62 protein-coding genes (2 of these 62 running past the window's edge) are annotated in these 56783 nt (G+C 43.3%); 36 read left to right on the forward strand and 26 right to left on the reverse strand.

From position 1 onward, the window contains the following. The 5 genes in view from R3D86_07700 to R3D86_07720 are tightly spaced (at most 1 nt apart) and all read left to right on the forward strand, a layout consistent with a single transcriptional unit that may run on beyond the window. Positions 1–240 carry the 3' portion of a GNAT family N-acetyltransferase gene (locus R3D86_07700; GenBank protein ID MEZ5758088.1) on the forward strand. 312 nt of this gene lie to the left of the window's left edge, so 240 of the gene's 552 nt are visible here — the last part of the coding sequence; the start codon falls outside the window, past its left edge; the stop codon is at positions 238–240. Beyond that, on the forward strand, positions 237–977 hold the full coding sequence (gene hisA, locus R3D86_07705; protein ID MEZ5758089.1) for a 1-(5-phosphoribosyl)-5-[(5-phosphoribosylamino)methylideneamino]imidazole-4-carboxamide isomerase: 741 nt from the start codon (positions 237–239) through the stop codon (positions 975–977). Before R3D86_07700 ends, hisA begins: the two co-directional genes overlap by 4 nt. Next, positions 977–1735, forward strand: coding sequence for an imidazole glycerol phosphate synthase subunit HisF (gene hisF, locus R3D86_07710; GenBank protein MEZ5758090.1), 759 nt, complete (start codon positions 977–979; stop codon positions 1733–1735). The genes hisA and hisF overlap by 1 nt, the downstream gene beginning before the upstream one ends. Before the next feature lies 1 nt (position 1736). Next, positions 1737–2078: a phosphoribosyl-ATP diphosphatase gene (locus tag R3D86_07715; protein ID MEZ5758091.1), complete on the forward strand. Its 342-nt coding sequence runs from the start codon at positions 1737–1739 to the stop codon at positions 2076–2078. After that, on the forward strand, positions 2068–2427 hold the full coding sequence (locus R3D86_07720) for a histidine triad nucleotide-binding protein (GenBank protein MEZ5758092.1): 360 nt from the start codon (positions 2068–2070) through the stop codon (positions 2425–2427). The genes R3D86_07715 and R3D86_07720 overlap by 11 nt, the downstream gene beginning before the upstream one ends. A 4-nt stretch (positions 2428–2431) precedes the next feature. Here the strand turns inward: R3D86_07720 and R3D86_07725 are convergent, their stop codons facing one another. Beyond that, on the reverse strand, positions 2432–3418 hold the full coding sequence (locus tag R3D86_07725) for an adenosine kinase (GenBank protein MEZ5758093.1): 987 nt from the start codon (positions 3416–3418) through the stop codon (positions 2432–2434). A gap of 146 nt (positions 3419–3564) precedes the next feature. Between R3D86_07725 and R3D86_07730 the strand changes: the two genes are divergently transcribed. Both R3D86_07730 and R3D86_07735 read left to right on the forward strand, forming a co-directional pair. Next, positions 3565–4269, forward strand: coding sequence for an EI24 domain-containing protein (locus R3D86_07730; GenBank protein MEZ5758094.1), 705 nt, complete (start codon positions 3565–3567; stop codon positions 4267–4269). Next, complete coding sequence (locus R3D86_07735) at positions 4266–4667, forward strand: hypothetical protein (protein MEZ5758095.1); 402 nt, start codon at positions 4266–4268, stop codon at positions 4665–4667. Before R3D86_07730 ends, R3D86_07735 begins: the two co-directional genes overlap by 4 nt. An 11-nt stretch (positions 4668–4678) precedes the next feature. On the opposite strand, the gene nth is transcribed toward R3D86_07735, so the two are convergent. Continuing rightward, the gene (gene nth, locus R3D86_07740; protein MEZ5758096.1) at positions 4679–5320 is read right to left on the reverse strand and encodes an endonuclease III; all 642 of its coding nucleotides are present in this window, start codon (positions 5318–5320) and stop codon (positions 4679–4681) included. A gap of 84 nt (positions 5321–5404) precedes the next feature. Between nth and R3D86_07745 the strand changes: the two genes are divergently transcribed. After that, complete coding sequence (locus R3D86_07745) at positions 5405–5911, forward strand: DUF2244 domain-containing protein (protein ID MEZ5758097.1); 507 nt, start codon at positions 5405–5407, stop codon at positions 5909–5911. A 76-nt stretch (positions 5912–5987) separates the two neighbouring features. Here R3D86_07745 and R3D86_07750 read toward each other — a convergent pair whose 3' ends face one another. After that, complete coding sequence (locus R3D86_07750; protein ID MEZ5758098.1) at positions 5988–6221, reverse strand: tautomerase family protein; 234 nt, start codon at positions 6219–6221, stop codon at positions 5988–5990. Positions 6222–6392: 171 nt separating this feature from the next. On the opposite strand from R3D86_07750, the gene R3D86_07755 reads away from it, so the two are divergent. Continuing rightward, on the forward strand, positions 6393–7106 hold the full coding sequence (locus R3D86_07755; GenBank protein ID MEZ5758099.1) for a helix-turn-helix domain-containing protein: 714 nt from the start codon (positions 6393–6395) through the stop codon (positions 7104–7106). Position 7107: 1 nt separating this feature from the next. Here R3D86_07755 and dapB read toward each other — a convergent pair whose 3' ends face one another. Further along, positions 7108–7923 carry a 4-hydroxy-tetrahydrodipicolinate reductase gene (dapB, locus tag R3D86_07760; GenBank protein MEZ5758100.1) on the reverse strand — a complete coding sequence of 272 codons (816 nt, stop codon included), beginning with the start codon at positions 7921–7923 and terminating at the stop codon, positions 7108–7110. Between the two features lie 124 nt (positions 7924–8047). Here dapB and R3D86_07765 point away from each other — a divergent pair, with 124 nt between their 5' ends. After that, positions 8048–8347, forward strand: coding sequence for a hypothetical protein (locus tag R3D86_07765; protein ID MEZ5758101.1), 300 nt, complete (start codon positions 8048–8050; stop codon positions 8345–8347). Between the two features lie 2 nt (positions 8348–8349). On the opposite strand, the gene ccoS is transcribed toward R3D86_07765, so the two are convergent. From ccoS to R3D86_07815, 10 genes are all read right to left on the reverse strand, one after another. Continuing rightward, entirely contained in the window at positions 8350–8541 is a 192-nt protein-coding gene (gene ccoS, locus R3D86_07770) for a cbb3-type cytochrome oxidase assembly protein CcoS (protein ID MEZ5758102.1), read from the reverse strand. Positions 8542–8555: 14 nt separating this feature from the next. Beyond that, positions 8556–10751 (reverse strand): heavy metal translocating P-type ATPase, encoded by a 2196-nt coding sequence (locus R3D86_07775; protein ID MEZ5758103.1) that lies wholly within the window; start codon positions 10749–10751, stop codon positions 8556–8558. Between the two features lie 11 nt (positions 10752–10762). After that, the gene (locus tag R3D86_07780) at positions 10763–11248 is read right to left on the reverse strand and encodes a FixH family protein (GenBank protein MEZ5758104.1); all 486 of its coding nucleotides are present in this window, start codon (positions 11246–11248) and stop codon (positions 10763–10765) included. Continuing rightward, positions 11245–12585, reverse strand: a complete 1341-nt coding sequence (gene ccoG / locus R3D86_07785) for a cytochrome c oxidase accessory protein CcoG (GenBank protein ID MEZ5758105.1) — start codon at positions 12583–12585, stop codon at positions 11245–11247. The genes R3D86_07780 and ccoG overlap by 4 nt, the downstream gene beginning before the upstream one ends. Then, positions 12534–12752, reverse strand: coding sequence for a hypothetical protein (locus R3D86_07790; protein MEZ5758106.1), 219 nt, complete (start codon positions 12750–12752; stop codon positions 12534–12536). The genes ccoG and R3D86_07790 overlap by 52 nt, the downstream gene beginning before the upstream one ends. A gap of 97 nt (positions 12753–12849) precedes the next feature. Continuing rightward, entirely contained in the window at positions 12850–13716 is an 867-nt protein-coding gene (ccoP, locus tag R3D86_07795) for a cytochrome-c oxidase, cbb3-type subunit III (protein ID MEZ5758107.1), read from the reverse strand. A 2-nt stretch (positions 13717–13718) separates the two neighbouring features. After that, on the reverse strand, positions 13719–13868 hold the full coding sequence (locus tag R3D86_07800) for a cbb3-type cytochrome c oxidase subunit 3 (GenBank protein ID MEZ5758108.1): 150 nt from the start codon (positions 13866–13868) through the stop codon (positions 13719–13721). A gap of 9 nt (positions 13869–13877) precedes the next feature. Further along, on the reverse strand, positions 13878–14612 hold the full coding sequence (gene ccoO / locus R3D86_07805; GenBank protein ID MEZ5758109.1) for a cytochrome-c oxidase, cbb3-type subunit II: 735 nt from the start codon (positions 14610–14612) through the stop codon (positions 13878–13880). An 11-nt stretch (positions 14613–14623) separates the two neighbouring features. Further along, on the reverse strand, positions 14624–16018 hold the full coding sequence (gene ccoN, locus R3D86_07810) for a cytochrome-c oxidase, cbb3-type subunit I (GenBank protein MEZ5758110.1): 1395 nt from the start codon (positions 16016–16018) through the stop codon (positions 14624–14626). Then, complete coding sequence (locus tag R3D86_07815; GenBank protein MEZ5758111.1) at positions 15949–16293, reverse strand: hypothetical protein; 345 nt, start codon at positions 16291–16293, stop codon at positions 15949–15951. Before R3D86_07815 ends, ccoN begins: the two co-directional genes overlap by 70 nt. Positions 16294–16621: 328 nt before the next feature. Here R3D86_07815 and R3D86_07820 point away from each other — a divergent pair, with 328 nt between their 5' ends. From R3D86_07820 to R3D86_07860, 9 genes are all read left to right on the forward strand, one after another. Further along, positions 16622–16801, forward strand: a complete 180-nt coding sequence (locus R3D86_07820) for a hypothetical protein (GenBank protein ID MEZ5758112.1) — start codon at positions 16622–16624, stop codon at positions 16799–16801. 733 nt (positions 16802–17534) lie between these two features. Next, on the forward strand, positions 17535–18326 hold the full coding sequence (locus R3D86_07825; GenBank protein MEZ5758113.1) for a DUF3450 domain-containing protein: 792 nt from the start codon (positions 17535–17537) through the stop codon (positions 18324–18326). Then, positions 18323–19684, forward strand: a complete 1362-nt coding sequence (locus tag R3D86_07830; GenBank protein MEZ5758114.1) for a MotA/TolQ/ExbB proton channel family protein — start codon at positions 18323–18325, stop codon at positions 19682–19684. Before R3D86_07825 ends, R3D86_07830 begins: the two co-directional genes overlap by 4 nt. A gap of 2 nt (positions 19685–19686) precedes the next feature. After that, the gene (locus tag R3D86_07835; GenBank protein ID MEZ5758115.1) at positions 19687–20217 is read left to right on the forward strand and encodes a MotA/TolQ/ExbB proton channel family protein; all 531 of its coding nucleotides are present in this window, start codon (positions 19687–19689) and stop codon (positions 20215–20217) included. A 10-nt stretch (positions 20218–20227) separates the two neighbouring features. After that, positions 20228–20629 (forward strand): biopolymer transporter ExbD, encoded by a 402-nt coding sequence (locus tag R3D86_07840; GenBank protein ID MEZ5758116.1) that lies wholly within the window; start codon positions 20228–20230, stop codon positions 20627–20629. Between the two features lie 18 nt (positions 20630–20647). Beyond that, positions 20648–21262: a TonB family protein gene (locus R3D86_07845; GenBank protein ID MEZ5758117.1), complete on the forward strand. Its 615-nt coding sequence runs from the start codon at positions 20648–20650 to the stop codon at positions 21260–21262. A gap of 15 nt (positions 21263–21277) precedes the next feature. Continuing rightward, positions 21278–22702, forward strand: a complete 1425-nt coding sequence (locus tag R3D86_07850) for a hypothetical protein (protein ID MEZ5758118.1) — start codon at positions 21278–21280, stop codon at positions 22700–22702. Positions 22703–22991: 289 nt separating this feature from the next. After that, a complete protein-coding gene (locus R3D86_07855; GenBank protein MEZ5758119.1) occupies positions 22992–23615 on the forward strand; it encodes an energy transducer TonB in 624 nt (207 codons plus the stop codon). Between the two features lie 160 nt (positions 23616–23775). Continuing rightward, a complete protein-coding gene (locus tag R3D86_07860; GenBank protein MEZ5758120.1) occupies positions 23776–24966 on the forward strand; it encodes an EAL domain-containing protein in 1191 nt (396 codons plus the stop codon). Between the two features lie 13 nt (positions 24967–24979). Here R3D86_07860 and R3D86_07865 read toward each other — a convergent pair whose 3' ends face one another. Both R3D86_07865 and R3D86_07870 read right to left on the reverse strand, forming a co-directional pair. Then, complete coding sequence (locus R3D86_07865; protein ID MEZ5758121.1) at positions 24980–25975, reverse strand: protein phosphatase CheZ; 996 nt, start codon at positions 25973–25975, stop codon at positions 24980–24982. Further along, complete coding sequence (locus tag R3D86_07870) at positions 25975–26361, reverse strand: response regulator (protein MEZ5758122.1); 387 nt, start codon at positions 26359–26361, stop codon at positions 25975–25977. Before R3D86_07870 ends, R3D86_07865 begins: the two co-directional genes overlap by 1 nt. 260 nt (positions 26362–26621) lie before the next feature. On the opposite strand from R3D86_07870, the gene R3D86_07875 reads away from it, so the two are divergent. The 5 genes from R3D86_07875 to mutL all read left to right on the forward strand — a co-directional run bounded on the left by R3D86_07875 (position 26622) and on the right by mutL (position 33142). Further along, positions 26622–27608, forward strand: a complete 987-nt coding sequence (locus R3D86_07875; GenBank protein MEZ5758123.1) for a bifunctional riboflavin kinase/FAD synthetase — start codon at positions 26622–26624, stop codon at positions 27606–27608. A gap of 77 nt (positions 27609–27685) precedes the next feature. After that, complete coding sequence (gene ileS, locus R3D86_07880; GenBank protein MEZ5758124.1) at positions 27686–30508, forward strand: isoleucine--tRNA ligase; 2823 nt, start codon at positions 27686–27688, stop codon at positions 30506–30508. A 3-nt stretch (positions 30509–30511) separates the two neighbouring features. Next, positions 30512–30997: a signal peptidase II gene (gene lspA / locus R3D86_07885; GenBank protein MEZ5758125.1), complete on the forward strand. Its 486-nt coding sequence runs from the start codon at positions 30512–30514 to the stop codon at positions 30995–30997. Between the two features lie 5 nt (positions 30998–31002). Further along, a complete protein-coding gene (locus R3D86_07890; GenBank protein MEZ5758126.1) occupies positions 31003–31230 on the forward strand; it encodes a DUF3035 domain-containing protein in 228 nt (75 codons plus the stop codon). 64 nt (positions 31231–31294) lie between these two features. Next, positions 31295–33142, forward strand: a complete 1848-nt coding sequence (mutL, locus tag R3D86_07895; GenBank protein MEZ5758127.1) for a DNA mismatch repair endonuclease MutL — start codon at positions 31295–31297, stop codon at positions 33140–33142. On the opposite strand, the gene rsmD is transcribed toward mutL, so the two are convergent. Continuing rightward, positions 33139–33690 carry a 16S rRNA (guanine(966)-N(2))-methyltransferase RsmD gene (rsmD, locus tag R3D86_07900; GenBank protein MEZ5758128.1) on the reverse strand — a complete coding sequence of 184 codons (552 nt, stop codon included), beginning with the start codon at positions 33688–33690 and terminating at the stop codon, positions 33139–33141. The two genes, mutL and rsmD, sit on opposite strands and share 4 nt — an antisense overlap. Then, positions 33687–34604, reverse strand: coding sequence for a pseudouridine synthase (locus R3D86_07905; protein ID MEZ5758129.1), 918 nt, complete (start codon positions 34602–34604; stop codon positions 33687–33689). Before R3D86_07905 ends, rsmD begins: the two co-directional genes overlap by 4 nt. 100 nt (positions 34605–34704) lie before the next feature. Here R3D86_07905 and R3D86_07910 point away from each other — a divergent pair, with 100 nt between their 5' ends. Together R3D86_07910 and R3D86_07915 are read left to right on the forward strand one after the other, a co-directional pair. After that, the gene (locus tag R3D86_07910) at positions 34705–35139 is read left to right on the forward strand and encodes a nucleoside deaminase (GenBank protein MEZ5758130.1); all 435 of its coding nucleotides are present in this window, start codon (positions 34705–34707) and stop codon (positions 35137–35139) included. Then, positions 35140–36456, forward strand: coding sequence for a mechanosensitive ion channel (locus R3D86_07915; protein MEZ5758131.1), 1317 nt, complete (start codon positions 35140–35142; stop codon positions 36454–36456). Positions 36457–36464: 8 nt separating this feature from the next. Here the strand turns inward: R3D86_07915 and purD are convergent, their stop codons facing one another. After that, complete coding sequence (gene purD, locus R3D86_07920; GenBank protein ID MEZ5758132.1) at positions 36465–37742, reverse strand: phosphoribosylamine--glycine ligase; 1278 nt, start codon at positions 37740–37742, stop codon at positions 36465–36467. An 81-nt stretch (positions 37743–37823) separates the two neighbouring features. Here purD and xseA point away from each other — a divergent pair, with 81 nt between their 5' ends. From xseA to R3D86_07940, 4 genes are all read left to right on the forward strand, one after another. Beyond that, positions 37824–39257: an exodeoxyribonuclease VII large subunit gene (gene xseA, locus R3D86_07925; GenBank protein MEZ5758133.1), complete on the forward strand. Its 1434-nt coding sequence runs from the start codon at positions 37824–37826 to the stop codon at positions 39255–39257. Further along, positions 39254–40063: a M23 family metallopeptidase gene (locus R3D86_07930; protein MEZ5758134.1), complete on the forward strand. Its 810-nt coding sequence runs from the start codon at positions 39254–39256 to the stop codon at positions 40061–40063. Before xseA ends, R3D86_07930 begins: the two co-directional genes overlap by 4 nt. A gap of 36 nt (positions 40064–40099) precedes the next feature. Continuing rightward, positions 40100–40786 carry a TorF family putative porin gene (locus R3D86_07935; protein MEZ5758135.1) on the forward strand — a complete coding sequence of 229 codons (687 nt, stop codon included), beginning with the start codon at positions 40100–40102 and terminating at the stop codon, positions 40784–40786. Between the two features lie 165 nt (positions 40787–40951). Beyond that, the gene (locus tag R3D86_07940; protein MEZ5758136.1) at positions 40952–42166 is read left to right on the forward strand and encodes an MFS transporter; all 1215 of its coding nucleotides are present in this window, start codon (positions 40952–40954) and stop codon (positions 42164–42166) included. Between the two features lie 15 nt (positions 42167–42181). Here R3D86_07940 and R3D86_07945 read toward each other — a convergent pair whose 3' ends face one another. The 4 genes from R3D86_07945 to R3D86_07960 all read right to left on the reverse strand — a co-directional run bounded on the left by R3D86_07945 (position 42182) and on the right by R3D86_07960 (position 47852). Further along, positions 42182–43534, reverse strand: a complete 1353-nt coding sequence (locus tag R3D86_07945; protein MEZ5758137.1) for a metallopeptidase TldD-related protein — start codon at positions 43532–43534, stop codon at positions 42182–42184. 7 nt (positions 43535–43541) lie between these two features. Continuing rightward, complete coding sequence (locus R3D86_07950; protein MEZ5758138.1) at positions 43542–45026, reverse strand: UbiD family decarboxylase; 1485 nt, start codon at positions 45024–45026, stop codon at positions 43542–43544. Between the two features lie 42 nt (positions 45027–45068). Then, positions 45069–45617 carry an inorganic diphosphatase gene (gene ppa / locus R3D86_07955; protein MEZ5758139.1) on the reverse strand — a complete coding sequence of 183 codons (549 nt, stop codon included), beginning with the start codon at positions 45615–45617 and terminating at the stop codon, positions 45069–45071. A 132-nt stretch (positions 45618–45749) separates the two neighbouring features. Next, positions 45750–47852, reverse strand: coding sequence for a sodium-translocating pyrophosphatase (locus tag R3D86_07960; protein ID MEZ5758140.1), 2103 nt, complete (start codon positions 47850–47852; stop codon positions 45750–45752). Positions 47853–48087: 235 nt separating this feature from the next. On the opposite strand from R3D86_07960, the gene R3D86_07965 reads away from it, so the two are divergent. Further along, positions 48088–49422, forward strand: coding sequence for a glycosyltransferase (locus tag R3D86_07965; GenBank protein MEZ5758141.1), 1335 nt, complete (start codon positions 48088–48090; stop codon positions 49420–49422). Here the strand turns inward: R3D86_07965 and ubiA are convergent. Then, a complete protein-coding gene (ubiA, locus tag R3D86_07970; protein MEZ5758142.1) occupies positions 49402–50346 on the reverse strand; it encodes a 4-hydroxybenzoate octaprenyltransferase in 945 nt (314 codons plus the stop codon). The genes R3D86_07965 and ubiA overlap by 21 nt on opposite strands. A 27-nt stretch (positions 50347–50373) precedes the next feature. Here ubiA and R3D86_07975 point away from each other — a divergent pair, with 27 nt between their 5' ends. From R3D86_07975 to R3D86_07985, 3 genes are read left to right on the forward strand one after another with little or no spacing between them, the layout of a single operon-like run. Next, complete coding sequence (locus R3D86_07975) at positions 50374–51138, forward strand: 16S rRNA (uracil(1498)-N(3))-methyltransferase (GenBank protein MEZ5758143.1); 765 nt, start codon at positions 50374–50376, stop codon at positions 51136–51138. After that, on the forward strand, positions 51135–51884 hold the full coding sequence (locus R3D86_07980; protein ID MEZ5758144.1) for a TIGR02281 family clan AA aspartic protease: 750 nt from the start codon (positions 51135–51137) through the stop codon (positions 51882–51884). Before R3D86_07975 ends, R3D86_07980 begins: the two co-directional genes overlap by 4 nt. 54 nt (positions 51885–51938) lie before the next feature. Continuing rightward, on the forward strand, positions 51939–53306 hold the full coding sequence (locus tag R3D86_07985) for a glutamate--cysteine ligase (GenBank protein MEZ5758145.1): 1368 nt from the start codon (positions 51939–51941) through the stop codon (positions 53304–53306). A 59-nt stretch (positions 53307–53365) separates the two neighbouring features. Here R3D86_07985 and R3D86_07990 read toward each other — a convergent pair whose 3' ends face one another. Continuing rightward, positions 53366–54748, reverse strand: a complete 1383-nt coding sequence (locus R3D86_07990) for a M28 family metallopeptidase (GenBank protein MEZ5758146.1) — start codon at positions 54746–54748, stop codon at positions 53366–53368. Positions 54749–54881: 133 nt separating this feature from the next. On the opposite strand from R3D86_07990, the gene R3D86_07995 reads away from it, so the two are divergent. Further along, positions 54882–55982, forward strand: a complete 1101-nt coding sequence (locus tag R3D86_07995) for a serine hydrolase domain-containing protein (GenBank protein ID MEZ5758147.1) — start codon at positions 54882–54884, stop codon at positions 55980–55982. Positions 55983–55985: 3 nt separating this feature from the next. Next, the gene (locus tag R3D86_08000) at positions 55986–56579 is read left to right on the forward strand and encodes a hypothetical protein (GenBank protein MEZ5758148.1); all 594 of its coding nucleotides are present in this window, start codon (positions 55986–55988) and stop codon (positions 56577–56579) included. Positions 56580–56634: 55 nt separating this feature from the next. Here the strand turns inward: R3D86_08000 and gcvPB are convergent, their stop codons facing one another. Continuing rightward, positions 56635–56783 carry the 3' portion of an aminomethyl-transferring glycine dehydrogenase subunit GcvPB gene (gcvPB, locus tag R3D86_08005; protein ID MEZ5758149.1) on the reverse strand. 1399 nt of this gene lie beyond the right edge of the window, so only the last 149 of its 1548 coding nucleotides appear in the window; its start codon lies beyond the right edge, outside the window — the gene reads right to left on this strand; it ends in the stop codon at positions 56635–56637.

Genomic DNA, 56783 nt, shown 5'->3' on the forward strand with positions numbered 1-56783 from the left:
CTAGCCCCCTGGGCAAGAGGCCATAATCTGGCAAAAACAATGCTGCAAAAAGCGGAGGATGTCGCCCGCGAAAAAGGGTGTCGAACATTAGAATGCCATATGGCCTCAGATCAGCAGGCCGCGATTGCCATCTGTGAATGGATCGGTATGGATCGTTGGGGCATTAAAGAACGTTACGCCCGGATCAATGATGTGTTTGTTTCCGGTTATTATTATTCAAAAAATTTGGACGAAGTATGATTTTATTTCCCGCCATCGATTTAAAGGATGGAAACTGTGTACGGCTTTACAAAGGTGAAATGGACCAGGCAACAATTTTTAATAATGATCCCGGTGATCAGGCAAAAAAATTTGCTGATGCAGGATGTGAATGGCTTCACATTGTTGACTTAAACGGCGCCTTTGCGGGGCGGCCGGTTAATGGTGATGCGGTGGCATCTATACTTGAAAATGTGAATATCCCGGTGCAGCTGGGCGGGGGGATACGTGATCTGGGAACCATTCAGTCCTGGATTGAAAAAGGAATTAGTCGGGTTATCCTGGGTACGATTGCGCTTCGTGATCCGGATCTGGTGATTGCGGCGGCAAAGAAGTTCCCGGGCAAAGTTGCCGTTGGGATTGATGCAAGAAATGGCATGGTTGCCGTGGAAGGCTGGGCAGAAACGTCTGATATGTCGGCGGTGGATCTGGGTAAGAAATTCGAAGATGCTGGTGTCACCTGTATCATCTATACGGATATTGACCGGGATGGCACTATGCAGGGACTTAATGTTGAAAGCACGATTGCTCTAGCAGATGCACTTTCCATTCCTGTTATTGCTTCAGGTGGCGTGGCCTCGCTCGACGATCTTCGCCAACTGAAAAATGCCGCTGCTAATTCAATCGGGACAATTGAAGGGGCAATTTCAGGGCGTGCCCTTTATGACGGCAGCCTTGATGTAAAGGCGGCACTTTCCTTGCTTAAGGAAGAGATCTGATGCTTAAAGCGCGTGTCATTCCCTGCCTTGATGTCAAAGATGGCCGTGTGGTCAAGGGCGTTAATTTTGTCGGCCTGCGGGATGCGGGTGACCCGGTAGAGCAGGCAAAAATTTATGATGCTGCGGGGGCAGACGAGCTCTGCTTTCTTGATATTACGGCATCCAGCGATAATCGTTCCATCATTCTTGATGTGGTTCGTCAAACCGCAGAGCAGTGTTTTATGCCGCTTACAGTGGGTGGTGGTGTCAGAAACGAGGATGACGTCAGAAACCTTCTCCTTGCCGGGGCAGATAAAGTCTCAGTGATGACGGCAGCTGTTAACAGGCCGGAACTGGTTCGCGAACTTGCTGAAAAATTCGGGTCACAATGTATTGTCGTCGCCATAGATGCCAAGTCGGTCGGCCCCGATAAATACGAGGTCTTTACCCATGGTGGCAGAAATCCGACAGGAATTGATGCGGTTGAATATGCCAAGCTGGTGGCATCATATGGGGCAGGAGAAATATTGCTGACTTCAATGGACCGGGACGGGACAAAAAGCGGTTTTAATATTGAACTGACCCGCGCTATAGCGGATAGTGTCAGTATCCCGGTAATTGCGTCCGGGGGTGTCGGCACGCTTGAACATATGGTTGAAGGCATTAGGGACGGTCATGCGACAGCGGTTCTTGCGGCTTCGATTTTCCACTTCGGCGAATATAGTATTGAGGAATGCAAAAAATATATGGCGGCGGCAGGTATAGAGGTAAGGATTTAAGATGACTGAAAAGAGAGATATTCTGGAAAAATTGGCAACCGTGATTGATAGCCGAAAAGGGGCCGATATCAGTAAAAGCTATGTTGCGGGCCTTTTTGCAAAGGGAAGAAAAAAAATCACTCAGAAAGTTGGTGAGGAAGCGGTTGAGCTTTGTATTGCCGCAGCTCATAATGACCGTGCGGAAGCCATTTCTGAATCAGCCGATTTGCTTTTTCACATGATGGTGCTTTGGTCCGAACTGGGCATTAAATCTGATGATGTTTATGATGAACTGCTGCGTCGTGAGGGGCTTTCCGGAATTGAGGAGAAGAAAGCAAGAAGAGGGTTTACCGATGGCTTATGATCAGAATAACGTCTTTGCAAAGATCTTAAGGGGCGAAATTCCCTGCGCTAAAATCTATGAAGATGAATTTGCGCTTGCTTTTAATGATATTAATGCCCAGGCGCCGGTTCATGTGCTGGTCATTCCAAAAGGCGACTATATCAGCATGGCTGATTTCAGTGCCAATGCTTCCGCCGAGCTTATGACCGGTTTTTTCCGTGCTGTAGGAGAAACAGCACGGTTATTAGGGCTGGAAAGTGACGGATACAGGCTCATTGCCAATACCGGCAGTAATGCCCATCAGGAAGTGCCCCATCTGCATTTTCATATTTTAAGCGGCAAAAAACTCGGCCCCATGCTTTCCCGGTAAATTTTCAAGCATTCTGTTCAACAAATGTCTTAAGATCAATATCCGGTCTTGCGCCAAGATGGGTAATCACTTCTCCCGCGATAAGATTACCAAGCGCACCACATTCACCAATGCTTCTCCCATTGGTCAGTCCGTATAAAAAGCCCGAGGCGAAAAGGTCTCCGGCACCAGTGGTATCTACAAGTTTTTCAACCCGGTGTCCCTGGACATGGCCGATTTCATCCTGATTGATAACAATGCAACCTGCTGCACCGCATGTAATAGCCGCTATATCACAGTCCCTTTGAACCAACTGTGCCGCTTCATTGATATTATCCGTTTTATAAAGCATTTTAATTTCATCTTCATTGGCAAACAGTATATCGACACCATCCTTTACAAGATGCAGAAATTCCTCATAGTGACGATCGACGCAGAACGGGTCAGAAAGGCTCAAAGACACTTTGTTGCCTGCGTCATGGGCAATTTTAATGGCTTTTCTAAAGGCTGCTTTTGCGGGTTCCGGGTCCCAGAGATATCCTTCGAGGTAGGATATTTTTGAAGAACGAACTGTGTCCTCATCAATGTCAGCTTCCGTTAAATTGACGCATGCACCAAGATAGGTACACATTGTTCTTTCAGCGTCCGGTGTGACAAGCACGAGGCAATGGGCTGTGGCCGGCCCGTCCGGTGCCGAGCTAGTCTTAAAGCTTGTCCCAAGAGCGGCAATATCATGGCGAAAAACAAGACCCAGCTGGTCATCACGAATTTTGCCGATATAGGATGTGTTAACACCTAATGAGGCAAGTCCTGCTATAGTATTCGCGGCAGAACCACCGGAACACTCAATACACTGACCCAGTTTTGCATATATTGCCGCTGCTTCCTGCTCATTAACGAGCTGCATACTTCCTTTTACAAGATTTTCCGATTTTAAGAAATCATCTTCCACATGGATTAAGATATCAACAATCGCATTGCCAATACCCAAAACATCATATTTATGCGCCATATTTATTCCAGATTTTGAAATTAAAAATACATTGATAGAGAAAAAGAACGCTTAAGTAAACGTAAGAATATTTCTTGCCTTTTGAAACTGGATGACCCTATATTTCCTCTTAGGGCGTAGAGAAATTAGTTAGGATAGACAAAGACGTGAATAAAATACTCACGGCGATTGAAAGAACTGGCCAACAAATTTTTGACCGCGCTTTTCTTAAGGTTTTTTTCCTTGGTATGCTGACGATGATTGTATCAGTCGTTGTTGCCTATCTTGCCGCAAATGAACTTATGAAGGATGTTCCCGGTTATCAGTCGGAATGGCAATGGTGGGCGGATTTTGTCAACTGGCTAACGGGCTATGTTGTTGATATTGGCTTCTTCATATTACTTGCCTTCTTTTTTGCACCAATTTCTACAATTTTTATATCCATTTATCTGGATGATGTGATTGATTGTGTAGAAAATAAATATTATCCCAACCACAAAGCCGGAAAAAGACTGGGAATTGCCCATTTGTCATTTTTGGCGCTCAGAATCACCTTTTTTGTCGTCATCCTGAATATCCTTGTCCTGCCACTTTACGTTCTGCTTTTCTGGATGCCGTTTGTTGTTTTGACTATTTTTTACGTGTTAAATGGTTATTTACTTGGTTGGGGTTATTATGAAATGGTGGCCGTCAGGCATCTGGGTATAAAAGAAGCTGGCGTTCATAGAAAATCAATACGGGGTGTGATATTGATTGCGGGAATGATCATGACGCTGTTATTTACAGTGCCGGTAGTTCAATTGGTTGTGCCGATTCTGGGCGCGGCATTGATTTGCCATTTGTTTCATTTGAGCAGGTATGAGGAAATATGAGATTTTATCCGGTTTTGATATTTAGTTTACTACTGGTGGCTTGTGGGCCTGAGGATAAGCTTGCGCAGTCACCGCCACCTGCACCGGAAGTAGCGCCTGAGCCGGTGATTATGGAAAAACCAAAGCCAGCCCCGCCCGCTTTTCAGATGAGCAATATTATGGGGCTTCAGAAAAGCACAGTTGAAAGTATCCTTGGTACGCCGTCCTTAAAACGGGTGGAAAAAGGGGCCGAAGTCTGGCTTTATGATAACCAGTTTTGTAATGCCCACATTTATTTTTACGAAAATGATAACAGCGATATGCATGTGGAATTTGTTGAAACTTCGGAAGAAAAGAATCTGATGGGACTAGAAGGCCAGCGCGCAGATTTCTGTATTTCTACTTTTTTAAAGAATTAATCAGCCCTAATTTAGTCAGGAAGTTGGGTTTTATCTTTAAAGGCGCATAAATCCTCAACCGGACAAACAGGGCAATTAGGTTTGCGGGCTTTACAGATATACCGCCCATGGAGAATAAGCCAGTGATGGGCGTGCCGCGCAAACTCTGGCGGAATTTTTTTCTCTAACTTTAGTTCCACTTCAAGCGGCGTTTTGCCCGGCGCCAGTCCGGTCCGGTTTGAAACCCGAAATAAATGCGTATCTACAGCAATGGTCGGATGGCCAAAGGCGATATTAAGGACCACATTTGCCGTTTTTCTGCCAACTCCAGGTAGCGTTTCAAGATCAGCCCTGTTTTCCGGGACAACGCCGCCGAAATCATCAACCAGTATCTGGGCGGCTTTAATAATATTTTTGGCTTTTGTATTATAAAGGCCGATGGTCTTAACATAGTCTTTTAATTTTTCTTCCCCTAATTCAAGCATCTCCTGTGGCGTTGAAATGATTTTGAACAGGGTTTTGGTCGCTTTATTGACACCAATATCAGTTGCCTGAGCAGACAAGGCCACAGCGACAAGCAAAGTATACGGGTTTGTATAATCAAGCTCACCTTTGGGTTCGGGGTCGCGTTCTTCCAGTCTCCTGAAAAATTCATAAATATCGGCTTTTTTCATCTTAATTCCTTTTTTTTAACAATAATTAAGCCATTTCAAAAATGGAAGCTTCAAAAATGAATATCTTGGGTGTATTGTCGCTGAATGAATGAAATGCAGGAAAGAGTCTGGTTTGAAGAATATATTTCCCCGAGACGGTCACTGGGCCGGACCGGGTTTAAAATATTGATGGGGGTAATTGTCAGTCTCAGCCTTTCGATAGGGCTCTTTTTTTATTCATTGGGGGCCTGGCCGATAACCGGATTCTTCGGGCTTGACGTATTGCTGATCTACTGGGCTTTTAAAATACAATATCAACAGGGTAAGGCAGTTGAAATTATTCGTCTTAGCAATGATACCCTGACCATCACCCGCATTGATGCCAAAGGCAACAGAAATGAGAAAAGTTTTAATTCCTATTGGGTCAATTTATCCATGTCCTGTCCACCCAATGTCCCTAAAAATGTTGGTGAAACATACCCGCAGGCCAGATCACATGGAAAGGGAATTTTTTTTGGTACATATTTAAATCAGGAAATGCGGAACGAACTGATGAAGTCACTGTCCCAGGCGCTGATTGACTGTAAAAATTATAGACCGGACCATAATTAATTGGTGGTGGCTTTCTGAATTTATCCAGAAAATACCACCACACAATTTGAGCCTCTTCAAGATTAACCAATTAAAGTCAAACAGCAACTTTGTTATTTTGTGCCTGCATCGCTTTAACATCTTCGGCCGATAGGGCTTGTCCACCGATACCCCATTCGCCGCTGGCTGTTTCCCTGACACGCACCCAGGTTACACCACGTAGGGCTTCGCCTTCAATTTCAACCATTGTGTCTGTTACTTTTTTAATCATATTTTGTTTTTCAGCTTTGCTGAATACACCTTCAATAACGTGAATATCTACGAGTGGCATAAGTAATTCCTTTCATGTTTAAGTTAATATCATCTCGTGAGAGGGTGTATCTCATAAAAGGATTTTCCCTAGCCAGTTCACGAACTGAACTACCCCGGTATAGAAAATGTACTGGTCTGGAAAACCGTTAATTATTATAGTATTAAAAGAATCATATAGGGAGGATTTGTGATGGCTAAAGGAAGTTATAAACAATTTTGTCCGATCGCGATGGCGTCGGAAATCGTATGCACGCGTTGGACGGCTGTCCTGCTTCGTGAATTATTGATGGGTTCAACAAGATTCAATGATCTTAGGCGCGGTGTACCAAGAATGTCACCTGCGCTACTTTCAAAGCGGTTAAAGGATTTGGAAGAAGCCGGTATAGTCTATAGAGCACCGGTCGAAAATGAACCTGATGTTGAAGAATATATTCTAACCCAGTCTGGAAAAGATCTGTTTCCTGTCGTTGAATCGCTTGGTATTTGGGACACAAGATGGGTGGAAACGGAACCATCTCTGGAGCATCTTGATCCTACACTGCTAATGTGGGACATACGTCGCCATCTAAATACGACCCCAAAACCAAAGAAAAGAGCAACAATTCAGTTTATTTATAGTGACCTTCCAAAACAAAATCGAAATTGGTGGCTGATTGTTGAGCCGGAAACAGAAAAAATCGATCTATGCTCAATTGAACCGGGCTTTGATGTTAATTTATATATCTCAACTGACCTTCGGACTATGACAAAAGTGTGGATGGGTTTTGAAACTTTTGCCAAGGCCTATAATGAGGATAGAATACTGCTTACCGGTGACACTGATCTTGAAGAAAAAACGAAAATATGGTTCAGTCTGGAAAATGGGTTAGGGCATTTCTCGAAAGTTAAAAAACTGGTTGCCTGATTTATAATTTTTCCAGTCCAAGAACATCCTCCATATTATAGAAGCCGGGTTTTTTGCCATATACCCAAAGGGCAGCTTTTACAGCACCACGGGCAAATATAGCCCTGTTCCCGGCTTTATGGGTAAGCTCTATTCGCTCATCATTGGCATTAAAACTGACCGTATGCTCTCCTGCGACGTTACCGCCCCGTAATGAGGCAAAACCGATGCTGCCTTTTTCCCGTGCTTTTCCAATTCCGTCCCTGGCGGGTGCCATAATATCTTTTAATTCTTTTCCGCGGCCTATCGCGGCCTCATAACCCAGACTGAGTGCAGTTCCCGAAGGGGCATCCACTTTATCCCGATGATGCATTTCAATTATTTCAATATCGAAGTCTTCATCAAGGATTGAGGATGCCAATCGTGTCAGATAAAAAAGCAAATTTACGCCGGTTGAGAAATTGGAGGCATAGACGATAGCTGTATTTCCAGACGATTTTTTCAGTTCATTTTCGTCCGAGGAACTCAGGCCGGTTGTACCAATGACCATTGATGTTTTATGCTTTTCAGCAAGCGATGCATGAAGTAGGCTTGCTGTCGGGCAGGTGAAATCCAGAACCACATCAGAATTTCTAATGACATCTTCAGCGTCACTTGTAATTTTGATTTCGGTTTGTTCGCCCGTTTCCGGATGTTTGATATAACAGCCGATTAAGGGGTTTCCAACCATTTCGGTGCCACCGGAAAGTATGGAAGCTTCATGATCAAGCGTTGCCGCCGTTAATGCTTTGCCCATCCTTCCCTGGCATCCCAGAATTCCAATTTTAATTTTCGGCATTTTGCCTTATTCCTTTTAAATTGAGGGTAAATACTAGCCAAAATTACATAAAGATCAAATTGAATATGGAGCATTCGGTAACTTTGCGATAATCTTCAGCTTTAAATTAATTGAAGGCTAAAAAATGCTTATTATCGTTATCGCAATTTTTATAACACTAATCGTGATTATCAATAGCTATAAAAAAATCGATAATTCAGTAATCAAAGAACAGGATATTATGAAAACGGCCATACCGGCAATCATTGCTCTTGGTTGTGTAATGCTCAGAGCCAGTTATTTTGCACTTCCGGATGAAGGCATGGTCAGTCAGGAATATCTGAATTACAGAAAGTTTTTATTATGGGCTTTTATTCTGTTGATGGGCTATATCATCAGGTTCGGTATTTTTAGCGTAGTTTATATTTTTCGCGACCGCGCATAAATTTACTTTTCATGATGTGTGTTTTTTTCTTTTTTCTCAAGTTCCTCTGCAATATCATCCTCTTCAAATAATGCACGGTAGCTTGCACCTTCCAGATCATCATACTGATTATGATTGATTGACCAGAAAAATCCGGCAAGTCCTAGCAACCCTAAAAAAAGGGCGGCGGGTATCAGATAAATTAATCCATCCATTTGACGGGCCTTAATTAAGGTTCGTGACTACGATAAAGCTTTTCAAAATTCAATCTAAGTGCATTAGCTGTGACGACAATTGATGAAAGTGACATTGCAATTGCAGCAATCAGCGGTGTTAACAGTCCTGCCGCTGCAAATGGTACCGCAATAATATTATATATTGCTGCCAGGGCAAAATTCATAAAGACCAGTTTGCGGCTCGAAACAGAAACCTGATATGTGCGGACAACCGTTTCCAGTTTTTGTGACTGAAAAATAAAATCAGCGGCATTCTGGCTGATCTCTGAAGCAGATGAAGGTGAAATGGAAACATGTGCCGCGCGTAGGGCAGGGGCATCGTTAAGTCCATCGCCAACCATGAGAATTTTATCTCCATTGGCTTTCATTCTTTCAATGACCTCAATTTTATCCTGTGGTTTACAGGAATATTTGTAACGGCTTAATCCTAGTTCTTCTGCAGCCTCCTCGACAACGTCCTTGCGGTCCCCTGAGAGCATTATAACTTTCATTTTACGACGCAAAAACCATCCGACCACATCGTGGGCGTCCCCACGCATACGGTCTTTGAAGCAAAACAGAACCGGCTTTGCCCCTTTGACAGATAGCCATAATTCGCTATAGCGGTTATTGGGAAGATAGCTGGCATGGATGCCGCACCACTCACGATTGCCAAGTCGTACTTCAAGATTATTAATCGTTGCCTTTAGACCCATACCGGGCTCTTCATAAATTTCGCTTTTTGTTGCAATTGTGGGAATATCACGATCATGGCAGGCAACAATAAGTGCCCGGCACAGTGGGTGGCTGGAAGTTTTGGCCAGGCTTGCTGCCAGTTCAAGATTAAATGGCGTTACATCTTCATCATCAAAATTGGCAAGTTCGGGCTGACCCAGTGTCAATGTTCCGGTTTTATCAAATATGACGGTATCAACTTCGGCCAGTCTTTCAAGTCCGTCTGCGGCTTTGACAAGTACGCCTGATTTAAAAAGGCGGCTGGAGGCAACCACCTGAACGACAGGCACAGCCAGTCCCAGCGCACAGGGGCAAGTGATTATAAGCACTGCTATGGCATTAATCAGGGATGCTTCCCATCCTATATTTGAAAGAAAATACCATCCGAGAAAAGTAGACAATGACAGAAGGTGAACCAGCGGGGCATAAATCGCGGCAGCGCGGTCAGCGAGCTTTACATATTTTGCCCGGCCCTGTTCGGCCGTTTCCATAAGTACAATGATTTCATCCAGAAGGGTATTTCCTGATGTCGCGGTGATCTTGATATTTAAAGTGCCGTTTAAATTGATCGTTCCGGCAAAGACTTCGCTATCTTTTTCGACTTTTGCCGGGATTGTCTCGCCCGTTACGAGGCTGGTATCAACATCGGACATGCCGCTTATAACTATGCCGTCTGCCGGAATTTTCCCGCCGGGGATCACCTGGACAATTTGGCCTGGTGAGAGCATTTCGCTTGCGACGTCTTCAGTATTCCCGTCTTCATGAAGCAACGTTGCCTTGGAAACTTTATAGCTCATCAGGTTATGGGCAACACTCCTCGCATGACTTCTCATTTTCTGATCAAGATACCGACCTGTCAGTAGGAAGAATAAAAGCATTACAACAGCATCATAATAGGTATGATCTGTCTGCATATAGGTGCCAAAAAGGCTCATAGCACAGGTCAGAATAACAGCCAGAGAAATCGGAACATCCATATTAAGACGTCCACCTTTGAGGGCACCCCATGCTGATTTATAAAAGGGCATTCCTGAAAAAACCGCAGTTGGCAGAGCAATAAGGGCGGAAACCCAATGCATCATGGTGCGTGTTGTCTCATTCATGTCATCACCGCTCCAAACGGAAACGGATAACAGCATAATATTGGCTGAAGCAAAACCAGCCACACCCATTGCATATAGAAGCGAACGTGCTGTTTTTTCACCTTCTTTATCAATCTGGGACGTGTTGAATGGGAATGCCTTGAACCCAATTTTTTCGAGCGCTGAAATAACCTCTTCGGAATGTTCAACAGATGTGTCAACATCAGGCCGCCATTCAACGGCAAGCCTCTGGGTGCTGAGATTGACCCGGGCGTTTTTTATTTTTGCATTTTCGCTGAGCGTGCCTTCAATTTCACGAATACATTTTGGGCAATGAAGCCCCTCAACAACAAAATGTTCTATTTTAAACATTTTTTGCAAAGATTGATCCATGTAAGGCGTCCTTATTTAACCAGAATTCTGTCTTCTAGCTTATAAATAAGGTTATTTTGAGATTTCACAACAACTAAAATTTCCCATTGTCCTTTTAAAGGCAATTTTATTGGCGCCGCATAAACACCATCTCCAATATTTTTGAGCGTGACCTGCTGATCGTATCCTTCTGTGACAGTTCTGATGAATGTTGCTGTAACGTCTGCCGGTGGAAGGCTATCCTGTGGCCTTTCAATGGTCACTTCAAACCGGCCTTCAGTAAGTTCAGGCTGGTCCGTAATGCTGACTTTCCAACCCGAGCTGGCCTGTGCCCGTGCACTTTCAATTTCTCGGTTATAATTAAGGCCTTTGACATAGGAATTTTCAGTTGAAAGACCTGTCCATGTATCAAGGGCGAAATAAACCATGATGCCGTTTGCTGCAAAGACGAATATAAAAAACCCTAAGAACCATGCCAAAATTCTTTTTCCTGTGTAAGGTTTTATGTCAGTTGTCATATTCTTGGTCCTTTAAATGAAGTTGTCTGTACGTCTTCTTCATCACCACCCAGTTGCTTTACTCTAATGGTAATATCGACACTATCATCATTCAGCTCATTTCGTGGGATGGCAACATATAGTTTTAATGATCTTAACTTATCTCTTGATACTTTTACGATCGGTGAACCATCTGCGGCAAATTCATCGGCATCTTCTGTTCGTAATGTAATACCGTTTATACCGCTTACTTCTACGATATACTTTTGCTCAGCGGTTGTTTTATTCATAATTTTAATTGTATATCCGTTGCGAATGTCCCCGGATGCCAGCTGAACGAAAAGAGGGTTTCTGTCTCTGAGAATGTTTACATCTATCATCGATCTGTTTAGCAAAGTATAGAGCATGATAGATCCGACCAGAACGAGAATAGCGCTATAGATTATCGTTCTGGGGCGCACTATTCTGAACTTGTTCTCCTCTCCTTTTTTGCGACGTTCAAAATTTTTCAGGCTGTCATAGGCTATCAGTCCCTGTGGCCGGCCAATTTTTTCCATTACACTATTACAGGCGTCTATACAAAGAGAACACTGGATACATTCAAGTTGAAGTCCATCTCGGATATCAATACCCATAGGGCAGACAACAACACATTGTCTGCATTGTACACAGTCGCCACGGCCTTCCCAGCTTTCGTTCTTTTTATGAGGGCCTCGTGGCTCTCCTCTGTCATAACGATACATGACCGCCAGTGTTTCCTCGTCCATCATAACGGCCTGAATTCGCGGCCACGGACACATATAGGTACAGACCTGTTCACGGGCGATACCCCCAAGAACATAGGTAAAGGTGGACAGAAGTCCCATCCAGAGGTAGGCATCAAATGATGCCTGATTATGAATAAGCTGGTTAAAAAGTGTGGGGGCATCGGAAAAATAAAATACCCAGGCCCCTCCCGTGAGAAGAGCAATTATAATCCATACGGTATGTTTAAGAACCCGTTTTTTTATTTTATCAAAAGTCCAGGGTGAATTTTCAAGGCGGATTCGGGCATTGCGGTCGCCTTCAAAAAATCTTTCCACAGCAATAAATAAGTCTGTCCATATGGTTTGCGGGCAGGAATAACCGCACCACATTCTACCGGCGGTGGACGTCACCAGAAACAGGGCAATCCCTCCCATTATCATCAGGCCCGTGACGTAATAAACTTCCTGTGGCCAGATTTCTATGAAAAAGAAATAAAACCGACGACCCGCAATATCAATCAGCACGGCTTGATCGGGCATGCCTTCACCACGGTCCCATCTTATCCAGGGGTAATATAATAAATGCTGAGCGTAAAAAGCATCATAAACCATTTTATGGTTCTGAATTTTCCTTTTGCACGTTGTGGAAAAATCTTTTTGCGTGGAGCATAAAGGGATCTATCTTCCGCCTTGTTGACGGCCTCTACATCTGCGCGTTTGACGACCTGATCGTCATTTTCAGAAACGGGAGTTTCGGCATTCTTAAGATCACTTGACATGATTTATACCCTGTTAATTCGGATTATGTCATGGACGGGATTATCTCCCAAAATCCGATCCATGACGAAATCCCTGTTTTATATTAATGTTCCAAAATTATTCACCGCCACCCAGACTGTGAATATAAAGCGCCAGACTCTTGATTGTCGCTTCATCCAGACGCCCTGACCAGGTTGGCATGACGCCTTTCCGACTGTTAGAGACAATATCAATCATACTGTCGCGGTCAGTTGCATATAGTGTAATGGCATCAGTCAGGTTTGGTGCGCCAAATTCACGCAATCCCTTGCCGTCTTCACCGTGACATAAAGCGCAGTTATCGGCAAATAGGACCCGGCCACTTTCTGTTGCTTTTACTGCCCTGTCAGAAAGACTCTGCACATATGTAACCACATCCTCAATTTCAGCTTTGGTAAGCAGTTCATCCTTAAGAAAAGCTGGCATGTCATTCACGCGTGTTTCTTCGTGTGTACTGCGAATTCCATAACTGATTGTGGTATAGATATCTTCAAGTGTACCACCCCATAGCCAGTCATCATCATTCAGGTTTGGATAACCGGTAAAACCGGCGGCACCCGTACCATGGCAGGGGGCACAGTTATCTCCGAAAGCCGCCTTTCCGCCAGCAAGAGCAAAGGTATTGAGAGCATTGTCACTTCTGATTGTTTCAAGATCCATTGCTCTTATTTTATCAAGTGTGATGCTTCTTTGCTGGGCAATATCATCCAGTTCAATATTCAACCTGTCCCGGTTTGTTTCACCGAAATAGCCTTTATAATAGTCTGTTATAAGAGGCCAGGAGGGATAGAAAAACTGGTATATGAAGGCCCAGATACAGCAAACAACGAAGGTATATACCCACCAGCGCGGCATTGGGGTATTCAGCTCCTTAATGCCATCCCATTCATGTCCGGTGGTGTCAACACCACTTACTTCATCTATTTCTTTTTTTAAATCTGACATGATTATTCCTCATCCAATAGGCTTTTTGCAGCATTGTCGAATTTTTCTTTATTAGAAGGCCATAAGGCATAGGCAACCGCGATGACGAACATAGTCATCAGAAAAACGGCACCCCAACTTTGTGAAAAGCTTGATATTTCTTGAAATGTCATTTCGCCCTCCTAACGGTTATTTTCTGATTCATCATAGATTGAAAAATCTACGAGGGTGCCAAGCATCTGCAGATAAGCGATCAGGGCATCCAGTTCAGTGATTTCCCGTGGATTGCCGTCAAAGTCCCTAACCTGTGCTGATGGATAACGTTCCATGAAAGCATCATAGCCGTCACTATTTTCATCCAACTGCGCTTTTAGGTCTTCTACAGCATTTTCAACCTGCTCATCTGTATAAGGCACACCAATCATCTGGTTGGTTTTAATGTCCAGTCCAATAGTTTCATAGGCAAGTTTTGTTTCAGCAAGAAACGGATAGCCAGGCATAATAGTTTCGGGAACAACTGAGCTTGGCGCATTAAGATGCTCTCTATGCCAGTCATCGGAATATTTGTTACCTACCCTTGCCAGATCAGGACCGTTTCTTTTCGATCCCCAAAGAAACGGATGGTCATACATACTTTCCGCGGCTAGCGAATAGTGTCCATAACGTTCCACTTCGTCCCGGGTTGAACGGATCATCTGTGAGTGGCAGGTATAACAGCCTTCACGGACATAAATGTTCCGACCGGCCAGCTCAAGCGGTGTATAAGGACGAACGCCTTCCACTTTTTCAATCGTATTTTCCAGATAGAATAATGGAACAATTTCCACCAGGCCACCAATTGACACCATAATGAGAATTCCAACGAGTAAAAGGATGGAATTTTTTTCGAAAACAGCATGTTTATTTAATAATTTCATCTCTCTTACTCCTATTCACCGAGGGCTTGTGCGGCAATTGCCTTGGAAATATTTTCCGGAGATTCCTCGCCGGCTGTATGACCAAGAATAGTACGCCATAGATTATAAACCATCACCAGACTTCCAACGATGAACAACAGACCACCGATTGCACGGATGATATAATATGGCTGCATGGCAGCGACGGTTTCTACGAATGAGTATTCCAGGAAACCAAGATCGGTATAGGCGCGCCACATTAGCCCCTGCATAATCCCGGAAACCCACATTGCACAAATGTAAAGAAGAATGCCAACAGTAGATATCCAGAAATGGATGTTGACCAGTTTCAGGGAGTAAAGCCCTTTGCGACCCCATAACCATGGAGTAAGACAATAAATCGCGCCGAAACTTACATAGGCAACCCAGCCAAGAGCTCCAGAATGAACATGACCAATCGTCCAGTCTGTATAGTGACTAAGACCATTTACGGCTTTGATTGACATCAGAGGTCCTTCAAATGTGCTCATCCCATAGAAAGCAACTGAAACCACTAGCATCTTAAGGACTGGGTCGGTTCTGAGTTTATCCCAAGCCCCTGATAAAGTCATAAGACCGTTGATCATACCGCCCCATGAGGGCATCCATAACATGACGGAAAATGTCATGCCCAATGTTTGTGCCCAGTCAGGCAGCGCTGTATAGTGAAGATGGTGGGGTCCAGCCCATATATAAAGGAATATCAATGACCAGAAATGCACAATTGAAAGCCTGTATGAATAAATTGGCCGTTCTGCACGTTTCGGTACAAAATAATACATTATTGCAAGGAAGCCGGCTGTCAGGAAGAATCCTACAGCATTATGGCCGTACCACCACTGGGTAAGGGCATCCTGAACACCGGCAAATAAAGTATAACTTTTTGGCTCAACCAGTGAAATTGGAAGTGTTGCATTATTTACCAGATGTAACATTGCAATGGTAACAATGAAAGCAAGATAAAACCAGTTGGCTACATATATATGTGGTTCTTTTCGGCGCCAGATTGTGCCGAGAAAAACGAGTAGATAGACAACCCAGACAATTGTAAGCCATAAATCCACATACCACTCCGGTTCAGCATATTCTTTCGATTGGGTAATGCCAAGAAGATATCCCGTTGCTGCCAGAACGATAAAAAGCTGATAGCCCCAGAATACAAACCATGGAGCGATTTCTCCGGCCAGACGCGCTTTGCAGGTTCTTTGTACAACATAAAAGGATGTTGCTATAAGAACGTTGCCGCCGAATGCAAAAATCACTGCCGAAGTATGAAGTGGACGTAACCTGCCGAAATTGGTCCAGGGCATGTCCATATTCAGAACTGGAAATGCCAGTTCCCATGCCAGGATATCGCCGACAAGAAATCCTGCAATGCCCCGAAGCATGATGCAATGACACCATATTTAACAATATTATTGTTATAATAAACGCCGGAAGGCGATGGCTTTTGGTTCTCGTCATTTATTCGTCCGCCAAGGTTAAACAGGGCGACAATGCCTGCAAAAAAGGCGATTATTATAATAAATGCATGAAACTGCATGGCTGCAGAAGAAGTCTTTCCGGCAATGAGTAGTGCCAGAATTATGCCAACGGCCAAGCAAATTGTCGTCAAAGACTGGGAAAGTCTGCTGACAACTGGTGGATTATTCTGATAGGTCATTTTTAAACCCGTTTCTTAGATTAAATATTGTTTTAAAGAGATATTATAATCTCTCCCCTCCACGATCCCATAATAATGGGATACTACCTGAGTAGGCGTTTCACGGTATCAATTCATTGACTTAAGTCAAATATCCATAATTGATTTATATAAATCTAATAGAAACACACTTCTCATGGTGGATGGCAGTATAAGTGGTTTTGATAATAATTAAAATTGTAGTTTTCATTTACGTGGTTTTTACACTTTATATATAGGCTAAATTTTTATTGAACATTTAAACGTGTTGTACATGAAAAAAGTAACATGGTCGTTAAGGAGTAAAAGTATGATTGGTAGTGAAAGTAATATGAGTAAGTTTCCAGTAAAAGGTGATTTTGAGTATAAACAAGAGTTGGCACAACAATTAATCAAACGATTTGGAGTAGCAACAGCTCGACAAACCTGTATCCAGAATAAATGGGATGAAGTATTACAGGCTGTGAATATGGTTAGGGCACATTCCTGAAGTAATTTACTTATAAAATTATAAATTCATGTTGATTGGCTATGTCCCGCATGAATTTATAGCTATTTTATATAATCTTCGGGATTTTGCTATTGCTCGTGGGCATGGCGATTTGCCCGAATCTCTATTCTTTAAAATATCATAAACTTAGAATTTAATTTTTAATATTTTAAGTGTAATGATCACATTTTCGTCATTTTTTCATGATAATTATGTTATATTATTTCTGTAATAATATAATCAATTTTAGATTTCGAAAATAATTTAACTATCCATAAATAAAGAATTTTTATTTAAAATCATCTAATAATTCAGCATTATTTAATACCTTAAGCTTACTGCAAAAATGTTTTTTTTTGAGTTTGTTACGAAGGAAGTCTTGAAATTGAAATGTGTTTTAGATAGTGTTTGCGCAGTCCGAGGTATTTGCTCCGTAAGGGCACGTGACTGCGTATTTATTTAAGTCGATAAAAATAATCAAAACGATAAATTAAATATTAGCTCTGGTTTTAAGATATAATTCACATTATGATTAAAAAACCGTAAAGATTTTAAGTAGAATTACTAAAGGGAATGAGTAAGTGATGGGGATAGAGGAAATAGGTAGGGGCAATTCAAGTGCCCGAAGCCAAATTAATCTTGAACAATTATTTGTTCACTCACTTTGTATATTAAATAACGCCACATTTAGTGGATCAACCATAACAACTCAAAAAAAGCTGTAGGAAGACGCATGATTAAGCATCGAGTAAGAACGATTGTTCTTTCCGCCGTTGTTGCAGCAGGGTCCATATCATTGGGAACCTCTGCGATGGCGCAAACTGCATTAAACGATGTTCTTGATGAAGGAATGTCCGCTAACAAAATTGCCCAGGAATCGCAAGCGCGAGTCAATGCAATTGTTGACGATACTGATAAGATTGTAACTGAATATAAAACTGTTCTTAAAACAGTTGACGGTCTTAAAGTTTATAATGCTCAAATGGAAAGGTCCATTGAACGCCAAATGCAGTCAATGGAAGAATTAAGAGCTAACATTAAAAACGTGACAAATATTAAGCGTCAGGTAGAGCCACTTCTGGATAGAATGGTAGATGGACTGGAAGACTTCATTAATAATGACATCCCATTCCAACTCGAAATACGCTTGAAAGGTCTTGGGCGTGTTAAAGATCTGATGACTGATCCTAACGTTGATGCCTCCGAAAGATTTCGTAGCGTGTTTGAGCTTTATCAGATTGAAAGTGACTATGGTCGCGTATTCCAGGGATATAAGCAAAATATGGTTGTTGAAGGCAACGAAAGAACAGTGGATATGGTCATGGTTGGCCGTGTTGCGCTTTTATATCAAACAACAGACGGTTTGATTTCTGGTGCCTACAACAAAGCAACAAAAGAATTTGAAGTTGTCGACCCGGCGACTTACAGAAAATCAATTAGGCAAGCGATCCGCATTGTTAACGGACAAGCGGCGCCGGATGATCTACTTATATTACCAATTCCTGCACCGGAGAAAGCACAATGAGGAAATTAATTTCGATTGCTATCGTCTTAGCATTTAGCGGTATTGCATCATTTGCAAACGCACAAGAGGCGAGAAACCTTGATGAGCTTCTTGAACTTGTTCGCCAAGGTAAAGTTAATGAAACTGCTGAATATCGTCAGCGTGAAGCAGAATTCAGAGCTGCAAAAGACAGACAGTCTGCTCTTCTTTCTCAAGCAGAGGCAGAACAACGTTCTGAAGAGCGTCGTTCTGACACCCTTGAAGCACAATTTAACAGCAACGACGAACAACTGACTAGCCTTCAGCAAGACTTTACCAATGAGCTTGGTGCTCTTAAGGAAGTTCTTGGTGTTCTTCAGTTGGTTGCTGGTGATACACGTTCAACACTTGAAACTTCACTCACTTCAACACAATTTGAAGGACGTGAAGAGTTTATCACAACTCTGATTGAAAAAACGTCTTCAGGTACTCAGCTTCCAAGTATTGAGGAAATTGAGCGTCTTTGGTACGAAGTGCAACGTGAAATGACTGAACAAGGTCGTGTGGTTACTTTTGATCGTCCAGTAAAATTACCTGATGGATCAGAAGTGGTAGAACCGGTAACACGTGTTGGAGTATTCAATATTTCTTCAGATGGTAAATATCTAAGATTTTCACAAGGTCTTGTTTCTGAACTTGACCGTCAGCCTGAGCCACGCTTTACGGAATCAACAACTGCTTTGCAAAATGCTGCCGCAGATTCAATGGCTCCATATGGTGTTGACCCTTCAAGGGGTTCAATTCTTGGTCTTCTAATTCAAAAACCAGATATTTTTGAACGCGTAAGCCAAGGTGGTACTATCGGTTATCTGATCCTTGTGGTTGGTGGTATCGGGATGCTGTTTGTTCTTGAGCGTTTTATTTACCTCACAGTTGTAAATGGAAAAGTGAAAGCGCAAATCAGATCTGATGTGGTTAACGAAAATAACCCTCTAGGTCGCGTGTTGGCAGTTCATGAAGCGAATAAAAACGCAGATGTAGAAACACTGGAGCTGAAAATTGATGAAGCTATTCTTAAGGAATTGCCAAGTCTTGAACGCTTCCTGACATTGATTAAACTGATTGCGGCGATCGCACCACTTATGGGACTGCTTGGTACTGTGACTGGTATGATCAACACCTTCCAATCAATGACACTCTTCGGAACAGGTGATCCAAAACTTATGGCCGGCGGTATTTCGACTGCCCTGGTGACTACAGTTCTTGGTATCGTTGTTGCTCTTCCTACGCTTTTCTTCCATTCTATTGTGAATGGCATGAGCCAAAGAATTGTGCACACAATCGAAGAACAAAGTGCTGGTATCATTGCCGTTCACGCAGAACAGCATAGAGGAGCATAATCATGTACTTAAGCCTATTAGATGCATATGAACTAGTTCGCGACTTTATGGAAAGGGGAGGCCCGGTCCTTCTAGTGATCTTTTTCACCATCTTGATATTATGGGCTATGGTTCTGGAGCGGTTAATTTATTTTAAAACCGCTCATAACCGCCAAGTGAATGAGGTTATGGGTACTTGGGAGGCGCGCAGTGAGCGCACCTCCTGGTATGCCCACAAAATTCGTGAGGCCATGATTAGTCAAATTAATATGGATCTTCGAGGATCACTCTCACATATTAAAACACTGGTTGCAGTAATTCCGCTTATGGGGCTGCTAGGAACAGTGTGGGGTATGATTGAAGTTTTTGACGTGCTCGCTGTGCTAGGCTCAGCAAACGTGAAAGCGATGTCTGCGGGTATTTCGAAAGCTACAATTCCGACAATGGCGGGAATGGTAGGCGCCCTTTCAGGTGTGTTTGCTTCTTCTTACATTGAAGGACGAGTTAGAAAAGAAGCAGAATTGGTCGAAGATCACTTAACAATGGATCATTAAGAGAAAAAAAATGCGTAAACACTCCACAAGAAATCAAGATGAAGCAGCAATTGATATGACACCGATGCTTGACATCGTGTTCATTATGCTGATCTTCTTCATTGTTACCGCTTCTTTCCTAAAAGAAGCAGGTATCGAGGTACACCGTCCTGAAGGTGCAAGTGCAGTATCCCAGGATAAAGCTAATATTATGATTGCTGTAACATCAGATGATGAAATCTGGATGGAAAAACGCCGGATCGATATTCGTGCTGTTCGTGCCAATGTTGAGCGCCTGAAAGCTGAGAACCCAGAAGGTTCAATAGTAATTCAGGCTGATATTGACAGCTCAACTGGCGTGATTGCAGAAATTATGGATTCACTCAATCAGGCAGGTTATACTGACCATGTATTGTCAACGGAACCTAAATAAACAAACAGGAGTTTAATTATGATTGCTCGTTACGCTATTTCGTTTACTTTTGCTGCAATAATAACATTCGGTTTGTTTTTTGGCATGCAGTGGCTGATCGCGTCAAACCAGATGCCTGTTCAGGATTCTGGTGAGAGAATTCGTGTGCAATTAGAGCAGGTAAGGGACGTTCAGGAAGTTCAAAGGGTTGATCGTAAGCCTGATGCTCCTGCTGAAGTTCAGGCTGCGCCTGAAATGAGCATTGATATGTCATCCTCATCCGATAGTGTTAGTAATATCAGTGGAGGTGTCGAAATTGGCGCTCAGGCAATGGAAGTGGCTCCTATTGAAACTGGTGGAGGTGGATTCTCTGCGACGGATGGTGAATTTCTGCCAATTGTTCGTGTGAATCCTCAATATCCTGCACGTGCAGCGGAAAATGGAATCGAAGGGTTTTGTACAGTTGAATTCACTGTAACAGCACAAGGTACTACAGAGAATGTTATAGCTATTGAATCTAGCCATTCAATGTTTGAAAGACCTGCTGTTAAAGCTGCTGAAAGATACAAATATAAACCTCGTGTGGTTGATGGGGAACCGATTCCTGTTACGGGTGTGCGCGTGCGCATCGAATTCAAATTAGACGGCAATTAAAAAGGGTATATGAATATGAGAAATTTTAAACGACTTTCTAAAACTCTTTTAGCAGCAACAGCATTAAGCGCTGTAATTGCAACGGCGTCACTTTTGCCAGGACAAGCTATGGCGCAGCAACAATATCCGCTTGCGTCACCGGAAAGAGCAGCTGCTGCAGCCGCTGCCAATAATGCCCGTCCAAAACTAAAGTCCGTAGCCGGAATGGATGAAAGGTCTGCTAAGAAGCTGAATGAGGTTCAGGGACTTATGAATGCTACGCCTCCTCAGTTTGAAGAGGCTGAGAAAATTCTTAAAGATCAGGATCTTAGTCGCCTTAATTCAAGCGAAAAGGCAGCTTTTCTGCAACTGTTAGCAGCCGTTTCACAAAATAAAGGAGATATGGATGCTGCAATGGGCTATTACAAGCAAATACTGGCAATGGATACAATTTCGAATGTTCAGAGAGATCAAATGACATTCATTGTAGGGCAAATCGAATTTTCAAACGGAAATATTGATACTGCCCTTCAATATTTTGATGAATGGTTCAAATACCAGGCTGATCCATCCATTACAAATATTGTTATGTTAGCAAACGTCCATTATGCAGCTGGTATGGAAGAAGGTGCACCACAAGCAGAAGCTAATACTCATTTCAGAACTGCTATTGAGTTTTTAAACTGGGCAATTGATAAGTCCAAAAAGGAAGGCAAAGAAGATCAGGAAAACTGGTATGCTGTATTACGTGCACTTCATAACAGTCTTGGTGAAACAGAAAAAGTGCTGGAATATGCTGAATTGCTAGTCACCAGATGGCCGAAAAAAGCATACTGGACACAGCTTTCTGGTCTTTATGGTCAAAAAGCTTCAGAAGAAGGTTTGCCCGAAGCAGAAGTGAGAAAATATGAAGATAAGCAGTTTTCAGCTTTTGAAGCGGCTTACCGTCAAGGGATGCTTGACTCTGGTCGTGAGCTGGAAACAATGGCTCAATTATATTTATATCACGAAAGTCCTTATCAGGCTGGCAAGACAATTACCCGGTCATTAGATGAAAATCTTTCCGAAAAAACCCAAAGGAATTTGGAATTGCAGGCAACGACCTTTATCAACGGTAAAGATTATGCTAAAGCTGTAGCGCCACTTGCGGCTGCTGCAGAGATGGCTGATGATGGAAATTTGTACATGCGATTGGCAAATATCTATCTTACTCTTGACAGTTACCAAGAAGCTGCAACATCTATAGATAAAGCTCTGGAAAAAGGTGGATTAACTAGACCAGATCAATCAAGCCTTTTGCAAGGCCAAGCTTATCTAGCTCTTGAACAGTTTGATAAAGCACGGGCATCCTTCCGTGAAGCTGCTAAAGATAAAAGATCAGCCCAGATTGCGTCACAGCTTTTACAATATACAGATTCTGAAGAGAAAAGAATTAAGGATATTAAAGAATATCTTTCATAAGCTACGCTTATTATTCTAAGTTTGAAGCAGGGTGGAATTATTCCACCCTGTTTTTTTTGAAGTAAATTTTCAATTTTTTATTATACGTCAACAAGATACCTCTTGTTTACAATTTCTATAAAAAAGTATATAATGATAGTAACGCTTAAATATGAATAGCGTTGCCTTGGTGGACGTCCCTAAGGATCTAGCGTATCCGGCTAAAAAATATGATTTAAAGCTTAATCAGGATACGGAAGAGATGCTTTTATTCTCGGTATAACCAACACAAGAATATAGGAGACGTATCATGCCCACTCAATTTGCAGTTTTTTCACGTTATTTCATATCTTTTAATGTTGCGGCAATAATTACATTTGCCTTGTTTTATTCAATGCAATTGTTGGTCACAAATGGGCAATTACCTGTGGTAAAGCAACAGGTCAGAACGGTTATTGATTTGGGAAAGGTTAGAGATAAGGGGCCCGTAGACAAGAAAATTGATAAGCCAGAATATATGGATACAAATGATAATCCACCTCCAGTAATACCTAATATTGGCGAGGGTAATAATGATAGAATTTACGATCTGCCAACAATAACAAAGCTAGATCCAGTTAAGCCCGTTGTTAAGCCAGGAGGGAATGTTTTTGTTCCAGAAAGCGACTTTCTTCCAATAGTGAAAGTCTCTCCCCGCTACCCGGAGGATTTGGCTTCTAAAGGGATAGAGGGATATGTAAGACTTAAATATACAGTGACAGAGAATGGTAATACAAAAGATATCGTTGTTGTTAATTCTTCACATCCAGGATTTGAGCGAAGTGCAGTCATTGCGGCAGGGAAGTTTAAATTCAAACCCAGGGTTATAGACGGTGAAGCCGTTGCAGTGTTTGATGTTTACAATCTGATAGAATTTAAACTTGCAGAGCAGTAACAAAACCTCCCATCAGTAAGGGTGCTTTTGGCACCCTTACTTTTCTTTTCATGAAATTATGACAAATCTTGATTGCGATGGTTAATTGTTCTATCGTAACTGCATTAAATTAATAGATTATTTTTTCTTTCTTAAACAACAATGAGATCCGGAAATTTTAATGGGTACACTCGTAAATATCATACTCATACTAGGTAATATAATTATCGCTGTATTTGCTTCTGTTGTATTACCTGGAATATTCCCTGAGTTAGGTGTTTTGGGTGGACGTATAGTGGGAGGGGGAATATTTCTGCTTGGTCTTCAGCTTCACTTAATGCTTTCATTAAGAGCGAATAAAGAGGATGTATCTGAGCGTCTTATGTCACTTCACCAGGACTATCAGGTTTATCAGGATCAGCTTGAGCAGTATAAGGATGAAACGATTAAACTCAGAGAGCAAGTAAAGGCAAATGAGCACGGTCATAATAAAGAGATCGTCAATGAAATGCGTCTATTGCAAACTCTTCTCAGTCAGGTAGTCGAAAAATCAGGAAAAACCCTGTCTCATACACTCGGTCATGCCGGCACATCGCAATCAACAGAAGTTATTCACGGAAGCGATCGAGAAGCGGATGAGATACTGAACATCATGCATTATGCACTGGAGGATAATCGCATTGATCTTTATCTCCAGCCGATCGTCGCACTTCCATCGCGTAAAGTAATGCATTATGAAGCATATTCAAGAGTACGTGATGATAAGGGAGAAGTCATTTTCCCGTCTCAGTATATTAAATTGGCTGAAGATTCAGGACTGGTCAGCACTCTCGATAATCTGCTTCTATTTAGATGTATTCAGGTCATTCGCCGTTTGGGGACGAGGAAACCAAATATGCGGTTTTTCTGCAATATTTCATCTGTCTCCCTGAATGATAAGGATTTTTTCCCACAGTTTGTTGATTTCATGTTGGATAATCAGGAACTTGCCGACAGGTTGGTTTTTGAATTTACCCAACAGGATGTACAAAGACAGCCCAATATAATTTGGGATAAACTGGCTAGTCTTGGCAAACGCGGATTCCGTTTTTCTATGGATAATGTGCAAGTACTCAGTCACGATCATTCGGATTTGGCGGCACGTTATTTCCACTATGTAAAATTAAATCCTGATCTTCTATTGGCAGATAATATTGATATCGATCGTAACGACATTAAAGAGTCATATAAACGCTATGATATTGAAGTCATCGTTGAGAAAATTGAAAGTGACCCAACGCTCGTTGAAATACTTGATTGTGGCATTGATCGTGGTCAGGGCTATCTGTTTGGTGAGCCCGTACTGAGCAGTGATATCACCAGCAAACTTTAACTTTAATTACGTATTAACCAAACAGACTATCGATATCTTCCTGTGTAGTTTCAAAAAGATCGTCATCATTGATATGTTTCTTTGCCTTATTCTCTTTGGCGCTTGAAATGTCATCCTGTGCACTGGATTTAGCAGACGTTTCAGGTTCTATGCTGGTATCAATTTCGAAATCATCGGAAATATTTTCCAGGGCATTTTCTGAAATTTCTTCAGTTGATTCAAAAATATCTTCTTCCATTGCTTCTACTAAAACATTCTCTTCGCTAAACTCAATGTCATCTGAAGTTTCTGTATTAATTAAATCATCAAAATTTTGTTCAGTATCGTTTGTGCTTTCCGGGTTATTTGTTGCCACATTTTCCAGTAACGAATCAATCTCGCCCTGATCTATACCTTCACCGGCAAGAGCGGGACCATGAAGCAGGTCGGCGTCATCAATCTCCTCATTATTTGGGTCAAGAATCGGCTTGGCATCTGTCGGTGTTTCAGTTTCAGTGGAAATTCCAAGAATGGTGATAAGTTTACCTACACGATCTTCTACGTGATTAAGTGTTTTAACAACTTTACTGATCCGCTGGCCGGTAATGTCCTGAAATGAACAGGCTTCAAATATTTTCATTACTTCGGTATTTACGTGATCTTTATATTGATCAAAATCGTCACTTTCAAAGCTCATTAGATCTTCTGCCGCCTGCATGATCGTATCAGTGGCAGATTCAGTTGCTTCAACTATGGCATCAAGTTCTTTTCCGGCACGTGGAATGCCTGCACTGTCTTCACCATCTGGAGAGAGAGATGAAATTTCCGTACGGGCATCTTCAATATAATCGGCCAGATCCTGACATTCACGGTAAAGTGTTAGATCTATTGATTTAAAATAGCTTTCCAAAGAACGCATAAGGACTTCTGTTACAGCCGCGACATCAGGCAAAGCAATAGGCAGATGATCGCCAGAACGCAATCTGTCTACCAACGGTTCAATATGATCTGGCAATAATCCTAAAGACATTAAAACTCTCCAAGCACGCTAATGAGCTTGGATTTCAGGGTCGCTGCATTAAATGGTTTTACTATATAGTTATTAACGCCTGCTTTTTTCGCTGCAATAACGTTATCTGTTTTGGATTCTGCTGTGACCATAATGAAAGGAAGGGTTTTGAGCATATCATCCGAACGAACTTCTTTTAAAAGCTCATATCCTGTCATCGGTTCCATATTCCAGTCGGAAATAACCAGATCGTAGCTTTTGCCGCGTAACTTATTTAAAGCCTCGGCACCATCGGTTGCTTCATCAACATTATGAAAGCCAAGCTGTTTAAGCAGGTTACGAATAATTCTGAGCATTGTTTTATAGTCATCTACTATTAAGATGGATAATGACATATCTACGGCCATTTTGTTCCTGTCCTTATTTATGGTTTAACACATACACTGTTGGCTATATTTGTTATAATTTTGCCAACGAATATACCCAAACTAGCCACAGAGCCTAAAAAAAGAGTTAATAGAATGGTTAATGAAGTAAATATTCTTAAAAATATACCTAAATTATAAATAAATAAGCATAAAAATTACTATAATTAACATCGGACTTGCATTAGTGTGTAGGCTTTGTCATCTATGCTTCAGCTTAGGATAAGTAAAGATTTAATCCGATGAAAATTATAAGACATGTTGATTCTATACCGGATGACTGCAAAGGTTCAGTAATCGTGCTGGGTAATTTTGATGGGTTCCATAAAGGGCATCAGAAAGTGATCGGGACAGCTGGAAAAATAGCTTCGGAAATGAAAACCACACTGACGGTACTCAGTATGGAGCCACATCCCAGAATATTTTTTAACCCAAATCAAAAGGACTTCAGGCTGACGTCTTTCAGGACAAAAGCTCATTTGCTGGAAAATTTTGGCGTTGATCAGCTTATTGTACTGCCATTTGATAAAACCCTTGCCACGATGGAAGCTGAAGATTTTGTGCTTGATATACTCATAAAGAAAATCAACGCTCTTCATATTGTTGTCGGCTATGATTATTGCTTTGGGGCCGGGAGGCGTGGTGGCGTTAATGTTCTGGGATGGCTCTCAAAGGAAGAGCAGTTTGGATTAACTGTTGTTAAAAAGGTGATGGAGGATGATCATATTTATTCATCAAGCAATATCCGGGCCTCCCTTGAGCAGGGCAATGTTCGGAAAGTCGCGGACCGGTTGGGCCATTGGTGGCATATAGAGGGACATGTTCGTCATGGTGACCAGAGAGGCCGTACGCTGGATTTCCCGACAGCAAATTTATTGATGGAGGGGTATAAAGAACCAAAATATGGCGTATATGCCGTCCGAATGATAATTGATGATGGCCCGGCCAAAGGCGTTTGGGATGCCATTGCAAATGTGGGCAGAAGGCCGACATTTGATAAGAAGGATGTGCTTCTCGAAACGCATATATTTGATTTTGATCATGACATATATGGCTTGCCTGTCAGGGTCGAATTTGTCGATTTTATCAGAGAAGAAAGAAAATTTGAAAATCTGATGGCTTTAAAGGAGCAGATTGAAAAAGACAGTGTGATTGCTAGAAAATTACTTTTGGTGCCGGAAAACCGACAATCTTTTATTCCTTCCCCTAAATTAGCTGATTACTTATGAAAGAATAAGCTCGACACAAGGGGCTTCTAATTGCTACATAAGATTAATTTTTTTAAAACATAATATTAAGTAAAGATATGACCAAAGACTATCGCGATACGATTTTTCTGCCCAAGACAGATTTCCCCATGAAAGGCAATCTGCCTAATAGTGAACCCACATGGCTTGATCGCTGGAACAATATCAATATTTACGAAAAAATTCGTGCGAATTCTGTAGGTCGGGAACGCTACATCCTGCATGACGGGCCTCCTTATGCCAACGGTGATATTCATATGGGTCATGCAATGAATAAAATCCTTAAGGATATAATAGTGCGTACCCAGCAAATGCTTGGTAAGGACGCGCCCTATGTTCCTGGATGGGATTGTCATGGACTGCCAATCGAATGGATGATTGAAAAGAAATATAAGAATGCAGGGAAAAACAAGGATGAGGTGGACCCTGTAGAATTCCGCAAAGAATGCCGTGCCTTTGCAGAAAAGTGGGTTGGCGTTCAGAAAGATGAATTTAAACGCCTTGGTATATTTGGAGATTGGGAAGATCCATATCTGACGATGGACTATGCAAGCGAAGCACAAATTGTTCGTGAGCTTCTTAAATTTCTTATGAACGGCGGACTTTATCGTGGTTCAAAATCAATTATGTGGTCTGTCGTTGAGAAAACGGCACTGGCAGAAGCTGAAATTGAATATATGGATCATACGTCGCATATGATCGATATTGGCTTTAATGTCGTAAAATCAAATATAGAAGCAATTATTGGCACTAAAATAGTGATCTGGACGACAACACCCTGGACGATGCCCGGTAACCGGGGTATTGCCTACGGTAAGGATTTTGACTATGTGCTGATCAATGTAACCGCAGTGGATGAAGAATCACGTGTTGCTGTTGGTTCAAAACTCGTACTGGCAAAAGAACTGATCGGCGCTTTTTGTGCCCGAGCCGGTGTGACCGGATATTCGGAACTTACATCATTTAAGGGCAGCGACCTTGAAGGGACAATCTGCCATCACCCATGGCATGGTCAGGGATATGATTTTGATGTGCCAGTGATAGAAGGCTTTCATGTGACGACGGATGCCGGTACCGGATTTGTCCATATTGCGCCAAGCCATGGTCAGGAAGACTTTGAAGTTGGACAGCAATTTGGTCTGGAAACCCCCTATACAGTTGATGAAGCCGGCCTCTATTATGACAATGTTCCCATGTTTGCTGGCGAGCATGTTTATAAAGTTCATGATCATGTATGCGAGGAAATGTCAAAGGTTGGCGCCTTACTCGCCCGGGATAAGATTGTTCACAGTTACCCGCACAGCTGGCGCTCAAAGGCGCCTCTTATTTTCCGCAACACGCCGCAATGGTTTATTTCCATGGAAGCAAATGATTTGCGCCAAAAAGCACTAAAGGCAATTGATAATGTCCGCTGGGTGCCGGAAAATTCCAAAAACCGCATTAATGCCATGGTGGCGGACCGGCCGGATTGGCTAATATCCAGACAGCGTGCTTGGGGCGTGCCAATTACCGTATTTGTTCATAAACGTACCAACGAGCTTCTTAAAGATGAGCATGTGAATGAGCGTATAGCAGCCGCAGTTGAAAAGTCTGGGGCCGATGCCTGGTACACCGTTGATCCCCAGGATCTTCTGGGTAATGACTATAGTGCTGATGATTATGAGCAGGTTACAGATATTCTCGATGTCTGGTTTGATTCAGGGTCTACCCATGCCTTTGTGCTGGAAAAAAGGGCAGACCTAAGCCGGGGAGAGGGAAAACGCAGTGCTGATTTATATCTTGAAGGTACAGATCAACATCGCGGCTGGTTCCAGTCCTCATTGCTTGAATCATGTGGAACACGCGGTGATGCCCCCTATGATCAGGTGCTCACCCATGGGTTTACCGTGGATAAAGATGGTCGCAAAATGTCCAAATCATTGGGGAACGGGGTTGATCCGCTAAATATTATAAAACAGTTTGGTGCCGATATTCTTCGCCTGTGGGTGACATCAACCGATTATTTCAATGAACATCGTATCGGTGATGAAATTATAAAAAATCAGGCCGAAGCCTATCGTAAAATTCGCAATACGATGCGGTTTATGATCGGCAATCTGGCTGATTTTGATGATACGGAAATTTTATCCTATGACGAAATGCCGGAGCTGGAGCGGTGGGTTCTTCATCGTCTGGCAAAAGTTGATGCCGTCGTCAGGAAAGGGTTTGACGATTATAATTACCACCGTGTCTATAATGCACTTTATAATTTTTGCGCAGTTGATCTTTCAGCATTTTATTTTGATATTCGTAAAGACGCGCTTTACTGTGATGCAAAAATGACTGTTCGGCGTCGTGCTGCGCGAACTGTTCTTGATGAAATTTTCAAAACCGTCACAAAATGGTTTGCCCCTATTCTTGTCTTTACAGCAGAAGAAATATGGCAGTCACGGTTCCCAAGTGATGATGATAGTGTACATCTTCAGACATTCAGTGATATTCCAAAATCCTGGCTGGATGATACGCTTGGCAGCAAATGGGAAAAAATCAGAACACTGCGTAAGGTTGTCACTGGGGCATTGGAAGTCGAACGTCGTGAAAAACGCATTGGGTCAAGCCTGCAGGCAAGTGTCAATATTTATGTTGATGATCAAAGCTATATAGACGCACTTACAGGAATTGATCTGGCCGAGCTCTGTATTACTTCTGACGCAAATTTGATTCTGGCAATTGCACCCGATGAAGCCTTTAGCATGGAAGATACTCCAGGGATTGCCGTTATCAGTCAGCTTTCAGAAGGTAATAAATGTGAACGTTGCTGGCAGGTGCTGCCTGAAGTGGGAAAAATAGAAGGTCATGAAGATATTTGCCAGCGCTGCGCAGATGCTGTTGAGGCACTTTAACCTATGATGCGCATCGGCGGCATATTCGCATTATGTGCGTTTGTTATCGACCGGTTGAGCAAATGGTGGTTTATCGATATTTTTGATCTGACAGCCAAAGGAACCGTCAAAATCCTGCCAATTTTTGATGTTGTGATGGTGTGGAATCGTGGTGTTAGTTTTGGGTTTTTATCTGCTGAGAATGATCTTGGCCGATGGCTGTTGGTGGTTTTAAACCTGATAATAGTGGCCATTCTGACTTACTGGTTACGATCAGCAAAAAAAATAATCATTGCTGGTGCTATCGGGCTTGTTATTGGTGGGGCATTTGGTAACATCTATGACAGGGTAAAATTTGGTGCTGTTGCCGATTTTTTCCAGTTTCACTGGGAAAATTGGTATTTTGCCGTTTTTAATGTTGCTGACAGTTTTATATTTGTTGGTGCTGTGTTATTAATATTTAATTCGACTTTCGGCGGCGATGCTGAAAAGAAAACTAAAGAAGAATAAAATCTATGAAGAAGATAAATAAAGCGATTTTAATTACGGCCTCAATAGCTGCTGTGGTCCTGGTATCCGGTTGTTCAAATAAACATGTTCCGGATGAATATATGGTGCTAAGAAATGCACCACTTGCTTTGCCGCCAGATTTTTATCTGACACCTGGTGGCCCGGATTCTGATCTGGATGAAATACTTGATCCGCAGGAATTGGCAAAGCGCGCCTTATTTGGTTCAAATTAATGTTTATTGAAGCGTCAGTTTTCGCGTCGGGTGTCTCTTAATAAGTAAAAACGGAGTAGCACGCGTGAGCATTCGTCTCCTTTCTGAGAACACAATAAATCAGATTGCCGCAGGTGAGGTAATTGAGCGGCCGGCCAGTGCAGTAAAAGAACTGGTGGAGAATGCCATAGATGCTGGCGCAAAAAACATTGATGTCGTCATGATAGATGGCGGAAGAAAGCTTATCAGTGTTTCCGATGACGGTCATGGTATGACAGGCGATGACCTTGCCTTGGCAGTAGAGCGACACGCGACATCAAAATTAAAGGAAGATGACCTTTCAAATATTGTTACTATGGGATTTCGTGGTGAGGCACTTCCCTCAATTGCGTCTGTTAGCCGTTTTTCATTCAAAAGCAGAGCCCATGACAGTTTAGATGCGTGGAAAATTAATATTGAAGCAGGAAAAAAATCGGATGTAATGCCAACAGCTCTTGATAAAGGATCGTTTGTGGAAGTAAGAGACCTGTTTTACTCGACCCCGGCACGTCTTAAATTTCTAAAAACCGACAGGACTGAATTTTTACAAACACTGGATGTGATAAAAAGATTAAGCATGGCCAATCCGGAGATTGCTTTTTCACTGTTTGATGGTGACAGGAAGGTATTTCAGGTTTCAGCGGCGCAAGGCGAACTGCTGGATAAGCGACTTAGGCGCTTAGGGGCCATATTGGGATCCGAATTTACTGATAATGCCCTGAAAATTGATGCAGAACGTGAAAATATAAAACTGACGGGTTATGCAGGGCTGCCAACTTATAACCGGGGCAATGCACAGCATCAGTATCTGTTTGTGAATGGCCGTCCGGTGAAGGACAAGCTCTTACAGGGGGCGGTTCGGGGTGCTTATATGGATTTCTTAGCCCGTAACCGCCACCCTGTACTTGCACTGTTTCTTGAAGTTCCGACAGAAATGGTAGATGTGAATGTTCATCCGGCAAAAGCGGAAGTCCGGTTTAGGGAAAGTGGCGTCGTCAGAGGATTGATTGTCGGTGCTTTGCGTTATGCCCTTTCAGAAGCCGGACACCGTGCATCTACAACTGTTTCCAATGCCGCACTTGGGGCTTTTCAATCTGAACAAAGGCCGACGGCATCTTTCCAATATGCCCGGCAGCAGAGTTTCCAAATTCCACCAACAAGGGTTTCAAATGCATTTTCGGAGATGTCACGCGATTTTCATATGCCATTAACGGAAGGAAACAATAATTTCTCTCCACCGATGGGCAGGAACGAAGCCTTGGAAGCCGAAACCAGTACCTATATTGTACCCGGTGAGAACAGGGATTTAGCTGAATATCCTCTTGGAGCGGCAAGAGGGCAGCTCCACGAAACCTATATTATTTCCCAGACTGAAAAGGGTATTATCATTGTTGACCAGCATGCGGCACATGAACGGCTTGTCTATGAGCGGATGAAAAAGCATATGGATGAAGGCAATGTGCCAAGTCAGGTTCTTTTATTACCTGAAATTGTTGAACTTGATCAGTCCGCCGTAGAAAGACTTATGACACGTCAGCAGGAGCTTGAAAAACTTGGTCTGGTTATGGAAATTTTCGGTGAAGATGCGGTGGTCGTAAGGGAAGTGCCTGCGCTGCTTGGAGACACGGACATTAAAGGGCTTATCCGTGATCTGGCCGATGAGATTGCTGAGCTGGATCAGGCACTTTCACTAAAGGAAAAGCTGGAAGAAGTGTGTAGTACCATGGCGTGTCATGGCAGCGTACGGGCGGGTCGGCGTATGACCACGGCTGAAATGAATGCTCTTCTGCGTGAAATGGAGAGAACACCCCATTCCGGTCAATGCAATCACGGGCGTCCGACCTATGTGGAACTTAAACTGAGTGATGTTGAAAGATTGTTTGGGCGCCGTTAAGCCAGATAGTCAAGCAGTGAGAATGTTGCATCACCCATTTTACGGTTTTTGATTTCCCCGAAATGAGGTGTGAAATCAATGTGCTCGTCCGAGCCATATTCAACCACAACCAAGCTGTTTTGATTAACGAGCCCCTGTTCGTGAAGGTTGGTTAAAGCGGGGGTAATCAAGTCCTTCCGGTATGGTGGATCAATAAAAATAATATCAAAGGCTTTACCCGGATATTTGATCCTAATCGCGTCTGCTATTATATAACGGACATTTTCGGGGCTTTTTATTAAAGCCGTATTTTCTTTTACCAGTTTCATGGAACGAGCATCATTATCAACAAAAGTGACGTGATCAGCCCCACGGGATAATGCTTCAATCCCAAGCGCGCCTGTTCCGGCGAACAGGTCAAGTATATTTGATCCTCTTATCCCGGGTCCATTCCCATGTTCCAGCATATTAAACAGGGTTTCCCTCATCCGGTCCGTAGTCGGTCTGATTTGATCATCCTGCGGGGTTAAAAGTTTTTTCCCCCTATATGTACCGCCGATAATTCTCATTTCCTAACGGGTTTATTTTTTCTGATTGCGGTTTTGCCATTTTGCTCGGTCTGTCTGGATCTGCGTTTTTTGGGTTTGGCATTTTTCTTTGGTTTGCTCTTTGCCCATCCTTCGCCTTTTGCCTGTTTCTTTTTGTCTTTTTTAGGGTCGGGAATTTCAAAATCCAGATCTTTAAAATAATCGCGGCAACTGATCAGCAATTCACTTTTGGCAACTTCTGCAACGCTGCCTTTTTGTAAATTTTTAATCTCAAATGGGCCGTAAGATGTTCTGATAAGCCGGGAAACTGTTAGCCCCGCATATTCAAGAAGTTTCCGAACCTCACGGTTTTTACCTTCTTTTATCCTGATGGTCAGCCACTGATTGACCCCTTCTTTTCGTTCATCCAGATCAACTTCCACTTTACGGTACTGAACCCCATCAATGGTGACGCCTTTGGTAATTTCCTCGAGCCTTTTGTGATGAAACCGTCCATTAACCCGAACTCTGTAAGATCGAACCCAGCCGGTTGATGGAAGTTCAAGCCATCTGGCAAGTGCACCATCATTGGTTAGCAATAGTAGGCCTTCGGTATTAAGATCAAGTCTTCCAACAGAAATTACCCTCGGCATATTAGCAGGTAGTGCCTCAAAAATTGTAGGGCGGCCTTCTGGGTCATAGTAAGTGGTTAGGCGACCAGTCGGTTTATGATAAAGCCATAATCTGGGGGCCTCCGGAGGTTTTACAACCTGGCCATCAACGGTTATTCCTTCCACGGAGGTAATCAAAATTGCCGGGCTGTTTACCGTTTCACCATTTATTTTGACCATTCCGGCTTCGATCATACGTTCTACGGCCCTGCGCGAACCAACACCGGCCCGGGCGAGGATTTTGGCGATACGTTCGCCTTTATTTTTTTCTGTTTCGTCTGTCATTTTCTCAACATAGGGGAAGTTATTAAAATTGCAATCTTTGCTTGACCTTTTTGTAATGCTTTAGCAAATTTATTATATGTCTCTTTTCGATAATATGCATATGAGTTTAGCGCTTGAGGAAGCAAAAAAAGCAGCACTTCGTGGGGAAGTGCCAGTGGGGGCCGTTATTGTTCATGGGCCAAGTGATAAAGTTTTATCAACAGCATCAAACCGCGTGATGGAACTCAAAGACCCAACAGCACATGCAGAGATTCTGGCGATCAGGGAAGCCTGCAGTGTTATGGGCAGTGAAAGGTTATCAGACTGCGATCTTTATGTCACTTTGGAGCCCTGTCCCATGTGTGCGCAGGCAATATCATTTGCCAGAATCCGCCGACTTTATTTTGCAGCCGAAGATAAAAAAGGAGGCGGTGTTGAGAATGGAGCAATTGTATTTAATGCAAAAAGCTGTCATCATAAACCCGAGGTTTATGGTCATATAATGACGGAGCCTTCTGCAAAGTTATTACGGGATTTTTTTAAGGATCGCAGGTGAATGAATAACACGCCACATTTGTCCATGGATGAATTAATTGCTTTTGCCAACCAGTTTTATACATTGATACTGAAATGGCTGAAGGTTAATCTGCTGTCGTTTGAAAGCCTTATACAGCTTGGTATTATATTTATATTATTTTTGCTAAGTTACTTTGCAGCAAGAGCTTTTTCACCATTTGTGCATAAAGTTTTTCAAGAAAAAACAATTTACAAGAGAATAGAAAAATTTCTGAAAGCTCTATATCTGCCGTTATTATGGTGCATTCTTGTCTTTATTGCCTGGCAGGTTTCCGCAAGTTTAAATGGCCCGATTATATTTCTGAGGCTGGCAACGAGCCTTATTATATTGTGGATTGTCATTACCTGGGTCACATTGATGATCGAAAGCGAAACCATTTCAAGAATTATCCGCATTGTTGCCTGGACAATGGTGATCCTGAATATTTTCGGACTTCTTGATGATTTCATTAACCTTCTGTCGACCACAACGTTCACTTTTGGTACAACGACGATCAGTATATTGTCTATTATTACGGGTTTGACAACCTCGGTAGTTTTGATCTGGGGGGCATTGTTTCTTTCGAGCGTTATAGAAGCCAAGTTGCGTGATGCCCCAAATGTGACCCCTTCTGCCCGTGTTCTTTTAAGTAAACTGTCATCTATTTTGCTTGTGGTTATTGCTTTTCTATTTGCCATATCCAGTATGGGGATTGACTTGACTGCACTGGCAGTCTTTGGCGGTGCGATTGGTGTTGGTCTTGGTTTCGGTCTTCAGAAGGTTGTTTCTAACTTTATCAGTGGTGTCATTCTTCTGCTGGATAAATCCATTAAGCCCGGTGATGTGATTGAAATATCGGGAACATACGGACGGATCAACAAGCTTGCAGCACGTTATACATCGGTGATATCCCGGGATGGGCGTGAACATCTGGTGCCGAATGAAGATATTATTACCCAGCCTGTGATTAACTGGACATTTTCGGATAAAAAAGTTCGCCGCCATTTACCGCTTAATGTGTCCTATAACAGTGACATTGAAAAAGCGATGGACCTGATGCTGGAAGCGGCGGCTGAATCTCCCCGTGTTATTAAAAACCCGGCAGCGCGGGCGCTGGTCAAAGGGTTTGGCGATAACGGCGTCGATCTGGAGCTTAGAATGTGGATCAGGGACAGTGAGAATGGTGTGACCAATATTGCCAGTGAGGTTTACTTGAAAATCTGGCATAAATTTAATGCTAACGGTATCGAATTTCCCTATCCGCAAAGGGATGTCCATATTGTTTCCAATAAAACGCGTGGTGATGATTTCCAGTAATTGATCGGTTATTTTTTCTCGCGCTCGACAGCACGCCAACCGATATCACGGCGGCAGAAGCCTTCGGGCCAGTTAATCTGATCAAGTGCCGTGTACGCGTCCCGTTTTGCTTCTGTAACACTGTTTGCAATCGACGTGATATTGAGCACCCGACCTCCGGTGGCTAGGATTTTATCGCCGCTTTTTTTGGTCCCTGCATGAAAGATCATAATATTTTCTGCTGAACCCGCCGTCTGCAGGTTTCCGATTTCCGTATTTTTCTCATAACTTCCCGGATAACCTTTTGCGGCCATGACGACATTAAGGGATACTTTATCTGACCATTTAGCACTCATCTGATCAAGTGTTCCGTCAGCACAGGCCATTAAAAGAGGAACAATATCACTTTCAAGCCGCATCATCAGGCACTGACATTCAGGGTCACCGAACCGGACATTATATTCAATCAGCTCAGGTCCTTTTTTGGTAATCATCAGTCCGGCGAATAGGACCCCTTTAAAGGGGCGCCCTTCAGCAGCCATGCCTTTGACGGTCGGCAAAATAATTTCATCAATAGTTCGGGTAATCATATCATCGTCCATTACCGGCGCCGGGGAATAGGCCCCCATCCCTCCGGTATTTGGGCCGGTATCGCCTTCACCAACCCGTTTATGATCCTGCGCCGTTCCGAAAGGCAGTATATTTTTACCGTCGGTAAGGACAAAAAAGCTTGCTTCCTCTCCGCTAAGAAATTCTTCAACGACAAGTTCGGCCCCGGCACTGCCAAACTGGCCGCTTAATATATCATCAATTGCATCATTTGCCTGATCCAGGGTTTCGGCAATAATCACCCCTTTTCCGGCCGCAAGTCCATCAGCCTTTATAACGATAGGGGCGCCATTTGCTGCGACAAATTTTTTGGCCTTTTTCGCATCACTGAAGCGACCATAAGCGGCTGTTGGGATATTATATTTTGCACAAAGATCTTTGGTAAATCCTTTGGAACCTTCAAGAACGGCGGCATTGGCGCTAGGGCCGAAAACTTTTATATCTTCTTCTTTAAGCCGGTCGGCAAGGCCGTCTACGAGTGGTGCTTCCGGGCCAATAACAACGAAATCTATCTTTTTTTCGCGGCAAAAGGAAATAACATCATCATGATTTTCTGCATCCAGACGGACAAGTGTGGCAATATCGCCCATGCCGCCATTGCCCGGTGCAACATAAAGTTCATCAAGAAGTGGGGACTGTGCGATTTTCCAGCTAAGTGAATGTTCGCGTCCACCAGAACCAATGACTAAAATATTCATGAGTAATTTCCTTTTTAAATCTTTTTCTCTCTTGTATCATAGCGACCATGAGAAGCAAGCCGACAATATTGAAAATGAAGAATGATGAGCGATTATCCGTTTAATAATGAAGTGACCCAAAGCAATGCAAAGGAATATTCAGTCACTGAATTAAGTCTGGCGCTGAAGCGAACTGTTGAAGAGCAGTTTGGTTATGTGAAATTAAGAGGTGAAATTTCCGGCCTTAAAAGGGCAGCATCGGGTCATATTTATCTCAATCTTAAGGATGATAATTCGGTGATTGATGCCGTCATGTGGAAAGGGGTGTCGGGCAGGCTTACATTTCGTCCGGAAGACGGGCTTGAGGTTGTTGCAACCGGCAAGCTGACGACCTATCCAGGTCGGTCAAAATATCAGATCGTCATTGAAAATATGGAGGTCGCCGGGGAAGGCGCATTGATGGCACTTCTCGAAAAGAGAAAAAAAGAACTTGCCGCAGAAGGGCTCTTTGACCAAAACCGTAAATTACCCATCCCCTACCTGCCGGAAGTTATTGGCGTCGTGACGTCACCAACCGGATCGGTTATTCGTGATATTCTCCACCGTTTATCGGACCGGTTCCCGCGTCATGTTCTGGTTTGGCCGGTACTGGTTCAGGGGGAAGGGGCCTCAAAGCAGATTGCGGAGGCCATAGACGGTTTTAATGCCCTTGATGGGACAGCAACAATTCCAAGGCCTGATGTGCTGATTGTTGCACGAGGAGGCGGTAGCCTTGAGGATCTCTGGTGTTTTAATGAGGAAGAAGTCATCCGTGCGGTTGCCCGATCAAAAATTCCGCTGATTTCAGCGGTTGGTCATGAAACAGATACCACCCTTATTGATTATGTTTCTGACTTCCGTTCACCAACACCGACGGCTGCTGCGGAACGGGCTGTGCCGGTTCGGGATGATCTGGTTTATACGATAAAGGACTTCGACCTGCGCCTTGAAAAAGCCACAAGAAGATATATTAATAATCTCGAACAAAAAGTAGAAGGCCTGGGACGCGGCCTGCCAAAACCATCTGAGCTGCTTAGTTTGGTTTCACAGCGGTTTGATGAGCTTAGCGAACGAATGCCCCGGGCCCTTAAGATAAGTGTTGAGCGACAGGCTTTCAAACTGGAGAGAATAAAAGGCCTTTTGCGGCCCGAGACATTAAAATCGGAAATAAAACGTGCTGACGAAAGAATTAAAACCACTGACGAACGAATGAACAGAGCCATTTCAAATTATATGATCCAAAGACGGACAGAATATCAAAATCCCGCCCGACTGCTTGAAAGCTTAAGTTATCAGAAAGTTCTGGAACGGGGGTTCGCGGTCATTAGGGATGATCACGGAAAAGCGCTTAGCGAAGGCAAAAATATTGCAACTGGGGATCGTCTGGCGATTGAATTCAGAGATGGAAAAGTTGATGTAATGGCCACTGGCGGCAAAGCCAAGACCGTAAATAAAAAGAAAAAGGCTGACCAGAATGAACAGGGGCAATTGTTATGAAGCAATTATTTCTGGCAAGCATATTTTTTATGTTGAGCAATGCATTAAGTTATGCCAGCAACGATTTGGGCATTAAAGAACCACTTAAACAGGGGGGCTATTATGTCGGAAATGTTTCACCCGGCGATAAAGTAACATTCCAGGGAGAGACCGTTAAAACGGACCCTGAAGGATATTTTGTAATCGGGCTTGGCTGGCAATATAAGTCTGTGGCCAATATTCGTGTTGATCACAAAGCCGGGGGGTTTACCATGTACCATCTTGATGTTGAGCCTCATGATTATGAAGTCGAAGAAATTACCGGGCTTCCACCAAAATATGTTGCACCGCCAAAGGAGGTCCAGGAGCGGATAGCAAGAGATGCGGCAGACGTTCGTGCCGCTCGTGAAACGGACAGTGATCTTGAAAATTTCAGGGAACAGATGATCTGGCCGGTAAAGGGAAGAATTAGCGGCAGATTTGGATCGCATCGGGTGCTTAATGGTGAACCAAGAAGCCCACATACCGGACTTGATATTGCGCCGGGACAGGGGGCTTTAATTGTGGCGCCATTAGGGGGCAAAGTGACACTCGTGAGTGATCAGTATTTGACAGGAAATACCATGATTATTGATCATGGGCATGGCTTGAGCAGTGTTTATGCCCATATGGAAAAAACAATGGTTAAGCAAGGCGATACGGTAAAGCAGGGGGACCCGATTGGAACCGTTGGTATGTCCGGCCGGGCCACAGGCCCTCATCTCCACTGGGGGATGAATTGGTATAAAGTGCGCCTTAATGCGGGTGTGGCAATTGGCATTGAATGATGGCAATTGAATGAAAAAAATTTCAAGGAGTATTTGATGACACTTAAGAAAATCATGTTAAGTCTGTTATGTCTAATCGTTATGGTTCCTGTCACCGTACAGGCGCAAACACGCCTTTTTGGCGGAGAGCTGGCTTTTAATGCATCTTTACTGAGTGATTATCGTTTTCGTGGTGTTTCCAAATCCAACAATGATGTTGCTGTTCAGGGAGGCATAGACTGGTTTGCAGATAATGGTATTTATACCGGTGCCTGGGCGTCAAACGTTTCTGATTTTCGTGGTGCAGATGTTGAAACCAATTTTTATGCCGGATATAGCAGGGAATCGAATGGTATAATTTATGATATTGGAGCCACGGCATATGTTTATCCTGGTGGGAATAATGCCACGTATTTTGAAACATACGGTTCAGTCGGCGTTGATTTTGGCTTGCTCACAAGCACATTGGGCATTTCCTATATGCCAAGTCAGAGTAATAATGGCAGTCAGGATAATATTTATTTTTACAATGAAACCCGTGGACAAGTCCCCAACACGCCTTTTTCCATAAATCTGCATTTGGGCTATGAGGACGGTTTCTTTGGCAATAATAAATGGGATTGGCGACTGGGCACCAGTGTCACTTTTGATAAATTTGAACTTGGTATATCCTATGTTGATACAAATGTGGTTGGCAGACGTTCGGATTCAGGGGTTGTTTTCAGGGTGGCAGCATTCTTCTAAACTGAAAAAATAAAGAGCAAAGATTACAGTTTTCCTTGAAAAAACAATATCACTACAATAGTGGATTGAAATAACATTCATTTGTATAAACTAATGTTTGTTATTTAATTTACTTTGCGTTAAGTGCAGGGTTAGATTTGAAGCTAATTTCATATGTGCGATTGAATGTTCAAAATTATTTTATCGATTACGGCCTTATTATTAAGCATCGTTATATTGCAGTTTGCCAATAGCGTGGTCGCGCCAACTGTTGTGCTAAATGCCAATAGTTCCGGTTCATCTCTGGGCAGCGTGGGCATGATTCCGACCGTATACGGGCTTGGGTTTGTTTTGGGGTGCTTCTGGGCAAGAAAACTGCTTATGAATATTGGCCATATCAGAAGCTTTACTTTTGCGGCTGCCGTGCTGGCATCGTTAACGCTTATGATGCATTTAATGCAGGATGCTGCTGTTTGGACAATTTTTCGTGGCATAATGGGCTGTGCGATTGCCATTATCATGACATGTGTTGATAGCTGGGTCGGACATGTTACTCCGCTTGAAATACGGGGGCGGATTATGGGATTTTATTCAACAATTACGAAACTGGCCTATGTTGGGGCACCGGCTCTACTGTCTTATTCAGCCGGGTTTAGTGATAATGCCATAATATTCTGTGTTCTGCTTTTTATTATATCGCTTATCCCGGTTTGTCTGACAAAACTACCTCAGCCTGAAATTGGCCCCGGGGTATCAACGTCATTTAGAAAAATATTGCATGATGCGCCTAGTGCTTTCATTGCCGCCTTCATTCTCGGTTTTACCAATAGCGCGGTGCTTAATATGATGCCTGTATATGGTGTTGAAGTCGGTCTGATTAAATCCCAAGCCCTTATATTGCTGGTAGCGGCTCATTTTGGGGGCCTTTTGCTACAATGGCCATCTGGTTTTATGTCAGATATTTTAGGTCGTCGTAAAATAATGATCATCGGATTTTCCGTTTCCGCCTGTATGGCCGTTGCCATGACGTTTCCTTTTGCAGCAAATCAGGTTAACGCCCTGATTTTATGTTTTATCTGGGGCGGAGCAGCTCTTTCTCTTTACTCAATCGCATTATCCCATGCCATTGATCACGTAAGTCATAATGAAACTGTAGCCGTCTGCGCAACAATCCTGACAACCTGGTCAATCGGGTCAATTTTTGGCCCTGTCGTTGCCGGTAATCTTATGCAATTCTCAGGTGCAAAGGCTTTGTTCTTATTTTGTGGCGGCTTTCATGCGCTAGTTGCGGCCTTCATAATAGTGCGTGTTATTTTAACGGCCAAAAGAGTTAGTAAAGAAGGTACTCTGCCGCCGGAAGAAATGGAAAATCTGGTCTGGCCGCAAAACAGACCTTTATAATTTTAATTGGGTAGATTAATTTCCCGCCAGCATCATTTTGTCAATACGCACAGTTGGCGCATCAGTGCCATATTTAATTTCCAGATCATCAGCGGCGGTAAGGTTCATAAACATTTTCTTGAGATTGCCGGCAATTGTTATTTCATTTACCGGATAGCTTAATTTTCCATTTTCAATCCAGAAACCGCTGGCTCCCCGACTGTAATCACCAGTAATGCCATTGACACTGCTGCCAATCAGTTCGGTGACATAAAAACCATTTTTAATATCCCCGATAAGATCTTCAACACTGACTGCTCCTGCATCCATAAATAAATTACTTGTAGATGGGGATGGTGGACTTGATGTTCCCCTTCCAGCGCGACCGTTGCTGGTTAGACCAAGTTGCCGTGCACTGCTACTGTCTAGGATCCAGTTTTTTAATTCACCATTTGAAATAATTTCAAGCGGTGCATTTCTGACCCCTTCACCATCAAAGGGGCGAGAGGACGGCCCACGTAAAATATGCGGATTATCTGTTATATTTATATTCTCAGGAAAAATCTGGTTGCCCATAAGTTCTAGCAGGAAACTGGTTTTGCGGGCAATCGATGCACCATTAATGGCACTAGCAAGATGTCCTACAAGCGTTCTGGATACCCTTGGGTCGTAAACGACAGGAATTTCACAGGATTTAACTTTTTTCGGATTTAATTTTTTAAGGGTCCGCTCGGCCGCTTCACGCGCTATTTTATAGGGGCTTTCCATATCTTCAAAATGGCGGCGCGATGTCCAGGCATAATCGCGCTCCATTGCTGTACCACTACCGGCAATTACGGAAATACTACAGCCAAAATTGCTTGATTTGTAATGACCAACAAAGCCATCCGTATTGGCAAGGGTAATGGCTCCCTTGGTGGCACTGGCGCCGGCCCCTTCCGAATTTGTAATGCCTTGAATGTCCAAAGCATGGGCTTCAGCTTCGGCAGCAATATTTTTAAGAGTTTCTTCATCCAGCTCATGACTGTCATAAAGGTCCAGCTCGGGGATGTTATCAAGTGCCAGCAGTTTTTTATCTGCGAGGCCACAATAAGGGTCTTCTGGCGTGTTTCTCGCCATGTCAATCGCCCGGGAGACCAGTTCTTCAAGCGTATGATCGGACATATCACTGGACGAAACAATCGCCTGATTTTTTCCAATGATGACACGCAGTCCCAGATCGGAATTTTCTGATCTTTCAATATCCTCTAGTTTACCTAGACGCCAGGAAACAGAACTGGAACTGCCGGTAAAGAAAACTGCATCGGCATGATCGGCCCCGCTTTTTTTTGCTTTTTTGACGAGATTTTCCAGTCTTTCGGGTGACATCATATTTGCGTTTTCACTCATACCTATCCTATTCAATATTTAGTTTTAACCACTTTTCATCGACAGTTTTTATAATGTTTTCGTCCATGCTGATCTGTTTTCCCCATTCCCGGTTTGTCTCTCCATCCATTTTATTAGTTGCATCAAGGCCTATTTTACCGCCGAGGCCTGAGACGGGAGAGGCAAAGTCAAGATAATCAATCGGGGTGTTTTCAGTAAGTGTGGTGTCTCTTACCGGGTCCATTCTGGTGGACATGGCCCAAATCACTTCTTTCCAGTCACGGGCATTGATATCATCATCGACGACAATAACAAACTTGGTATAGATAAACTGCCTCAGATATGACCAGACGCCCATCATGACCCTTTTTGCGTGTCCGGCATAGGCCTTTTTAATGGAAACCACAGCCACCCGGTAAGAGCATCCTTCCGGCGGCAACCAGAAATCAACTATTTCCGGAAATTGCTGTTGAAGCAGGGGAATAAATATTTCATTTAAAGCTTCCCCAAGAATTGATGGTTCGTCCGGTGGTTTTCCGGTATAAGTCGAAAGATAAATCGGATTTTTACGCATTGTAATGGCGCTTGCCGTGAAAACCGGAAATTTCTCAATACTGTTATAATAACCTGTGTGATCACCAAATGGACCTTCATCGCCATAATCATTCAGGGATACATGGCCTTCTATGACAATTTCTGCGGTTGATGGTACCTTCAGTGGAACAGTAATACAGTCAACAAGTTCGGTTTTTTTACCCCGAAGCAGTCCAGCAAACTGATATTCGGATAAGGTATCCGGAACCGGGGTCACCGCTCCCAGGATCGTTGCCGGGTCGGCACCGATCACCACAGCAACTGGCAAAGGTTCCGATTTTTCCGCTTTCCAGCGCCGGTGATGCTGGGCACCACCACGATGTTTGAGCCAGCGCATCAAAGTCTGGTTTTTATTAAGCAACTGCATCCGGTATATGCCGAGATTATAATCATCCTCTTTGATTTTTCCCGGACCTTTTGAAACCACTAGCGGCCATGTGATAAGAGGCGAGGCATCATCCGGCCAGCATTTCTGTATTGGCAGCATGTTAAGGTCAATATCATCACCAGTCAGGATCACATCTTGCACAGGGCCTGATTTTACGGTTTTAGGCCGCATGGTCATGGCTTTTTTCAGCATGGGAAGCTTATCAAGCGCATCCTTAAACCCGCTTGGCGGCTCCGGCTGTCTCAGCTCAGCCAGCGTTTTACCAATATTTCTAAGATCTTCGGGTTTTGCATTAATGCCCATCGCCACGCGTTCAACAGTGCCAAATAAATTGGTAAGAACCGGCATGCTGCTTTTGCTCCCGTCACATTTTATGACGTTTTCAAACAGTAGGGCGGGCCCAGATTTGCTTAGGGTTCTACAGCCTATTTCTGTCATTTCCAGATCGGCAGAAACAGGTTCTTGTACGCGAACAAGTTTGTTCGCGTGTTCAAGGCTATCAATAAAATCTCTTAATGATGAAAATGTCATGATTTCTTATAGGTGAAATCTGACAAAATGATAAGCGGAAAATTAATCGTTATTTGCCGAAGAATTTTTTTGGCGTTCAATAGATTCCATAATAATCCGTTTTGCCGTTTCAGGACCTTCCCAGCCGATAATTTTTACCCATTTTCCATCCTCCAGATCTTTGTAATGATCAAAGAAATGCTGAATTTGCTTTAGCAAAAGATCAGGAAGGTCGTTATGAGAGTGTACATCCTTATAAGTTGGGTCTGTTTTCAGGTCTGGAACAGCAAGTATTTTTTCATCCTGCCCAGCTTCATCTTCCATCAGTAAGACGCCGATCGGACGGGCACGAATAATACAGCCCGGAACCAGCGGCTCATTCACAACAACAAGCACATCACATGGATCACCATCATCCGATAATGTATGCGGCATATAGCCATAGTTGGCGGGATAGCGCATTGGTGTATGAAGGATGCGGTCAACAAGGATCGCGCCACTACGCTTATGCATTTCATATTTTACAGCGGCGCCGCCGACAGGAACTTCAATAATGACGTTGATTTCTTCCGGTGGGTTGAGGCCGGCGTTAATTTTTTCAATATAGGGCATTAAAATAACTCGTGCGAATCGTTGTTGACAGTATTGGGCGCAATATAGCCAATCATTCTGGTTTGTCAGCATGTTTTTCACAAAAAAAACCCCGCTATGTGCGGGGTTTTTAAAATATTTTATATATTAAGTTTAGCCGAGACCTAATTTAGCAACGATTGCCACCAGCAAAATAGCAACGATGTTGGTAATTTTAATCAGCGGGTTAACGGCAGGACCGGCTGTATCCTTATATGGGTCGCCAACAGTATCACCTGTGACAGAAGCTTTATGGGCTTCTGATCCTTTGCCACCATGATTGCCGTCCTCAATATATTTTTTGGCATTATCCCATGCACCACCACCAGATGTCATGGAAATGGCAATAAACAATCCGGTGATGATGGTCCCGAGCAACATTGCACCCAATGCCTGGAAGGCGTTGACGATGTTGCCGCTGACCAAATATGTCGCACCGAAGAGAACAAATGGCGCAAGCAGTGGTAACAGTGATGGAACCACCATTTCCTTAATTGCTGCTTGGGTTAGCAAATCAACTGCTCTGCCATATTCCGGTTTTGCAGTTCCTTCCATTATGCCTTTGATTTCTTTAAACTGACGTCTTACTTCCACGACCACACTGGCTGCAGCACGGCCAACAGCAAGCATTGACATGGAGGCAAACAGATAAGGAAGCATGCCGCCAATAAACAGTCCGATCACAACAAATGGATCCTGTAGTGGGAAAGTGATATTTGCATATTGTGGAAGATAATGGGCAATTTCTTCGGTATAGGCCGCAAAGAGCACAAGTGCGGCGAGGGCAGCTGACCCAATTGCATATCCTTTTGTCACCGCTTTTGTCGTATTTCCTACAGCATCAAGTTTATCCGTTGTTGTACGGACATCTTCCGGAAGGTTGGACATTTCGGCAATACCGCCGGCGTTATCCGTTACCGGGCCATATGCATCAAGGGCAACAACCATACCGGCAAGTGACAACATTGCAGTAGCAGCAATGGATATGCCAAACAAACCAGCCTGTGTGAAGGCAATGAAAATACCACCACTAATGATAATTACAGGAATGGCAGTAGCTTCCATTGAAATGGCCAGACCCTGAATAACGTTGGTGCCATGACCGGTTTCAGAAGCCTGTGCAATCACACGAACAGGTCGATATTCAGTGCTTGTATAATATTCTGTAACCCATACGATCAGACCAGTTACGGCAAGACCGGTAAGGACACAGAAGTAAAGATTCATCGACGAAACGGTTTTCCCGCTCGCCATTACAGCATCTGAAAAAATGTCAACCTGGTTAAACATGCCAAAGATCAGAGCAGCCGAAAGAACGCCACTTACAATAAGGCCTTTATAAAGTGCCCCCATAATATTTTCAGATCCGGCACCAAGCTTGACAAAGAAAGTGCCGATGATAGAGGCAACGATACATAATGCCCCAATCATAAGCGGAAGCAGCATCATGCTTTCTACTGACGTTTCAACAAAAGCGCTGGAGGCGATCAGCATGGTCGCAACCACAGTAACAGCGTATGTTTCAAAAAGGTCCGCGGCCATGCCGGCACAGTCACCGACATTGTCTCCCACATTGTCAGCAATTGTCGCAGGGTTTCTTGGATCATCCTCTGGAATGCCGGCTTCTACTTTACCAACCATATCACCGCCAACGTCGGCACCTTTTGTAAAAATACCACCGCCAAGACGGGCGAAGATCGAAATGAGACTGGCACCAAAGCCAAGACCGACGAGACCTTCCAAATTGGTACGAACGTCCATTCCGGCTGACACCATATAAATATAATAAATTGCAACACCAAGAAGGCCGAGGCCAACAACAAGCATGCCGGTAATGGCACCTGAGGTAAAGGCCACATCAAGGGCTTTATTTAGATTTTCAGAAGCCGCCTGAGAAGTTCTGACATTAGCACGGACGGACACATTCATTCCGATATATCCGGCAGCGCCAGATAGCACGGCACCGGCGATAAAACCGACGGCCACATGAAGGCCCAGAAGTAAAAACAGTGCGACAGCAACCACAGCGCCAACAATGGCAACGGCTTTATATTGTCTGTTTAGATAGGCGGCAGCACCTTCCTGAATGGCAGAAGCAATTTCCTGCATTCTTTCATTGCCTGTGCCGAAGGCCATTACTCTTTTAGTCGCATAAACACCATACAGAAGCGCGACAACTCCACACCCCACAATTGTTAAATATATATTAGTCATCATTCCCTCTAAATTGTTTTTAAAAACTCTATCCCTTTGATCAAGTGCTAATTTTATCGCACTTAAGGAGGATTCCCCTACAAAAGTTGAAATACAATGCTCAATTATTCAGCGGAAATCAAGGGTTGATTAATTGTACGCGGTTCCAGCGGCCGATTGGTCACCAAAATTAACTTCTTTTTATTGCTTTGTTTGCTATATAAATTATTTAAACGCATATATTTAGAGGGAAGTTTCATTGAAAATTCTGGTTGTTTCAGGCTTTTTTCCGCCTTATGCGCCGGTTTCCGGCAGCAGGGTGAATAAACTTGCCCGGTTTTTAGAACTTCAGGGCCATGATATCAGGGTACTTGCTCCGCTTCGTAGGGATCAGGGGTCGTCATTAACGCCTGAAATTTCAGAAGACAAAATAATTTTTACTGATTTTACAGATATCAACGCTTTTCCATCTTATATAAAACAATCAGTGAAGAGCATTTTTTCATCAAAAGAGAATGACAATCTAGCCGAGCAATCTGAACAATATGGAGAGGATAAAAGTGAAACTGGTGAAGAATCAAAGCTAAGCCTATATTATCGGAAGCTTACCAATATTCCTGACCGTACGATAGGCTGGTACCCGAAAGCGATAAGTGAAGGTCGAAAGCTGTTTAAAAGCTGGTCTCCGGATATTATATTCACAACGGTTCCCCCTTTTACATGTTTGCTGGTTGCGTCAAAGTTAGCCCGTATCAATGATGTTCCCTGGGTTGCGGATTATCGGGATCTCTGGTCTGATCATGGTTATTATCATGGGTCGGGCTTCAAGAAAAAAATAGACAGGTTTATAGAGAAACGCGCTCTTTCAAACTGTAGTGGCCTGATTACTGTTACCCAAAGCTGGGTTGAAACATTAAAAAAATCCAGAAATATTCCCGTTCAACTTGCCATGAATGGATTTGATCCCAGCGATTTTGAAGGGATTGTGGAAAAGGAACTATATCCCGATCATCTGACAATCTTATATGCCGGTGCGCTTTATGAAGGAAAGCGCGACCCGCAGAAACTTTTTGAAGCAATGGCAAAATTGGGTGATGCTGCAAAGAAAATTAAAGTGCTTTTATATACGGAATTTGGCGTAGATGAGCTCAGTGAGAGCCAGAAAAAAATTATAAGGGATCATGAGTTAGAGGAGCAGGTTATTTGCAGTAAATATATCCCACAAAGCGAACTCCATAAAATTATGGCCGGGACAGATATCATGATGCTTCTCAGGTGGGACGATCCGCGTGAAAATAGTGTCATTGCCGGCAAGCTTTTTGAATATATAGGTACAGGAAAACCAATATTATCCATTGGTGGAACAGAAGGTGAAGCCGCCGACATTATTCGTGATAATAATTTTGGATTGGTCAGCAATGATGTTGATGAAATTGCCGGATATTTAAAAACACAGCTTCAAAGCAAAAAGTCATCTAAAGAAAGCTGCAATCCAAATCAGAAAAAATTTGAAAGAAGCGCCCAGTTTGAAAAACTGGAAAAATTTATGCAAGATATTGTCAATAGGACAAAATTAGAAAACATGTCCAATTAGAATACTTAAAAATACAATAACACCAAAGTGATGGTTAGATTTAAAAAGCTTCAGGCACAATTCACGATCGTCAATATCAAGCGCCTTAATTTGATAAATTAAATGATACCCCGCAAAAAACATGCCGATATAAAAACCAATATGCATTTTTGCCATGGTACCGGCACATATAAACAGGACGAAAGTTAAGCCATAAAACCCACTGATCCAGGTCATTGTCTTTTTTCCAAGTTTTAATGCAGTGGATTTGATCCCGACCATGGCATCATCCTCGCGGTCCTGATGGGCGTAAATAGTATCATAACCAAGCGTCCAGAAAATGCCGCCTATGTAAAGAATGATTGCTGGTATTGCGATGGTACCGGAAACGGCACTCCATCCTAGCAAAGCTCCCCAGTTAAAGGTAAATCCAAGCATCAACTGTGGCCAATAGGTTATTCGTTTCATGAGCGGATAAATGATCACCAGCATTAGGGAAGAGGCCCCAACCAATTGGCTAAAAGTGTTTAGCTGAATTAAAATAAATAGCCCAATAAGAAGCAAGAATGCCAGAAAGATGAAAGCGCCCAACACGGATACCCGGCCACTGGGCAGCGGTCGGGCTTTTGTTCTTTCGACTTTTGCATCTGCCTCTCTGTCCCACAGGTCATTGATGACACATCCGGCACCCCGCATGACAAAGGCACCAACTGAAAAGAGAATTAAAAGCATGAAATTCGGGATTATGTCAGGGCTGCCGTAATAATGGCCGGCAAGCATTATGGACCAAAGCCCGGGCCATAGCAAAAGCCAGGTGCCGATCGGCCGGTCGGCGCGCATGAGCTGGAGATATCCCCAGGCAAAATCAGGCGATAATTTATGAACCCAGCTTTGTTTTACCGTATCCTCGGGGGCTTTTTTTATCCGCTCATCTAATTTTGTCATATGTCTTTCGGCATTTGATGTTATCATATGAATATAGTCATAACCAAAATTGAAAAAATGTCGAATAAAAAGCCAAAAATACGCCTGTATCTTGATGATCAATTTAAATCCGGAACAGTTTTTCTTATCGAAGGAAATCAGGGCCATTATCTGGTCAATGTTATGCGCATTAAGCTGGGCGATCATGTCATTGTTTTTAATGGTGTTGATGGTGAATGGCTGGCGGAAATAACAAAAGTCGGTAAAGGCAAGGCAAAAATAACAATTCGGGAAATGATAGATGAACAGAAACCTGATCCCGATTTTTGGTATTTATTTGCACCGATAAAAAAAGCACGTGTCGATTATATGGTTCAAAAGGCAACTGAGCTTGGGGTTTCAAGAATTATGCCTGTTCTAACGGAGCGAACAAATCTGGATAAAATAAAATTTGACAAGTTACTTGCCAATGCAATTGAGGCAGCAGAGCAGTGCGGTCGAATGACAGTGCCACAAATTGAGGATTTAATACAACTTGAGAAATTAATGGAACAGTGGCCGGAAGATCGGGGGCTGATATTTTGCGATGAAGCCGGGGAGGCGATCCCAATGCAGGACATAAAAAAATCTTTTGATAAATGGGCTGTTTTGATAGGGCCGGAAGGCGGCTTTTCACCGCAGGAAAGAGAAATGATCAGAGCACATCAAAACACTGTTGCTATTACACTGGGGCCAAGGATATTGAGGGCGGATACCGCCGCTGTCGCCGCCTTGTCATTATGGCAGTCATTTTTGGGGGATTGGTCACAATGAATGATAATCAGCCGTCACCATGGGGTCATCCCCCGAATGATAATGAGCCACAAGGGCGGGGAAATTCAAAACAAAAAAACAGTATGAAGCCCTTTTTACTAACTGTAATAGGGGTCGTGCTTTTTGTTTTTATCCTTGCCTGGGTATTAAGTGACGGACTAAGTACAGGTCAAAGTGCCAATCTTGCCTATGATTTTATGCTGCTTGCCTTGGTAGGGGCAGGCCTTCTGGGACATATTATTAGCAATCCCGGGCAGGCCCTGCGTAACGTAGCGGGTTGGGTGATCATATTTGGGGTCATGGGATTGGGATACTCTATATGGAATGGTAAAGGCCGTCTGGCCAGTGAAATCAATCCGGCAAACGGCGAAGTTGATGTAGGAGCAATTACCTTCCGATCTGATCAAAGCGGACATTATTACGTCAGGGCGGAAGTCAACGGAGAAGCCATAAATTTTATGGTTGATACCGGTGCAACACATATTGTTCTTAAAAAGTCCGATGCGGAAAAAATTGGCTTTAATATAGCAGGGCTTAAATTTGAAATTCCGGCCTCTACAGCGAATGGTATGGTTTTCAGCGCACCGGTCATGTTGGACAAGGTTAGCCTCGGTCCCATTCATGTTCAAAAAATTGAAGCCTATGTAAATGAAGGCCAACTGGACATATCACTTCTGGGTATGAGTTTTTTAAATAAATTAAGCGGCTATGAAGTTAGAGATGGTCTATTGACATTATATCCGTAATCACCACATGATAAAAACTATGACATTGAGGGCTATAATAAAAAGGGTTATCCATTGAGCAACATTTCCAAAAATTCGCCAGTGCCAATAGAATCAAAGCAGCAACTTATTGATTATATTGCATCAGGATCAAAACCAAAAAGCGAGTGGGGGATTGGTACAGAACATGAAAAATTTGTGTTTTGCATTGATTCCCTAAAACCGGTTCCATATGACGGTGAGCGCAGTATCAAAGCAATTTTGCAGGCTATGCAAAAAGAATTTGACTGGGATCCCATTATGGAGGGTCAGTATATCATTGGCTTAAAGAAAAATGGCCAGTCGGTTTCACTGGAACCAGGCGGGCAACTTGAACTTTCAGGGGCCATGCTGAAAACGCTTCATCAGACCTGTGCGGAAAGTAACAGCCACCTTCGGCAGGCTCAGGCGGTTAGTGAAGAACTTGGCATTAATTATCTTGGCATGGGTTTTAACCCCAATACAAAACGCGAGGACGTGCCCGTTATGCCAAAGGGGCGCTATAATATTATGCGTGCCTATATGCCGAAGAAAGGCAATCTCGGGCTGGATATGATGCTGCGGACCTGTACTATTCAGGTCAATCTGGATTATTCATCCGAAGCTGATATGGTTAAAAAATTCAGAGTTTCACTTGCCCTTCAACCGATCGCCACAGCAATTTTTGCAGCATCCCCCTTCACAGAAGGCAAACCCAACGGATTTCAGAGTTACCGCTCTCATATCTGGACAGATACAGATCCGGACAGGTGCGGAATTTTGCCGTTTGTTTTTGATGAAGGGATGGGATTTGAAGCCTATGTTGATCATGTGCTTAACGTTCCTATGTATTTTGTGTACCGGGACGGCATTTATAATGATGTTTCCGGAAAATCATTTAAAGACTTCATGAACGGAACCCTGACTGGATTTGAAGGACAGGTGCCGACAATATCTGACTGGGAAGATCATATGAGCACGGTATTTCCGGAAGTCCGGCTTAAAAAATTCCTTGAGATGCGCGGGGCCGATGGTGGTTCATGGAGCCGGATTTGTGCGCTCCCTGCTTTGTGGGTCGGCATTCTTTATGACAGCGAAGCCCTTGATCAGGCTTGGGAAATGATAAAAGACTGGACACATGAGGAACATCAGCATTTACGGGATAATGTGCCCCGTGACGCGCTTAAAGTTAACTTCAGAAATGAAACGGTTCAGGATCTCGCTTTAAAAATGCTTAAAATTTCGTCCGGTGGGTTAGAGCGTCGGGCATGCCTTAATAATACAGGTGATGATGAAAGGATCTTTTTAAAATCACTTTTTGAAACGGTTGAAAGCGGCAAAACAACAGCACAGCTTATGCTTGACCGCTATAACGGTAGCTGGAACGGGGATATTTCAAAACTATTTTCGGATTGTTCCTTCTAATAATTTTTCAATCAAAAGGCCGGAGATAATCCGGCCTTTTGAGCAATTATCTTAAATAATCAGTACCCGCCAAAAGATCCCATGGATCCCGGGAATACCACCGGACTTTCGGCGCCGTCATTGGCAACGGAAGCAACACCGAAATAATAATTATCAATCACCAGATTTTCAAAGGTGTATGTGTCCACATCGCCGACATATTTGCTATATGTCCATTGCGGTTGATCTGTCAGGCGCCAGTAAACTTTGTATCCGGCAAGGTTTTCAGCCATTTTCCCATCAGGTTTTTTCCAGCTGATAACAGCGGAGGCACGTACGGCACCTGTTAGCTTGACCTCAGCCGGGAAGGGTGGTGCCGCGGCCATTTCTGCAAGACTTGAAACATTGAGCGCCGTAAGTTTACGGGCATAATCAAAATTTACCCCTTCTATGACGTCGCCGTATTTTCTGCCGTTTTCTGTTCTGATGTCCTGATGCTGGCGGTCATAATGTTCATGGGTTTCCATAACCCGGACAGCTGGAATACCAACGGCATTAAAGGGGCGGTGGTGCCCACCGCGGCCAAACCGGTCAAGCCGGTAAACCATCATTACGTCAAGATTTGGGACATATTTATCGGCCTGCCGGTCAATGAAACGTGCGAGATTTCGTGACGGGCTGTCCACTTCACCACCGGAAAAGCGCCTTTCCCTTGCTTCTTCCGGTGTTTCAACATCGCGTGTGCCTTCTGAGAACACCCGAGCAGTGCTGTTATCGGTTACGCCGTCAATGCCGGTAATATTGCCGATCATATCGTTATTAAGGACTGCTTTTATGCGCCAGTTATTTTCAAGTGCATGCTTTGCAACAATTTGTCCGCCGAAAAGTCCCTGTTCCTCGCCGGACAGTCCCATATAGATAATGGATCCGGAAAATTTATGTTTGCTGAGTACACGGGCCGCCTCAAGCACACCGGCCATGCCGGAAGCATTATCATTGGCGCCGGGGCTGTCATCGGTTCCATTTAAAGGGTCGGAAACCCGGCTATCAATATCTCCGGACATGGAAACATATCGGTTCGGGTCAAGCTCGCCGCGCTGAATGGCAACAACACTGACCACCTCTGTCGGGTTTGGGATGCGGTCCTGACCTGAGATCGTATCGCTGATATACATGACGTCCAGACAGCCGCCACAATCGGCACTTATTTTCTCAAACTCGGCAAAAATCCATCGTCTTGCTGCGCCAATGCCGCGGGTTTCTGATTTTGTGTCTGAAAGGGTGTGGCGCGTACCAAAGCTGACCAGTTTACGAATATCATGTTCAATACGTGTTGCGGAAACATCGCTGACCAGCTGATGGATCATTGGCAGTTCCTGCGGTGGTACCTGTTGCGCCATTGCAACATTGCAGGCAAATATTATACTGCCTGTTATCATTGTCAGAAGCTTAAGTGACCGCATTTAATTTTCTCCCTAAAATTATTCTTTAGTCTAATAAAACCGTATCAACAGGTCTTCGTCAACTTACATTTTATTGCAAAAATGGTTTATTCGTACTAAAAAAGGCACAGGGAATATGAGTAGGGAACATATTGTGAAAAAGTTCTTTTTGAGTTTTTGTATACTTTTAATGCTGGTTTCACTTCCGGTCAGGGCCGCTGATGACAATCTAGAAAATATATTTACTCCGATGATTGAACAGATGATGGATGACTATAACGTCCAGGGATTTGTTTTTTCAGTTGTTTCAAAAGAGGGTGTTTTATTCAAAAAAACTTTTGGCATAAAAAATATGTACACCAAGGAACCGGAAACGAATGAATCCCTGTTTCATATGGCGTCAATCACAAAAACTTTTGTCGGGACGGCGCTTATGCAGCTTCAGGAACAGGGAAAACTTGATGTTGATAAACCTGTTATTGATGTGCTTCCATATTTTGTCATGGTTGATGGGCGGTATAAGGAACTGACGATCCGGGAATTTGCCAGCCATATTTCAGGCATGCCGGATTTTGACAGCGACCCCTGGCACAATCCGCAATATGACGAAGAGGCGTTGGAACGCTTTGTAAGGAATTTTATTTCACAAAAATTCTTAACTCATGATCCGGGAACAACCTACCAATATTGCAATACCGGATATGAACTGCTCGGTGATGTTATTGCCAAGGCATCGGGCATGTCATTTGAAGATTATGTGCGTGAAAATATTTTTATACCAACAGGAATGGTGAACAGTACCCTGCTTCTTCAGGAAGCGGACATGACTAACCTAAACAGTTTGCATGAACTTAAGGATGGTGAGCTGCATGTGGCGGATATATATCCCTATAACCGTATGCATGGGCCAAGTTCTACCCTGATTTCAAATATCGATGATATGGCGCGCTGGGTGCAGCTTAATTTAAACGGGGGAACCCTTGATGGAAACCGTGTTCTAAAAAAAGAAACGTTAGAGGCCATGTGGGAACCAGCGTTGAGCAAGTTTGATAATGTCGGTTTCAGCTGGCATCGTCGCATGCAAAATGGTCATTTAACGATTTACCATGGTGGTAATGACGGATTTAAATCCTATATAATAATGATACCGGACCTTGACATCGGTTTTGTGATGATGTCAAACACGGATAGTCAGCCCTATCACGAGTTTGCGCAGGAAATTGCCGATAAACTCATCGAATACAGAGGAAACTAAAGTATGAACGAAGTCGCAGAGAAAAGAGAACAGGCCATTAATGAATTAATGGATAAAGTAAAAAGTCTTGCCGGGCCGATAGAGGTGACAAGGGATAACCTGGAAAAAATTAAGTCGGAAATGGTGGCAATTGCTGCTCGCAAGGAATTATGGGATGAGACCCAGTTCCCTGCACCGACAGACGGAAAAGTTCAAAACCGTTATCTGATCACCAAAGATGATGATGACAGTTATGCTCTATATTTAAATGTTATGCATAAAGGAAAATATACACCGCCCCATAACCATACCACATGGGCCTGCGTCAGTGCGGCGGAAGGCGAAGAATATAATTATGTATATGAAACTGACGAGGAAGGCCCGCTGGTACCGGGCGAGCGTTCCATAAGTCTTGCTGATACGATCGTCGTAAAACCGGGACAGGGCATTGCGCTGATGCCTGATGATATCCATTCTATTGCTATTAACGAAGGGGAAAGCACCCGTCATCTTCATCTATACGGCAGGGCCCTTGAAACTCTGGATAAAAGACTTCTTTGGGACGAAGATAAGAAAAACTGCAAATATTTTGTGATGGATGTGAAAACCATCAGTTAAACGGATTTATAGTCTCTGTAATAAAAAAGGCGGCTGATGAGGCCGCCTTAATTTTTCATTGCTCCGGATTTGTCCATCGCAGCACCGGATTACGGGCTGCCGCCGTTTCATCAAGCCGCCTGAGCGGTGCATTATAGGGGGCCCCTGAGAAACGTTCTTTCTCTCCCGCTTTTGCCGCTGCAACAAGATGTCGCATCATTCCGA

This window comes from Emcibacteraceae bacterium (assembly GCA_041396985.1).
Lineage (GTDB): Bacteria > Pseudomonadota > Alphaproteobacteria > Sphingomonadales > Emcibacteraceae > Pseudemcibacter.

What these genes read in the sequence shown, in the direction of transcription:
- hisA (MEZ5758089.1), top strand. Translation starts at nt 237, where the DNA reads ATGATTTTATTTCCCGCCATCGATTTAAAGGATGGAAACTGTGTACGG.
- hisF (MEZ5758090.1), top strand. Translation starts at nt 977, where the DNA reads ATGCTTAAAGCGCGTGTCATTCCCTGCCTTGATGTCAAAGATGGCCGT.
- R3D86_07715 (MEZ5758091.1), top strand. Translation starts at nt 1,737, where the DNA reads ATGACTGAAAAGAGAGATATTCTGGAAAAATTGGCAACCGTGATTGAT.
- R3D86_07720 (MEZ5758092.1), top strand. Translation starts at nt 2,068, where the DNA reads ATGGCTTATGATCAGAATAACGTCTTTGCAAAGATCTTAAGGGGCGAA.
- R3D86_07725 (MEZ5758093.1), bottom strand. Translation starts at nt 3,418, where the DNA reads ATGGCGCATAAATATGATGTTTTGGGTATTGGCAATGCGATTGTTGAT.
- R3D86_07735 (MEZ5758095.1), top strand. Translation starts at nt 4,266, where the DNA reads ATGAGATTTTATCCGGTTTTGATATTTAGTTTACTACTGGTGGCTTGT.
- nth (MEZ5758096.1), bottom strand. Translation starts at nt 5,320, where the DNA reads ATGAAAAAAGCCGATATTTATGAATTTTTCAGGAGACTGGAAGAACGC.
- R3D86_07745 (MEZ5758097.1), top strand. Translation starts at nt 5,405, where the DNA reads ATGAATGAAATGCAGGAAAGAGTCTGGTTTGAAGAATATATTTCCCCG.
- R3D86_07750 (MEZ5758098.1), bottom strand. Translation starts at nt 6,221, where the DNA reads ATGCCACTCGTAGATATTCACGTTATTGAAGGTGTATTCAGCAAAGCT.
- R3D86_07755 (MEZ5758099.1), top strand. Translation starts at nt 6,393, where the DNA reads ATGGCTAAAGGAAGTTATAAACAATTTTGTCCGATCGCGATGGCGTCG.
- dapB (MEZ5758100.1), bottom strand. Translation starts at nt 7,923, where the DNA reads ATGCCGAAAATTAAAATTGGAATTCTGGGATGCCAGGGAAGGATGGGC.
- R3D86_07765 (MEZ5758101.1), top strand. Translation starts at nt 8,048, where the DNA reads ATGCTTATTATCGTTATCGCAATTTTTATAACACTAATCGTGATTATC.
- ccoS (MEZ5758102.1), bottom strand. Translation starts at nt 8,541, where the DNA reads ATGGATGGATTAATTTATCTGATACCCGCCGCCCTTTTTTTAGGGTTG.
- R3D86_07775 (MEZ5758103.1), bottom strand. Translation starts at nt 10,751, where the DNA reads ATGGATCAATCTTTGCAAAAAATGTTTAAAATAGAACATTTTGTTGTT.
- R3D86_07780 (MEZ5758104.1), bottom strand. Translation starts at nt 11,248, where the DNA reads ATGACAACTGACATAAAACCTTACACAGGAAAAAGAATTTTGGCATGG.
- ccoG (MEZ5758105.1), bottom strand. Translation starts at nt 12,585, where the DNA reads ATGGTTTATGATGCTTTTTACGCTCAGCATTTATTATATTACCCCTGG.
- R3D86_07790 (MEZ5758106.1), bottom strand. Translation starts at nt 12,752, where the DNA reads ATGTCAAGTGATCTTAAGAATGCCGAAACTCCCGTTTCTGAAAATGAC.
- ccoP (MEZ5758107.1), bottom strand. Translation starts at nt 13,716, where the DNA reads ATGTCAGATTTAAAAAAAGAAATAGATGAAGTAAGTGGTGTTGACACC.
- R3D86_07800 (MEZ5758108.1), bottom strand. Translation starts at nt 13,868, where the DNA reads ATGACATTTCAAGAAATATCAAGCTTTTCACAAAGTTGGGGTGCCGTT.
- ccoO (MEZ5758109.1), bottom strand. Translation starts at nt 14,612, where the DNA reads ATGAAATTATTAAATAAACATGCTGTTTTCGAAAAAAATTCCATCCTT.
- ccoN (MEZ5758110.1), bottom strand. Translation starts at nt 16,018, where the DNA reads ATGCTTCGGGGCATTGCAGGATTTCTTGTCGGCGATATCCTGGCATGG.
- R3D86_07815 (MEZ5758111.1), bottom strand. Translation starts at nt 16,293, where the DNA reads ATGACCTATCAGAATAATCCACCAGTTGTCAGCAGACTTTCCCAGTCT.
- R3D86_07820 (MEZ5758112.1), top strand. Translation starts at nt 16,622, where the DNA reads ATGATTGGTAGTGAAAGTAATATGAGTAAGTTTCCAGTAAAAGGTGAT.
- R3D86_07825 (MEZ5758113.1), top strand. Translation starts at nt 17,535, where the DNA reads ATGATTAAGCATCGAGTAAGAACGATTGTTCTTTCCGCCGTTGTTGCA.
- R3D86_07830 (MEZ5758114.1), top strand. Translation starts at nt 18,323, where the DNA reads ATGAGGAAATTAATTTCGATTGCTATCGTCTTAGCATTTAGCGGTATT.
- R3D86_07835 (MEZ5758115.1), top strand. Translation starts at nt 19,687, where the DNA reads ATGTACTTAAGCCTATTAGATGCATATGAACTAGTTCGCGACTTTATG.
- R3D86_07840 (MEZ5758116.1), top strand. Translation starts at nt 20,228, where the DNA reads ATGCGTAAACACTCCACAAGAAATCAAGATGAAGCAGCAATTGATATG.
- R3D86_07845 (MEZ5758117.1), top strand. Translation starts at nt 20,648, where the DNA reads ATGATTGCTCGTTACGCTATTTCGTTTACTTTTGCTGCAATAATAACA.
- R3D86_07850 (MEZ5758118.1), top strand. Translation starts at nt 21,278, where the DNA reads ATGAGAAATTTTAAACGACTTTCTAAAACTCTTTTAGCAGCAACAGCA.
- R3D86_07855 (MEZ5758119.1), top strand. Translation starts at nt 22,992, where the DNA reads ATGCCCACTCAATTTGCAGTTTTTTCACGTTATTTCATATCTTTTAAT.
- R3D86_07860 (MEZ5758120.1), top strand. Translation starts at nt 23,776, where the DNA reads ATGGGTACACTCGTAAATATCATACTCATACTAGGTAATATAATTATC.
- R3D86_07865 (MEZ5758121.1), bottom strand. Translation starts at nt 25,975, where the DNA reads ATGTCTTTAGGATTATTGCCAGATCATATTGAACCGTTGGTAGACAGA.
- R3D86_07870 (MEZ5758122.1), bottom strand. Translation starts at nt 26,361, where the DNA reads ATGGCCGTAGATATGTCATTATCCATCTTAATAGTAGATGACTATAAA.
- R3D86_07875 (MEZ5758123.1), top strand. Translation starts at nt 26,622, where the DNA reads ATGAAAATTATAAGACATGTTGATTCTATACCGGATGACTGCAAAGGT.
- ileS (MEZ5758124.1), top strand. Translation starts at nt 27,686, where the DNA reads ATGACCAAAGACTATCGCGATACGATTTTTCTGCCCAAGACAGATTTC.
- lspA (MEZ5758125.1), top strand. Translation starts at nt 30,512, where the DNA reads ATGATGCGCATCGGCGGCATATTCGCATTATGTGCGTTTGTTATCGAC.
- R3D86_07890 (MEZ5758126.1), top strand. Translation starts at nt 31,003, where the DNA reads ATGAAGAAGATAAATAAAGCGATTTTAATTACGGCCTCAATAGCTGCT.
- rsmD (MEZ5758128.1), bottom strand. Translation starts at nt 33,690, where the DNA reads ATGAGAATTATCGGCGGTACATATAGGGGGAAAAAACTTTTAACCCCG.
- R3D86_07905 (MEZ5758129.1), bottom strand. Translation starts at nt 34,604, where the DNA reads ATGACAGACGAAACAGAAAAAAATAAAGGCGAACGTATCGCCAAAATC.
- R3D86_07910 (MEZ5758130.1), top strand. Translation starts at nt 34,705, where the DNA reads ATGAGTTTAGCGCTTGAGGAAGCAAAAAAAGCAGCACTTCGTGGGGAA.
- R3D86_07915 (MEZ5758131.1), top strand. Translation starts at nt 35,140, where the DNA reads ATGAATAACACGCCACATTTGTCCATGGATGAATTAATTGCTTTTGCC.
- purD (MEZ5758132.1), bottom strand. Translation starts at nt 37,742, where the DNA reads ATGAATATTTTAGTCATTGGTTCTGGTGGACGCGAACATTCACTTAGC.
- xseA (MEZ5758133.1), top strand. Translation starts at nt 37,824, where the DNA reads ATGATGAGCGATTATCCGTTTAATAATGAAGTGACCCAAAGCAATGCA.
- R3D86_07930 (MEZ5758134.1), top strand. Translation starts at nt 39,254, where the DNA reads ATGAAGCAATTATTTCTGGCAAGCATATTTTTTATGTTGAGCAATGCA.
- R3D86_07935 (MEZ5758135.1), top strand. Translation starts at nt 40,100, where the DNA reads ATGACACTTAAGAAAATCATGTTAAGTCTGTTATGTCTAATCGTTATG.
- R3D86_07940 (MEZ5758136.1), top strand. Translation starts at nt 40,952, where the DNA reads ATGTTCAAAATTATTTTATCGATTACGGCCTTATTATTAAGCATCGTT.
- R3D86_07945 (MEZ5758137.1), bottom strand. Translation starts at nt 43,534, where the DNA reads ATGAGTGAAAACGCAAATATGATGTCACCCGAAAGACTGGAAAATCTC.
- R3D86_07950 (MEZ5758138.1), bottom strand. Translation starts at nt 45,026, where the DNA reads ATGACATTTTCATCATTAAGAGATTTTATTGATAGCCTTGAACACGCG.
- ppa (MEZ5758139.1), bottom strand. Translation starts at nt 45,617, where the DNA reads ATGCCCTATATTGAAAAAATTAACGCCGGCCTCAACCCACCGGAAGAA.
- R3D86_07960 (MEZ5758140.1), bottom strand. Translation starts at nt 47,852, where the DNA reads ATGATGACTAATATATATTTAACAATTGTGGGGTGTGGAGTTGTCGCG.
- ubiA (MEZ5758142.1), bottom strand. Translation starts at nt 50,346, where the DNA reads ATGACAAAATTAGATGAGCGGATAAAAAAAGCCCCCGAGGATACGGTA.
- R3D86_07975 (MEZ5758143.1), top strand. Translation starts at nt 50,374, where the DNA reads ATGAATATAGTCATAACCAAAATTGAAAAAATGTCGAATAAAAAGCCA.
- R3D86_07980 (MEZ5758144.1), top strand. Translation starts at nt 51,135, where the DNA reads ATGAATGATAATCAGCCGTCACCATGGGGTCATCCCCCGAATGATAAT.
- R3D86_07990 (MEZ5758146.1), bottom strand. Translation starts at nt 54,748, where the DNA reads ATGCGGTCACTTAAGCTTCTGACAATGATAACAGGCAGTATAATATTT.
- R3D86_08000 (MEZ5758148.1), top strand. Translation starts at nt 55,986, where the DNA reads ATGAACGAAGTCGCAGAGAAAAGAGAACAGGCCATTAATGAATTAATG.